This window comes from Amycolatopsis samaneae (genome assembly GCF_039541975.1).
GTDB classification, from domain to species: domain Bacteria; phylum Actinomycetota; class Actinomycetes; order Mycobacteriales; family Pseudonocardiaceae; genus Amycolatopsis; species Amycolatopsis samaneae.
The window spans coordinates 1-56,838 of record NZ_BAABHG010000026.1 but is presented as its reverse complement, the minus strand read 5'-3'; the positions used below and the strand labels follow the sequence as shown (position 1 = coordinate 56,838).

At 71.4% G+C, this 56,838-nt stretch carries 50 protein-coding genes, 2 tRNA genes and 1 pseudogene (1 of these 53 only partly in view); 20 read left to right on the top strand and 33 right to left on the bottom strand.

Annotation, left to right across the window (positions count from 1 at the left end; all coding sequences use genetic code 11):
• A protein-coding gene (gene cobN, locus ABD987_RS42295) for a cobaltochelatase subunit CobN (protein ID WP_345408237.1) crosses the window boundary here: on the top strand, positions 1-3,372 show its 3' portion. 285 nt of this gene lie to the left of the window's left edge; the window shows 3,372 of its 3,657 coding nt (coding positions 286-3,657); its start codon lies off the left edge, out of view; its stop codon occupies positions 3,370-3,372.
• Positions 3,373-3,520: 148 nt separating this feature from the next.
• On the top strand, positions 3,521-4,729 hold the full coding sequence (locus ABD987_RS42290) for a chitinase (protein WP_345408235.1): 1,209 nt from the start codon (positions 3,521-3,523) through the stop codon (positions 4,727-4,729).
• A 29-nt stretch (positions 4,730-4,758) separates the two neighbouring features.
• On the opposite strand, the gene ABD987_RS42285 is transcribed toward ABD987_RS42290, so the two are convergent.
• Together ABD987_RS42285 and ABD987_RS42280 are read right to left on the bottom strand one after the other, a co-directional pair.
• The gene (locus ABD987_RS42285) at positions 4,759-5,862 is read right to left on the bottom strand and encodes a dihydrofolate reductase family protein (RefSeq protein ID WP_345408233.1); all 1,104 of its coding nucleotides are present in this window, start codon (positions 5,860-5,862) and stop codon (positions 4,759-4,761) included.
• 39 nt (positions 5,863-5,901) lie between these two features.
• Positions 5,902-7,410 (bottom strand): FAD-dependent oxidoreductase, encoded by a 1,509-nt coding sequence (locus ABD987_RS42280; RefSeq protein WP_345408231.1) that lies wholly within the window; start codon positions 7,408-7,410, stop codon positions 5,902-5,904.
• Positions 7,411-7,559: 149 nt separating this feature from the next.
• Between ABD987_RS42280 and ABD987_RS42275 the strand changes: the two genes are divergently transcribed.
• Complete coding sequence (locus tag ABD987_RS42275) at positions 7,560-10,796, top strand: ATP-binding protein (protein ID WP_345408229.1); 3,237 nt, start codon at positions 7,560-7,562, stop codon at positions 10,794-10,796.
• Positions 10,797-11,024: 228 nt separating this feature from the next.
• Here the strand turns inward: ABD987_RS42275 and ABD987_RS42270 are convergent, their stop codons facing one another.
• The 4 genes from ABD987_RS42270 to ABD987_RS42255 form a co-directional block, all read right to left on the bottom strand.
• The gene (locus ABD987_RS42270) at positions 11,025-11,168 is read right to left on the bottom strand and encodes a class III lanthipeptide (protein ID WP_345408227.1); all 144 of its coding nucleotides are present in this window, start codon (positions 11,166-11,168) and stop codon (positions 11,025-11,027) included.
• Between the two features lie 318 nt (positions 11,169-11,486).
• The gene (locus tag ABD987_RS42265; protein WP_345408225.1) at positions 11,487-12,725 is read right to left on the bottom strand and encodes an aldehyde dehydrogenase family protein; all 1,239 of its coding nucleotides are present in this window, start codon (positions 12,723-12,725) and stop codon (positions 11,487-11,489) included.
• A 56-nt stretch (positions 12,726-12,781) separates the two neighbouring features.
• On the bottom strand, positions 12,782-13,456 hold the full coding sequence (locus tag ABD987_RS42260) for a M50 family metallopeptidase (protein ID WP_345408276.1): 675 nt from the start codon (positions 13,454-13,456) through the stop codon (positions 12,782-12,784).
• Positions 13,457-13,631: 175 nt separating this feature from the next.
• Positions 13,632-14,540, bottom strand: coding sequence for a DNA-3-methyladenine glycosylase family protein (locus ABD987_RS42255; RefSeq protein WP_345408223.1), 909 nt, complete (start codon positions 14,538-14,540; stop codon positions 13,632-13,634).
• Between the two features lie 187 nt (positions 14,541-14,727).
• On the opposite strand from ABD987_RS42255, the gene ABD987_RS42250 reads away from it, so the two are divergent.
• The 3 genes from ABD987_RS42250 (at position 14,728) to ABD987_RS42240 (ending at position 17,995) form a co-directional block, all read left to right on the top strand.
• Positions 14,728-15,543, top strand: coding sequence for a class I SAM-dependent methyltransferase (locus ABD987_RS42250; RefSeq protein WP_345408221.1), 816 nt, complete (start codon positions 14,728-14,730; stop codon positions 15,541-15,543).
• A 9-nt stretch (positions 15,544-15,552) separates the two neighbouring features.
• On the top strand, positions 15,553-16,872 hold the full coding sequence (locus tag ABD987_RS42245) for a M20 family metallopeptidase (protein ID WP_345408219.1): 1,320 nt from the start codon (positions 15,553-15,555) through the stop codon (positions 16,870-16,872).
• 127 nt (positions 16,873-16,999) lie between these two features.
• On the top strand, positions 17,000-17,995 hold the full coding sequence (locus ABD987_RS42240) for a S1C family serine protease (RefSeq protein WP_345408217.1): 996 nt from the start codon (positions 17,000-17,002) through the stop codon (positions 17,993-17,995).
• Positions 17,996-18,104: 109 nt separating this feature from the next.
• Here the strand turns inward: ABD987_RS42240 and ABD987_RS42235 are convergent, their stop codons facing one another.
• On the bottom strand, positions 18,105-18,482 hold the full coding sequence (locus ABD987_RS42235; protein WP_345408215.1) for a DUF3224 domain-containing protein: 378 nt from the start codon (positions 18,480-18,482) through the stop codon (positions 18,105-18,107).
• A 77-nt stretch (positions 18,483-18,559) separates the two neighbouring features.
• Complete coding sequence (locus ABD987_RS42230) at positions 18,560-20,101, bottom strand: helicase HerA-like domain-containing protein (RefSeq protein WP_345408213.1); 1,542 nt, start codon at positions 20,099-20,101, stop codon at positions 18,560-18,562.
• Positions 20,102-20,214: 113 nt separating this feature from the next.
• Between ABD987_RS42230 and orn the strand changes: the two genes are divergently transcribed.
• Both orn and ABD987_RS42220 read left to right on the top strand, forming a co-directional pair.
• Positions 20,215-20,823, top strand: coding sequence for an oligoribonuclease (gene orn, locus ABD987_RS42225; protein ID WP_345408211.1), 609 nt, complete (start codon positions 20,215-20,217; stop codon positions 20,821-20,823).
• A gap of 85 nt (positions 20,824-20,908) precedes the next feature.
• Positions 20,909-20,984: transfer RNA gene (locus ABD987_RS42220), tRNA-His, on the top strand.
• Between the two features lie 269 nt (positions 20,985-21,253).
• Here the strand turns inward: ABD987_RS42220 and ABD987_RS42215 are convergent.
• On the bottom strand, positions 21,254-22,438 hold the full coding sequence (locus ABD987_RS42215; RefSeq protein ID WP_345408209.1) for a L,D-transpeptidase: 1,185 nt from the start codon (positions 22,436-22,438) through the stop codon (positions 21,254-21,256).
• A 173-nt stretch (positions 22,439-22,611) separates the two neighbouring features.
• Between ABD987_RS42215 and ABD987_RS42210 the strand changes: the two genes are divergently transcribed.
• Positions 22,612-22,684 (top strand) — tRNA-Lys (locus tag ABD987_RS42210).
• Positions 22,685-22,867: 183 nt separating this feature from the next.
• Here the strand turns inward: ABD987_RS42210 and ABD987_RS42205 are convergent.
• Both ABD987_RS42205 and ABD987_RS42200 read right to left on the bottom strand, forming a co-directional pair.
• Positions 22,868-23,734: an SAM-dependent methyltransferase gene (locus ABD987_RS42205; protein ID WP_345408207.1), complete on the bottom strand. Its 867-nt coding sequence runs from the start codon at positions 23,732-23,734 to the stop codon at positions 22,868-22,870.
• Between the two features lie 86 nt (positions 23,735-23,820).
• Positions 23,821-25,197, bottom strand: a complete 1,377-nt coding sequence (locus tag ABD987_RS42200) for an APC family permease (RefSeq protein WP_345408205.1) — start codon at positions 25,195-25,197, stop codon at positions 23,821-23,823.
• 248 nt (positions 25,198-25,445) lie between these two features.
• Between ABD987_RS42200 and ABD987_RS42195 the strand changes: the two genes are divergently transcribed.
• Genes ABD987_RS42195 through ABD987_RS42185 form a run of 3 tightly spaced genes read left to right on the top strand, consistent with a single transcriptional unit; the run spans position 25,446 to position 28,467 of the window.
• Positions 25,446-26,660 carry a cation:proton antiporter gene (locus ABD987_RS42195; RefSeq protein WP_345408203.1) on the top strand — a complete coding sequence of 405 codons (1,215 nt, stop codon included), beginning with the start codon at positions 25,446-25,448 and terminating at the stop codon, positions 26,658-26,660.
• Positions 26,661-26,699: 39 nt separating this feature from the next.
• Positions 26,700-27,146 (top strand): CBS domain-containing protein, encoded by a 447-nt coding sequence (locus ABD987_RS42190; protein WP_345408201.1) that lies wholly within the window; start codon positions 26,700-26,702, stop codon positions 27,144-27,146.
• 28 nt (positions 27,147-27,174) lie between these two features.
• Entirely contained in the window at positions 27,175-28,467 is a 1,293-nt protein-coding gene (locus ABD987_RS42185) for an ArsB/NhaD family transporter (protein WP_345408199.1), read from the top strand.
• A 168-nt stretch (positions 28,468-28,635) separates the two neighbouring features.
• On the opposite strand, the gene ABD987_RS42180 is transcribed toward ABD987_RS42185, so the two are convergent.
• From ABD987_RS42180 to ABD987_RS42140, 9 genes are all read right to left on the bottom strand, one after another.
• A complete protein-coding gene (locus tag ABD987_RS42180) occupies positions 28,636-29,091 on the bottom strand; it encodes a GbsR/MarR family transcriptional regulator (RefSeq protein WP_345408197.1) in 456 nt (151 codons plus the stop codon).
• A gap of 80 nt (positions 29,092-29,171) precedes the next feature.
• Positions 29,172-29,906, bottom strand: coding sequence for an ABC transporter permease (locus ABD987_RS42175; protein WP_345408195.1), 735 nt, complete (start codon positions 29,904-29,906; stop codon positions 29,172-29,174).
• 2 nt (positions 29,907-29,908) lie between these two features.
• Positions 29,909-30,619 (bottom strand): fluoroquinolone export ABC transporter permease subunit, encoded by a 711-nt coding sequence (locus tag ABD987_RS42170; protein ID WP_345408193.1) that lies wholly within the window; start codon positions 30,617-30,619, stop codon positions 29,909-29,911.
• Positions 30,616-31,479, bottom strand: a complete 864-nt coding sequence (locus ABD987_RS42165; protein ID WP_345408191.1) for an ABC transporter ATP-binding protein — start codon at positions 31,477-31,479, stop codon at positions 30,616-30,618. The genes ABD987_RS42170 and ABD987_RS42165 overlap by 4 nt, the downstream gene beginning before the upstream one ends.
• Positions 31,480-31,665: 186 nt before the next feature.
• Positions 31,666-32,130, bottom strand: coding sequence for a hydrogenase maturation protease (locus tag ABD987_RS42160; protein ID WP_345408189.1), 465 nt, complete (start codon positions 32,128-32,130; stop codon positions 31,666-31,668).
• Complete coding sequence (locus ABD987_RS42155) at positions 32,127-33,419, bottom strand: Ni/Fe hydrogenase subunit alpha (RefSeq protein ID WP_345408187.1); 1,293 nt, start codon at positions 33,417-33,419, stop codon at positions 32,127-32,129. Before ABD987_RS42155 ends, ABD987_RS42160 begins: the two co-directional genes overlap by 4 nt.
• Positions 33,416-34,174 (bottom strand): NADH-quinone oxidoreductase subunit B family protein, encoded by a 759-nt coding sequence (locus ABD987_RS42150; protein ID WP_345408185.1) that lies wholly within the window; start codon positions 34,172-34,174, stop codon positions 33,416-33,418. Before ABD987_RS42150 ends, ABD987_RS42155 begins: the two co-directional genes overlap by 4 nt.
• Positions 34,174-34,989 carry an FAD/NAD(P)-binding protein gene (locus tag ABD987_RS42145; protein ID WP_345408183.1) on the bottom strand — a complete coding sequence of 272 codons (816 nt, stop codon included), beginning with the start codon at positions 34,987-34,989 and terminating at the stop codon, positions 34,174-34,176. Before ABD987_RS42145 ends, ABD987_RS42150 begins: the two co-directional genes overlap by 1 nt.
• A complete protein-coding gene (locus ABD987_RS42140) occupies positions 34,986-36,095 on the bottom strand; it encodes a 4Fe-4S dicluster domain-containing protein (protein ID WP_345408181.1) in 1,110 nt (369 codons plus the stop codon). Before ABD987_RS42140 ends, ABD987_RS42145 begins: the two co-directional genes overlap by 4 nt.
• A gap of 193 nt (positions 36,096-36,288) precedes the next feature.
• Here ABD987_RS42140 and hypF point away from each other — a divergent pair, with 193 nt between their 5' ends.
• The 5 genes from hypF to ABD987_RS42115 all read left to right on the top strand — a co-directional run bounded on the left by hypF (position 36,289) and on the right by ABD987_RS42115 (position 41,531).
• Positions 36,289-38,607: a carbamoyltransferase HypF gene (hypF, locus tag ABD987_RS42135; RefSeq protein WP_345408179.1), complete on the top strand. Its 2,319-nt coding sequence runs from the start codon at positions 36,289-36,291 to the stop codon at positions 38,605-38,607.
• Between the two features lie 6 nt (positions 38,608-38,613).
• On the top strand, positions 38,614-38,883 hold the full coding sequence (locus ABD987_RS42130) for a HypC/HybG/HupF family hydrogenase formation chaperone (protein WP_345408177.1): 270 nt from the start codon (positions 38,614-38,616) through the stop codon (positions 38,881-38,883).
• Entirely contained in the window at positions 38,880-39,989 is a 1,110-nt protein-coding gene (gene hypD, locus ABD987_RS42125) for a hydrogenase formation protein HypD (protein ID WP_345408175.1), read from the top strand. Before ABD987_RS42130 ends, hypD begins: the two co-directional genes overlap by 4 nt.
• Positions 39,986-41,044: a hydrogenase expression/formation protein HypE gene (hypE, locus tag ABD987_RS42120; protein ID WP_345408173.1), complete on the top strand. Its 1,059-nt coding sequence runs from the start codon at positions 39,986-39,988 to the stop codon at positions 41,042-41,044. Before hypD ends, hypE begins: the two co-directional genes overlap by 4 nt.
• A 151-nt stretch (positions 41,045-41,195) precedes the next feature.
• Entirely contained in the window at positions 41,196-41,531 is a 336-nt protein-coding gene (locus ABD987_RS42115) for a cupin domain-containing protein (protein WP_345408171.1), read from the top strand.
• A 38-nt stretch (positions 41,532-41,569) separates the two neighbouring features.
• Here the strand turns inward: ABD987_RS42115 and ABD987_RS42110 are convergent, their stop codons facing one another.
• Both ABD987_RS42110 and ABD987_RS42105 read right to left on the bottom strand, forming a co-directional pair.
• Positions 41,570-42,544: an L-lactate dehydrogenase gene (locus ABD987_RS42110; protein ID WP_345408169.1), complete on the bottom strand. Its 975-nt coding sequence runs from the start codon at positions 42,542-42,544 to the stop codon at positions 41,570-41,572.
• Between the two features lie 123 nt (positions 42,545-42,667).
• A complete protein-coding gene (locus ABD987_RS42105; RefSeq protein ID WP_345408167.1) occupies positions 42,668-42,874 on the bottom strand; it encodes a hypothetical protein in 207 nt (68 codons plus the stop codon).
• Between the two features lie 612 nt (positions 42,875-43,486).
• On the opposite strand from ABD987_RS42105, the gene ABD987_RS42100 reads away from it, so the two are divergent.
• Both ABD987_RS42100 and ABD987_RS42095 read left to right on the top strand, forming a co-directional pair.
• The gene (locus ABD987_RS42100) at positions 43,487-44,497 is read left to right on the top strand and encodes an Acg family FMN-binding oxidoreductase (protein WP_345408165.1); all 1,011 of its coding nucleotides are present in this window, start codon (positions 43,487-43,489) and stop codon (positions 44,495-44,497) included.
• Positions 44,498-44,521: 24 nt separating this feature from the next.
• Positions 44,522-44,749: an SHOCT domain-containing protein gene (locus tag ABD987_RS42095; protein WP_345408163.1), complete on the top strand. Its 228-nt coding sequence runs from the start codon at positions 44,522-44,524 to the stop codon at positions 44,747-44,749.
• 41 nt (positions 44,750-44,790) lie between these two features.
• Here the strand turns inward: ABD987_RS42095 and ABD987_RS44690 are convergent.
• The 7 genes and pseudogenes from ABD987_RS44690 to ABD987_RS42065 form a co-directional block, all read right to left on the bottom strand.
• A pseudogene (locus ABD987_RS44690) lies at positions 44,791-45,108 on the bottom strand (universal stress protein); the annotation flags it as partial.
• 435 nt (positions 45,109-45,543) lie between these two features.
• Positions 45,544-46,629 (bottom strand): Acg family FMN-binding oxidoreductase, encoded by a 1,086-nt coding sequence (locus ABD987_RS42090; RefSeq protein ID WP_345408161.1) that lies wholly within the window; start codon positions 46,627-46,629, stop codon positions 45,544-45,546.
• Positions 46,630-46,743: 114 nt separating this feature from the next.
• Positions 46,744-49,140, bottom strand: a complete 2,397-nt coding sequence (locus tag ABD987_RS42085) for a GNAT family N-acetyltransferase (RefSeq protein ID WP_345408159.1) — start codon at positions 49,138-49,140, stop codon at positions 46,744-46,746.
• Positions 49,137-49,715 (bottom strand): CBS domain-containing protein, encoded by a 579-nt coding sequence (locus tag ABD987_RS42080; protein ID WP_345408157.1) that lies wholly within the window; start codon positions 49,713-49,715, stop codon positions 49,137-49,139. Before ABD987_RS42080 ends, ABD987_RS42085 begins: the two co-directional genes overlap by 4 nt.
• Entirely contained in the window at positions 49,715-50,224 is a 510-nt protein-coding gene (locus tag ABD987_RS42075; RefSeq protein ID WP_345408155.1) for a universal stress protein, read from the bottom strand. Before ABD987_RS42075 ends, ABD987_RS42080 begins: the two co-directional genes overlap by 1 nt.
• A gap of 12 nt (positions 50,225-50,236) precedes the next feature.
• On the bottom strand, positions 50,237-50,833 hold the full coding sequence (locus ABD987_RS42070) for an Rv1733c family protein (protein ID WP_345408153.1): 597 nt from the start codon (positions 50,831-50,833) through the stop codon (positions 50,237-50,239).
• Positions 50,833-51,822 carry an Acg family FMN-binding oxidoreductase gene (locus ABD987_RS42065; RefSeq protein ID WP_345408151.1) on the bottom strand — a complete coding sequence of 330 codons (990 nt, stop codon included), beginning with the start codon at positions 51,820-51,822 and terminating at the stop codon, positions 50,833-50,835. The genes ABD987_RS42070 and ABD987_RS42065 overlap by 1 nt, the downstream gene beginning before the upstream one ends.
• Before the next feature lie 308 nt (positions 51,823-52,130).
• Here ABD987_RS42065 and ABD987_RS42060 point away from each other — a divergent pair, with 308 nt between their 5' ends.
• The gene (locus ABD987_RS42060) at positions 52,131-52,784 is read left to right on the top strand and encodes a response regulator transcription factor (RefSeq protein WP_345408149.1); all 654 of its coding nucleotides are present in this window, start codon (positions 52,131-52,133) and stop codon (positions 52,782-52,784) included.
• Between the two features lie 14 nt (positions 52,785-52,798).
• Here ABD987_RS42060 and ABD987_RS42055 read toward each other — a convergent pair whose 3' ends face one another.
• The 4 genes from ABD987_RS42055 to ABD987_RS42040 form a co-directional block, all read right to left on the bottom strand.
• Positions 52,799-54,535, bottom strand: coding sequence for a sensor histidine kinase (locus ABD987_RS42055; protein WP_378214238.1), 1,737 nt, complete (start codon positions 54,533-54,535; stop codon positions 52,799-52,801).
• 35 nt (positions 54,536-54,570) lie between these two features.
• Entirely contained in the window at positions 54,571-55,602 is a 1,032-nt protein-coding gene (locus tag ABD987_RS42050; RefSeq protein ID WP_345408147.1) for an Acg family FMN-binding oxidoreductase, read from the bottom strand.
• Positions 55,603-55,708: 106 nt separating this feature from the next.
• Positions 55,709-56,527, bottom strand: coding sequence for a hypothetical protein (locus ABD987_RS42045; RefSeq protein WP_345408145.1), 819 nt, complete (start codon positions 56,525-56,527; stop codon positions 55,709-55,711).
• Between the two features lie 48 nt (positions 56,528-56,575).
• Positions 56,576-56,838 (bottom strand): phosphoketolase family protein (locus ABD987_RS42040; RefSeq protein WP_486303892.1); only part of this gene is annotated, 263 nt, incomplete at its 5' end.

Genomic DNA, 56,838 nt, shown 5'->3' with positions numbered 1-56,838 from the left:
GAGGCGCACGCCTACCTCGCCCAGGGTGGCCCGGAGAACCTGACGCAGCTGCACCACTTCCTCTCCGACACGCTGTTGCTCACCGGCGACGCCTTCGAACCGCCCGCCGTGCAGCCCGCGTGGGGCGTGCTTGACCGGCCCGCTCCGGACACCACCGGCCCGGTCGTGGCGATCCTCTACTACCGCGCGCATCACCTGTCCGGGAACACCGCGTTCGTGCAAGCGCTCGCCGACGCGGTCGAGCGGGCGGGCGGGCGCGCGCTCCCGATCTTCTGCGCGTCTCTGCGCACCCGCGAGCCGGCGATGATGGCCGAGCTGGCCAAGGCCGACGCGCTGCTGGTCACCGTGCTCGCCGCGGGCGGCACCCGGCCCTCGGAGGCGGGCGCGGGCGGCGACGACGAGTCCTGGGACGTCGCCGAGATGGCCGCGCTCGACATCCCCGTGCTCCAGGCGCTGTGCCTGACCAGCGACCGCGAGACGTGGACCGGCAGCGACGACGGCCTGACCCCGCTCGACGCCGGGAACCAGATGGCCGTGCCCGAGTTCGACGGCAGGCTGATCACCGTGCCGTTCTCGTTCAAGGAGATCGACGAAGACGGCCTGCCCCGCTACGCCGCGGACACCGAGCGCGCCGGGCGCGTCGCGAAGATCGCGCTCGCGCACGCGCGGCTGAGGCACACCCCGCCGCCGTCGCGGCGGATCGCGCTCATGCTCTCGGCGTACCCGACGAAGCATTCGCGTGTCGGCAACGCGGTCGGCCTGGACACGCCGGCCTCGGCGATCGAGCTGCTGCGGCGGATGCGGGAGCGGGGCTACGACCTCGGCCGGGACGCGTTCCCCGGCGTCGACCCGACCGGCACCGAACAGCCGGACGGGGACGCCCTCATCCACGCGCTGATCGCCGCGGGCGGGCAGGACCCGGAGTGGCTGACCGAGGAACAGCTGTCCGGCAACCCGATCCGCGTGCCCGCGGCGCGCTACCGCGAGTGGTTCGCCGCGCTGCCGGACGAACTGCGCGAGGCGATGGAGGAGCACTGGGGCCCGGCGCCCGGCGATCTCTATGTCGACAGGAGCCTGAACCCCGAGGGCGACATCGTGCTGGCCTCGCTCCAGTCGGGCAACGTGATCATCATGATCCAGCCGCCGCGCGGGTTCGGCGAGAACCCGGTGGCGATCTACCACAACCCGGACCTGCCGCCGAGCCATCACTACCTGGCCGCCTACCGCTGGCTGGAGGAGGAGTTCGGCGCGCACGCCGTGGTCCACCTCGGCAAGCACGGTTCGCTGGAGTGGCTGCCGGGCAAGACCGCCGGGCTCTCGCCCGCGTGCGCGCCGGACGCCGTGCTGGGCAACCTGCCGCTGATCTACCCGTTCCTGATCAACGATCCCGGTGAGGGCGCGCAGGCGAAGCGCCGCGCGCACGCCACGATCGTCGACCACCTCATCCCGCCGATGGCGCGGGCCGAGTCCTACGGCGACCTGGCGAGGCTGGAGCAACTGCTCGACGAGCACGCCAACATCGCCGCGATGGACCCGGCGAAGCTGCCCGCCATCCGCGCCCAGATCTGGACGCTGATCCAGGCGGCGAAGCTGGATCACGACCTCGGTGTCGAGGAACGTCCGCACGACGCGGAGTTCGACGACTTCCTGCTGCACATCGACGGCTGGCTGTGCGAGGTCAAGGACGCGCAGATCCGGGACGGCCTGCACGTGCTGGGTTCCGCGCCCGAGGGCGAGGCGCGGGTGAACCTCGTGCTCGCCATGCTGCGCGCCCAGCAGATGTGGGGCGGGAAGCAGGGCGCGGTCCCGGGCCTGCGCTCGGCGTTGGGGCTCAAGGAGAATTCCGACGCCCCACTGTCCGAAGTGGATGCCATCGAGCAGACGGCACACGCCCTCGTCGCCGCGATGGAGACCCACGCCTGGTCCCCCGCCGCCGTCCCCACGGTGATCGCGGAGGTCCTCGGCGAGGCCTCTGAAGGCCACCTTGAGGGCGTTCAGGTCCCTCAAGGTGGCCTTCAGAGGCAGTCGGAGGTGGCGCGGGTGCTGACCTTCGCGGCCGAGGAGATCGTGCCGAGGCTGGCCGGGACGGCGTCCGAAGTGGACATGGTGCTGCACGCGCTCGACGGCGGCTACGTCCCGGCGGGGCCGAGCGGGTCGCCGCTGCGCGGGCTGATCAACGTGCTGCCCACCGGCCGGAACTTCTACACCGTCGACCCGAAGGCCATCCCGAGCCGCCTGGCCTGGGAAACCGGCCAGGCGCTGGCGGACTCGCTGCTGCGCCGCTACCGCGAGGACACCGGGGACTGGCCGCGTTCGGTCGGCCTGTCGGTCTGGGGCACCTCCGCGATGCGGACCTCCGGGGACGACGCGGCGGAAGTCCTGGCGCTGCTGGGCGTCCAGCCGGTGTGGGACGAGGCTTCGCGCCGGGTCACCGGCCTGGAGCCGATCCCGCTCGCCGAACTGGGCCGTCCGCGCGTCGACGTCACGGTCCGGATCAGCGGCTTCTTCCGCGACGCCTTCCCGCACGTCATCACGATGCTGGACGACGCGGTGCGGCTGGTCGCCGGGCTGGACGAGCCGGACGAGCAGAACTTCGTCCGCGCGCACACCCGCGCGGATCTGACCGCGCACGGCGACGAACGCCGCGCCACGACGAGGATCTTCGGGTCCAAGCCGGGCGCGTACGGGGCCGGGCTGCTGCCGCTGATGGACTCCGGGAACTGGCGTGACGACAAGGACCTCGCCGAGGTGTACGCCGTGTGGGGCGGTTTCGCCTACGGTCGCGGTCTCGACGGGCGCCCCGCGCGCGAAGACATGGAGAGCTCGTACAAGCGGATCGTGGTGGCGGCGAAGAACACCGACACCCGCGAGCACGACATCGCCGACTCCGACGACTACTTCCAGTACCACGGCGGCATGATCGCGACCGTGCGAGCGCTCACCGGCGCCGCGCCCGCGTCCTACGTCGGTGACAGCACGACCCCGGACGCGGTGCGGACCCGCACGCTCGGCGAGGAGACCGCGCGGGTGTTCCGGGCCCGGGTGGTGAACCCGCGCTGGATCGGCGCGATGCGCAAGCACGGGTACAAGGGCGCGTTCGAGCTCGCCGCGACGGTGGACTACCTGTTCGGCTTCGACGCCACCGCCGGGGTGGTCGGCGACTGGATGTACGAGAAGCTGTCCGAGTCCTACGTGCTGGACGAGGTGAACCAGGAGTTCCTGCGGCAGGCGAACCCGTGGGCGCTGCGCGGCATCGTCGAGCGGCTCACCGAGGCCGCCGACCGCGGCCTGTGGGCCGAACCGGACCCGGACCTGCTGGCCAGGATGCGCGAGGTCTACCTGTCGCTGGAGGGCGACCTCGAGTCCGAGTAGCACTGACACCACGCCGAAATGCCGGGAAATTTCCGGCATTTCGGCGTTTTCACCCCTCCTGCGGCCATCTGGTCCAGACCATGTCTTGACATCGGAAATGGTCTAGTCCAATGCTGGACGGCATCCCGCCTCGACAGCAGGAGGACAGATGCAAAGACGCACGCTGACCGCCCTCGGGTTCGCCGCCGCCACGCTCATCGGGGCCGCGACCACACTGGCCGCCACCGCGGACGCCCAGCCCGCCACCACCGCGCTGCCCAGCAACTGGTACGCCTCGGCGCCGTACCTGATGCCCCAGAGCAACAACCCGCCCGACCCGGTCACGGTGATGAACGCGACCGGCCAGAAAGCGTTTCAGCTGGCCTTCATCCTGGCGCCCGACGGCGGCGGCTGCGCCCCCACCTGGGACGGCAAGTCCCCGGTGCCCTCGGACACCGCGGTCGCCGGGGTGATCGACAGGATCCGGGGCGCGGGCGGCGACGTCTCGGTGTCGGTCGGCGGCTACGGCGGGACCAAGCTCGGCCAAACCTGCGGCACCGCGGACGCGACCGCCGCCGCGTATCAGCAGGTCATCACCAAGTACGGCCTCAAGGCGATCGACTTCGACCTCGAAGAGCCGGAGATCGAGAACACCGCGGCGATCGCGAACGAACTCGGCGCGGCGAAGAAGCTCCAGACCGACAACCCCGGCCTGTTCCTCTCGATCACCATGCCGGGCATCGCCTCGGGCGCCAACTGGTTCGGCACCCAGCTGATCGACACCGCGAAGTCGATCGGCCTGACACCGGACAACTTCTCGATCATGCCGTTCGACGGCGGCTTCAACGGCGGCTCGGCACAGGTCGCCGCGCTGGAGGGGCTGCACGGCCAGCTGATGAGCCACCTCGGCTGGGACAGCGCGACCGCGTACGCGCACGAGGGTTTCTCGGGCATGAACGGGAAATCGGACGCCTCCGAGTACTTCCAGGTCGCCGACTTCCAGACGGTCTACGACTACGCGACCAGTCACAAGCTGGGCCGGTTCACCTTCTGGTCGGTCAACCGCGACCGGCCGTGCGTCGGCACCACGGACAACGGCGTGTGCAGCAACGTCCCGCAGAACGACTGGGACTTCACGAAGTTCAGCACTCGCTTCGCCGGGGCGACGCCACCGGTGAGCACCCCGCCGACGACGCCGACGACCCCGACCAGGCCCGGCACGTGCACCGCGGCGGAATGGCAGAAGTCCTCGGTCTACACCGGCGGCACCGTCGTCGCGCACAACGGGCACAAGTGGACCGCGAAGTGGTGGACGCAGGGCGAGGAGCCGGGCACGACCGGCCAGTGGGGTGTCTGGACCGACAACGGCGCCTGCTGAGTCCCCTGTTCGGCGCTGTTCGGCGCTGTTCAGATCCGGACGCCGGGCAGGTGGGTGTTCTCGCGCATGACCTCCCTGGCCAGCGCGGGCACCTCCACCACCCGGCGTCCGGCCGCTTCCAGTTGCTCGGCGCCTTCGCAGACCACGAAGATCTCGGGCTCGCGCCAGGCGAAGACCACCCGCAGGATCCCGGCGTCGAGGATCAGGCGGGTGCAGCTGGCCGGGCTGGACGAGCGGACACTGCACGGTTCGAGCGAGCTGTACATGGTCGCCGTGGCCAGCCGAGGGTCGCCGGGGTCGAGCTTCGCGAGCGCCGCCTGCTCCGCGTGGTCGCGCGGATTCCCCTCCCCCGAGTGTCCGGTCGCGAGCACCGCGCCGTCGGCGCCGGTGAGCACGGCGCCGACCCGGAACGTCGCGCTCGGCGGGCATTCGGCGGCGAGCGCGATGGCCTGCCGGAGCCGCTGGATGTCCACTGAGGACGGTTCGGCGGCGGCGAGGTACCGCAGCACCGCCACCCCGTCCAGCGAGCGGACGTCGGCGAGCGTCATCGGCCGGGGGAAGGCGCCGGGCCCGACGAACCGGGGTGCCCTGGCATCGCCGACGAACACCGGCGCGATCGCGAGCCGTAGTTCGTCGGCCAGCCCCTCGGAAAGGAACCGGGTGTGCACCCCGCCGCCACCCTCGACCAGCACTCGCCGGACGCCGCGCGCCGCGAGGTCGTCGAGCACGGCCCCGAACCCGGGATCCGCGAGCGGCACGACGGTCGCCACCGCTTCGAGCGCGGTGGCCGTTCCCGGCGGGGCGTAGACGAGCTTCGGCGTGTCCCCGGTGGTGAAGAACCGGGACGCCGGGTCGAGCTCGCCGGTCGCGGTCACGGTCACCTTGAGCGGCTGTTCCGGCCGTCCCCCGGCCACCCGTGCCCGGCGCAGCTCCGGCGAGCGCACCAGCAGCCGGGGATTGTCCGCCCGCACCGTGCCCGCCCCGACCAGGATCGCGTCGGCCTCGGCCCGCAGCCGGTCGACCTCGGCGAAATCGTCCTCTGTGGACAGCACCAGCCGCTCGCCGGAGGCGTCGTCGAGGTAGCCGTCGAGCGACTGGGCGGCGGAAAGCTGGACATAGGGCCGGGTGCTCACCCGGCCAGTATGCCCTCCTCCCGGAAACCCGTGCGCCGCTCAGCTTTCCGGCGCGCCGAACCACCGGGCGGCGGCCCGCTCGAACGCCTCCCGCTCCGGCTCGTGCTCGCCCACCCAGGCGACCACGCCGTCGGGCCGGACGAGCACGGCGCTCACCCCGAGGTCGTTCCGCGCCGTCCCCGCCGCGTACCGCATCCGGTCCGCCCAGCGCGCCGCCGCGTCGCGCAGACGCCGATCCGCGCCGAAGTCGAGCACGACGCCCCGGCCATCCTGCGTCAGGTCGCCGAGGCCGGTACCGTCCGCCAGCCGGAACTCCGGGGCGGTGCGGCCGACCAGCGGGTGCTCGTCGCCGAGGTCGTAGCGGATCGAGTGACCCGACACCTTCCCGTACACGTAGGTCGTCACGTCCCGGGTCGCGAGCAGATCGCGCATCAGCCCCTGGAGGGCCTGGCCGTGCGGGCCCGGCCGCATCGCCGCGGCCTGGGCGCGTGTCCAGTCGAGCACCCAGGCCGCGACCGGGTGACGCTCGGCGGTGTAGGTGTCGAGCAACCCGTCCGGCGCGTGCCCGCGCACGGTCGCCGCGAGCTTCCAGCCGAGGTTCAGCGCGTCGCCGAGGCCGGTGTTGAGCCCCTGCCCGCCCAGCGGCGAGTGGATGTGCGCGGCGTCCCCCGCGAGCAGGACACGTCCCCGCCGGTAGGTCGTCGCCTGCTTCGCCCGGTCGGTGTAGGTCGAGACGAGATGGACGTCGTCCAGCGTCACGTCGGTGCCGGACACGCGGCGCAGCACGGTCTGGAGATGGTCGCGGGTCGGCGGCCGCGAGCGGTCGAACGCGCCGCCGTCGAAGTCCATCACGCCCAGGTGTCCCTCCGTGGGCATCCGGAGGTACATGCCCATAGGGGTCAGTGTGAACCCGCGCGCCAGCTTGTCCGGGTCGGCGACCGAGGCGAGCATGACGTAGCCGGTGAACAGTGGCTCGGTACCGGCGAACTCGAAGCCCGCGAGCCCGCGCACGGCGCTGCGCCCACCGTCGCAGCCGACGACCCAGCGCGCCGGGTACTCGTGCGCGCCGGCGTGGACGACCACGCCCGCTTCGTCCTGCTCGACGCCGTCCACGGTGACGCCGCGCCTGATCTCCACGCCCAGCTTGACCGCCCGCTCGGCCAGCACCGACTCGATCGCGTCGAGGCGGGTCATCATGCCCTCGGACGCCGGGCTCGGCAGCCGGAACGGCAGCGCGGCGACGTCGACCCCGGCCGGATCGAGCACTATCCCGGCGAAGTGCCCCACGCCGCGCGGGGGCGCCGCCTCGTCCGCGCCGGGATAGTCGTCGATGCCCGAGGCCAGCAGCAGCGAGGTCAGCATCCCGCGACGGTGGAACGCCTCGGCCGAGGCGACGGACAGCCCCCGCGCCCCGAGCGGTTCCCCGCGCCACGGCGAGCCCGGTTCCGGTTCCCGCTCCAGCACCAGGACCGAACAGCCCGCGAGGCCCAGCTCACCGGCGAGGAAAAGACCGACCGGCCCGGCCCCCACGATCACCACGTCATGCATGAAAATCCCCTTCGTCCACGCCTGTTCCCCGGCGACGCGCCCAGACTGCGGCAAGCCGCTTACACGGAGCGCACACCGTGCTGACAGCGGCGGCACAACGGCGCGGCCCTGCCGTCGATACCCGTACGCGCGTAGGCGAAGATCGGGGTATGGACGGGCTTCGTGTCACGCTGCTCGGCGCCTTTCAGGTGACTCGCGGCGACACCGTCCTGCCCGTACCGGGGGCCCGGTTGCGGGCGCTGCTCGTCCGGCTGGCGCTGGCCGGCGGCCGCGCGGTCGAGCAGGGGGTCCTGGTCGACGCGATCTGGGCCGGGGACCCGCCGACCGGCCCCGCGCACGCCCTGCAGGCCCTCGCCTCGCGGCTGCGCCGGACACTCGGCTCGGCCGACGAGGTCACCCAGCTCGCCGGTGGTTACCGGCTGGCCGTGGCCGACGAAGACGTGGACGTGGTGCGGTTCGACCGGCTCGTCGCGAACGGCAGGGGCCGCCTGCGCGCCGGGGACCCGGCCGCCGCCGCGACCGTGCTCGGCGAGGCCGTGGCGCTGTGGGGCGGTCATCCCGGCACCGAGCCCACCGCCGTCGCCGCGGTGGCGCCCGCCGCCGCGACCCGGCTGGCGCACACCTCGGTCGAGGCCGTCACCGACCTCGCCGACGCCGAACTGGCGCTGGGCCACGCCGACGCGGCCGCCACCCGGCTGACCGCCCTGCTCGCCGAGCATCCCGTGCACGAGCGAGCCACCGCGCTGCTCATGGACGCGCTCGACGCGCAGGGCCGCCAGGCCGAGGCGCTGGCCCGGTACGAGCAGGTGCGCGAAACCCTGGCCGAGGTCCTCGGCACCGACCCGGGCACCGCGCTGCGCGAACGTCACCTCCGCCTGCTGCGCGCCGAGCGGCCCGCGCCCGTCGCCGCCAAGCGGGCCCGGCCCGGCAACCTGCCCGCGCCGGTGACCAGCTTCGTCGGCCGGGACGACGACCTCGCCCGGATCGGGGCGCTACTCGAAACCGGGCGGCTGGTCACCGTGCTCGGTCCCGGTGGCGCGGGCAAGACCCGCCTCGCCGTCGAGGCCTCCCGGCACCACCGGGACGAATATCGCGACGGCGTCTGGCTGATCGACCTCGCCTCGGTCACCGAGCCCGCCGAGGTGGGCGCGGCGCTGCTGGCCGCGATCGGGCTGCGTGGCTCGGCCCTGTTCGAGGCCTCGGGCAGGCTGCGCGGGGATCCGGTCGGTGAACTGGACGTGCTGGCCGACGAGCTGGACGGCCGGGAAAGCCTGCTCGTGGTGGACAACTGCGAGCACCTGATCGACGCGGTGGCACACCTGATCTCGGCGCTGCTGGCGCGCTGCGGCGGCCTGCGCGTGCTGGCCACCAGCCGGGAACCCCTCTCCGTCGACGGTGAAGGGCTGGTCCCGCTCGGCCCGCTCCCCCTGCCCGAGCCGGACGCGGACCTCGCCCGGGCCCGCGCCACGGCGGCGGTACGGCTGTTCACCGAGCGGGCGGCGGCCGTGCGACCCGGTTTCGCCGTCGACGAGCACAATCTCGGCGAAGTACTGCGGATCGTGCGCGGCCTGGACGGCATGCCGCTCGTGCTCGAACTGGCCGCCGCCCGCCTGCGCACGCTGTCGCTGGCCGACCTGGCCGCCGGGCTGTCCGACCGTTTCCGGCTGCTCGGCACGGGCAGCCGGACCGCCTTTCCCCGGCACCGCACGCTGCGCGCGGTCATCGCGTGGAGCTGGGACCTGCTCGATCCGGACACGCGGGTGGTCGCCGAGCGGATCTCGGTCCTGCCCGGCGGCGTCACCGCGGCCTCGGCCGCCGCCGTCTGCACCGGCACGGCGGTGCCGGCCGGCCAGGTCCCGGAGCTGCTCGCGGCACTGGTCGACCGGTCGCTGCTCCAGCTCGCGCCGACAGTGCGGACAAGTGACGGCGGCCGGTACCGGATGCTGGAGACGATCCGCGAATACGGCCTGGAGAGCCTGGCCGGGCAGGGCGTCCTGACCCAGGCGCGGGATCTGGCCGCCCGTCACTTCGCCGACCTGGTCGCTCGCAACGATCCGCTGCTGCGCGAGGCCGGACAGCTGGAAGCGCTCCGTGTCCTGCGCGCCGAATACGACAACGTGCTCGCCGCCCTGCGGCACCGCTGCGACGGCGGCGACGCCGAGGGCGCGATCGGGCTCGCGGTGGACCTGGGCTGGTACTGGCAGATGCTCGGCAGGCATTCCGACGCGGCCTACTGGCTCGGTGAGGCGGTCGCGGTGCCGTCCGGACGACCGGGTGTGGAACGCGACATCGCCGAGGGAATGCTGCTGCTCGCCACCGCCGAGCTGGCCGACGACCCGGTCGGCAACGGGCGCGAGGAGCTGCGGGCGCACACCGACCGGCTGCTGAGCCATCCGGAGCTGCCGCGCTTCGGCGGGGTGGTGACCGCGATCGGGCTGGCCGCGCGGGAATCCACCGAGGCGTCGAGGGCGATCATCCAGCGGCTGACCGACGGACCGGACGAGTGGACGGCCGGGCTGGCCCACCTGTACCGGGCCCGGTTCGCCGAGAACGAGGGCCGCCTCGACCGCGTCCACGCCGACGTGACGGCCGCCCTGGACCACTTCGCACTGGCGGGCGACCGCTGGGGCCTGGCCAAGGCACTGCCGCTGCGTGCCCTGTTGCGGCAGTACGACGGCGAACTCGACGTCGCGCGGGCCGATCTGGACGAGTCCCGGCGGCTGGCCCACGAACTCGGGGCGCTCAGCCTCAGCGACGAGATCTTCATCGACCTGTGCTGGATCAATCTGCACGTGCGGCTCGGCGAGACCGCGCGAGCGGCCGAGATCATCGCCGTGGCCAGGGAACGCGCGCTGCGCTCGGCGTCCCCCGAGCTGGCGATCCTGCTCGACGGGCAGGAAGCGGATCTGCTGGTACGCACCGGAGACCTCGCCCGGGCGCGCGAGCTGGTCGAGGCGGCCGAGGCCGGGCTGTCCGCGCTGGTCCCGCTCGGCTTCGGCACGAGCCAGGGCCAGGCGCTGGTCGGCACGGTGCGGGGCGCGCTCTGCGTCGAGCTCGGCGACGGGCCGGGCGCCGAGGTGGCGCTGAACCGGGCGTACGCGGCGGCGATCGCCAGCTCGGACATGCCGATCGTGGGAATGGTGGCGGTGACCCTGGCCGGTCTCGCCGCGTGGCACGGACGGCACCACGACGTGGCCGCCCTGCTCGGGGCCGCGGCCCGCCTGCGCGGCGCCCACGACCGCACCGACCCGCGGGTCCGGGCGCTGACCTCCCGCGCCCGCGCCGCGCTCGGCGACACGCCCTTCGCCGAGGCGTACGAAACCGGCTGGCAGCTGGACGGACCGGCGGCACTGGCCAAGGCCGATCCGGCACGACTGCTTTCCTGACAAGGGTTTCCCGGATCGTGGCGCCCGGCGCGCCAAGGCCGCCCGGACATCGCGTTGCCCGGTACCGAGGCGCCCCGAGAACCGTACGGTCCACAAAGGACACTAGCGCTCACTCGATCGGCCGGGGCTCAGCAGGCCCGGCCCCTATCCCCGATTCCCGGCAGCCCCCGGTCGGCGACGGTCTTTCCGTGGTCGCGCCGACCGGGTTCCCTTTCGGCCGCCGCGGCCTCAGTCGCCGTCAGCCACGCACAGGAGCAGACTCAACGCGCTGTGCGTGCAGCCCCAGCTGTGGTGGCTGTGGTGCGGGGCCTCGTCAACGCCGAAGTCCGCCAGTTCCTCGGGAAGCTCCTGCAGGTCAAGCACATGCTTCATCGCTATGCCCTTCGGGTGAGGCCGATCATGGACTACCTCACTTCACGGTAAGGGCACCGGCCGGCGAGACACCACAACATCATCGGCACGCCATACCTTCGAGCAGCCACGCCAGCCTGACAGCCGAGCGGAAGCGACGAAAACGGGCCCCCGCGGCGTACGCGAGGGCCCGTTTAGTGTGGTCGGCCGCGTCACCCGGGCGGGTAAACCGACAGCTTCGCCGAGTCCGTCAGCACGACGGCCCGCGGCCGGGGCGGGCCGCCGGTGTACACAGTGGACACTGCTGTTTCACCGGAACGAGAGCGACACGCTCGCGGGTCAAGCCCGATCCGGGAGCACCGCGTACTGGCGGACGTAGAGGTCGGTGTAGGTGACCGGGCCGCGCGGGCCGGGGACCCGGTCCAGGTTGATGCCGGTCTCCGGCACCGCGAGCAGCTTGAAACCGTCGAGCAGCCGGGTCGGCGCGTTCCAGAACACGCCGGTGCCGGTGTAGCCGTCGAAGAACGCTTCGGCGGCGGCCTCGTCCTCGGTCGCGATGCCCGCGGCGAGCCCGGAGGTCCGCTCGTTGGCGATCTCGACCGCGTCGCCGAGCCCGCCGACCTTCTCGACGGTGACGGTGGCCTCGCGCTCCGAGTCCAGCGCCCACTCGTAGCCGATCGCGTGTTCGTGCGGCGCGAGGGACGGTGTCACGCCGCGTTCGTCCAGCGCGCCGGCGATCGAGGGCCACACGGCGTCGTGCGCGTCCTCGTGGATGAGCAGCAGGTTCAGCCGGTTGCACACACCGAGCCGGTCGAGACTGGCGAAAACCAGGTCACGCACCTTCGCCGGGTCGGCCGCGACGTCGACGTAGAGGACGCCGCCGCCGTCGGCGTGGGCCAGCGTCCGGACACCGTGCACGGCCGCCTCGGTGGCGAGCGCGCGGGTGCTGTCCCCGCTGCCGCGCAGGATCACGAGCGGGACCAGGCCGGGCAGCCGCACCAGCGCCGAGGCCGCCGCACGCTCGACCCTCGGCACCAGCTGGACGACGTCCGGGTCGATCCCGGCCGCGGCGAGCGCGGGGGCGATCACGGTCTCACGCAGCCGCTGGGCCGAGCCGAGCGCGGCGGAACCGGTCCGCAGCACCCCGGCGTTGCGCGACTTCACCAGCTGCGAAGCCACATCCACGGTCACGTTCGGGCGCGCCTCGTAGTTGGCGCCGATGACACCGACCGGGCGGCGCCGCTCCACCAGCCGCAGCCCACCGTCCAAGGTGGACACCTCGACCGTGCGCTCCTGGTGCGGGGCATTCGCGAGCAGCCGGAGCTGCTCGGCCATGCCGGTCAGCCTCTCCGGGGTGATGGTGAGCCGGTCCAGCAGACCGGCGCTCATGCCCTCGGCGCGGGCCCTGGCGACATCGGCCTCGTTCGCCTCCAGCACCTCGGCGCGATGGCTCAGCAGCCGCTCGGCCATGCCGACGAGCGCGGCGTCCACGGCGCCGGCGTCCGCCGCGGCGAGGGACGGCGCGGCCCGCTTCGCCGCACGGGCGCACTCCTCGACGGCCTTGGCCACCTCGTCCATCGTCCGGCTCCTTCCGCGCGCTCAGCCTGGGGGAACAGTCTGCCGCACGGCGGAGCTCAGGCCGCGACGGGCTCCAGGAGCCACAGCCCGCCCGCGATCAGGCAGCTCGCGGTGAGCACGCCGAACACCAGCACCCACAACACCGCGGGCACCCCGGTCAGCCGGCCGAGCTGATCGGCGTCGGAGTCGCGGGCCGCACCACGGCGCCGCTTCACCTGCAGCTCGAACACCGGGCGGATCCCGCCGATGAGCAGGAACCACGTGAGCAGGTACACGAACGGAGCCTGCAGCCACGTCGGCGCCACCAGCGCGATCAGCCCCAGCACGACGGCGCTGGCCACCACCGCGAACACCCCGTAGGCGTTGCGCACCATGATCAGCACACCGAGCAGGAGCAACGCGATCAGCACGAGCACCAGCGTGGTCAGCTTCGCGCCCACGAGCGTCGCGAACAACAGCCCGAGCACCGAAGGGGCGATGTAGCCCGCCATCGCCGTGAAGGCCATGCCCGGCCCCTCCGGCTTGCCGCGCGACACCGTGACACCCGAGGTGTCCGAGTGCAGCTTGATGCTCCTCAGCCGCCGCCCCACCAGCACCGCCGCCAGCGCGTGCCCGGCCTCGTGCACGATCGTCACCACGTTGCGCGCGGGCCGCCACAGGCCGTTGACCAGCACCACGAGCAGCGCGAGACCACCGGCGACGAGCGTGATGGTGGACAACTCGCCGGACATGATCGACTCGGGCGCCGCGCCCAGCCCGGACGGCCTTTCGGACAGGACCGGGAGACCGGTGAACGGCACCGCCGAGAGAACGGACGAATTCACCCGCACACCTCACCACAGGCCGGATCTGGCCCGCGTGAGTCCCCTTCGCCCGCCCACCGGCCGGCTCCGGTAAGGCACCCCGCTACGCCATCCCACCTCCCTTCTCCTGCGCGCTGCGCAACAGGAAGGAAACCCAGCTGCGGAACGGCCGCCACGCCTCGGCGATCCCCGCCAGCTCGACGGGCCCGGCATCCGGCCGCCCGTACCGCTCCCGCATCACACCGGCCAGCCGTCCCTCGTGCACGGGGAAGACGTCCGGATGGCCGGCGCCGCGGACGAGGATCAGCTCGGCGGAGAACGGGCCGATGCCCGGCAGGGACCGCAGGCGGTCGAGTGCCGCCGCGACCGGCAGCGAGCGCAGGTCGTCCGCCTCGAGTTCGCCCTCCTCGGCGGCCCTGGCCACCTGGCACAACCGCGCCAGCTTGGTCTCCGGGACACCGGGAAAGCCGCGGAGCCGCGACAGCACCCCCGGTTCGGGGAAGGCCCACAGCTCGACACCGCCCACCAGCACGCGGTGCCCGTACTCCTCGCTCAGCCGTTGTCTGATCTTCGCCGCCTGGCTCGTCCGGAGCCGCTGCGTGAGCACCGCCCAGCAGGCCGCCTCGTACGGCGACGGGAACAGCACCGGGCGCAGGCCTGGACGCTCCCGCTGGAGCGCGCCCACCACCGGATCACGCTCACCGGCCAGCGCGAACCCGGTGGCGTCGACATCGAGGGACAGGATCCGCCGGACCTGCGCCCGCCCCCTCTCGGCGAGCCCCGCCGGACCGCACACCTCCACCTCGACCTCGCCCGGGGCTCGTTGCCGGATCACCGCACCGACCGGCGCGCCGGCACCGTCGACGGGGAAGGCCAGCCGGAGCACCCCGGACTCGCCCGCGGCATCGGGCCTGCCCGCCGGGGTGAAGCAGGCCAGGAAGCACGCCGAAGCCGTCAGATCGAACGGACCACGTACCGCGATCCGGCCGCTCGGCACCACTGCCGTCGTCATCTCATGCCCTCCTCGGGGGCTCGGGAACACCGTGCCGACGACGTTAGGAAGGGGCACCGACACTTTCCGGCCTCGAACACCCGCACGGCGCCATATTCACTCGATAGCGTTAAATTCACTCCCCTGGCCTGCGCATTCGAGATCTGACATACTCTCGGTATCTGAATTCGACCCGAGGAGGCCGCCGATGCCGACGAGCACGCGCGACCGGCTGGCCGCACTGCTGAGCACCGCGGCCCCCGCGTCCGGGACGGGGTTCGTCGACCTGCTCGGCGACTCCCCGCAGGCCGGACCACCCACCGGGGTCACCCAGCGGCTGATGCGTACCTCGCTGCTCCCCCGCGTCTACGAGCGGTACTGGCGCCCGGCACTCGGCTGCGTCTTCAAGGGCCCGTTCGGGCCGAGCATGGCGGGCGAGATCCGGCTGGCCACCGAACTGCTCGCGCTGCGGCCGGGACAGGTCGTGCTCGACGTCGCCTGCGGCACCGGCCGGTTCACCCGCGCGTTCGGCGCCGCGGTCGGCCCGGACGGCCTCGCGATCGGTCTCGACGGCGCGCGCCCGATGCTGGAGACGGCGGTCGCCGAACGCGGTCCGGACAACGTCGTCTACCTGCGCGCCGACGCCGTCGAGCCGCCCCTTCGCGAATCCACAGTGGACGCTGTCTGCTGTTTCGCCGCGCTCCACATGTTCGCCGAGCCGGAGAAGGCGCTCGACTCCTTCGCCAGGCTGCTCCGGCCCGGCGGCCGGATCGTGCTGCTCACCAGTGCGCAACGCGGCTGGCAACCGGCCCGCACCGTCGAGACCATCGGCGGGGTGTTCAGCGGGCAGCGGATGTTCGACCGCGGCGAGATCGCGGCCGCGTTGCGCGCCCGCGGCTTCACCTCGATCAGCGAACGGTACGCGGGCTTCACCCAGATCGTCGCGGGCGGCCTCCGCTCCGGACACCCGCACCCGGTGTTGTCGCGGGACACCCGCACCCGGGGGACCTCCCGCAGGACATAGCATCGGCGAATGAGCCACGCCGCGCCGATCCCGCCCGACGACAGCTACCTCCGCTCCCTCATCGAGGCCACCGCCGACGCGGTGGCGAACGCCGAACCGCTCGATTCCCCGCACACCGGTGCCGACGAGGCGAGCCGCGCCGCCGTCCGGTCCACGATCGACGCCGCCGCCACCGACCTCGTGGCACTCAGCCAGGACCTGCACGCCCACCCCGAAGAGGGCTTCGCCGAGCACCGGTCGGTCCGCGCGCTGGCGGATCTCCTGGCGAAACACGGGCACGAAGCCACCGTCGGGCTCGGCGGGCTGGACACCGCGCTGCGCGCGGGCACCGAGGGCGAGGGCCCGCACATCGCGGTGCTCGCCGAGTACGACGCGCTTCCCGGGCTCGGCCACGCCTGCGGGCACAACGTCATCTGCACCGCGGGCGCGGGTGGTTTCCTCGGGGCCGCCGCGGTCGCGGACCGGCTCGGCGGACGGGTCAGCCTGATCGGCACCCCCGCCGAGGAGGGCGGTGGCGGCAAGGAAACCCTGGCCCGTGCCGGGATCTTCGACGACGTCGACGCGGTGGTCATGCTGCACCCGTTCAGCCACGACATCGCGATGCACCCGTTCCTCGGCAGGCGGCAGCTGGAGATGGTGTTCCACGGCGTCGGCGCGCACGCCTCCGCGCAGCCGTTCATGGGCCGCAACGCGCTCGACGCCGCGGTCGCGGCCTACCAGGGTGTTTCGGCGCTGCGCCAGCAGTTGCCCGACAGCGACCGCGTGCACGGCGTGTTCTCCGACGGCGGCGCGCGGCCGAACGTGATCCCCGCCCGCGCGGCCGTGCTGTTCTACCTCCGCTCGGGCAGCCCGGCGACGCTGCGGGACCTCGCCTCCCGCATGACGGCGATCGCGCACGGCGCGGCGGAGATGACCGGCTGCGGCGTCGAACTGCACTGGGACTCCCAGCCCGCGTACCTGCCGATCCGGTTCAACACGACGCTGGCCGGGCGATGGTCGGTCAACCAGCGCGGCACCGGGCGGAAACCGCTGCCGCCGGGTGTCGTCCCCGAATCGCTCACCGGGTCCACCGATCTCGGGAACCTGTCCTACCGGATGCCGGCGATCCACCCGATGATCGCGGTGTCGGACGCGACGACCGCCTTGCACACCAAGGAGTTCGCCGCAGCGGCCGGGTCACCCACCGGGGACGCGGCGGTGCTGGACGGCGCGCTCGGGCTCGCGCTGACCGTCGCGGACTACCTCGGTGACGCGGCGCTGCGCGCGGCGGTGCACGAGGAGTTCGAGGCCGCCGGCGGCGCGCTGGACGTCCCGTCGTTCTTCGACTGAGGTCTCGTCCGTCCACAGAGGATTCCCGCTTGCTGAGAAACACCTGAGGTTTCTCAGCTGATTCTTCTCAGCAAAGCCGCAGGTGTTTCCACAGGCTGTTCACACGCACGCGGGCGAATCTGGACGCATGACCGAGAACGAGAGCCGGCCCGGCCCCGCCTCAACCGGTGGGCACCAGCCGCACCAGAACCCCCAGCCGTACCCGCACTACGGCTACCCGCAGGCCGCGCCGAACCCGCTCTTCACCCAGCAGCCGCCGACCCCGGCGCAGCCCAAAAAGGGCAGCCGGGTCGCGGCGCTGGTCGGCGCCACCGCGCTCGCCGCCGCCCTGCTCGGCGGCGCCGGTGGTGCCGCGGTCGTCGGCTTGACCTCGACCTCCGCCGCCTCCCCGACCACGTCCGCGTCGCCGACCGCGAACGGACAGCCGGTCGCGAACGTCACCGGGTCCGGTGACATCAGCGGCGTCGCGGCGAAGGTGACGCCGAGCGTGGTGCAGGTCAACGTCACCACGCAGCGGGGCGGCGCGATCGGCTCCGGTGTGGTCCTCACCGCGGACGGCCGGATCCTGACCAACGCGCACGTGGTCTCCGGCGCGGCGGGCCCGGTCACGATCACGACCTCGGACGGCAAGAAGTACCAGGCCGACGTGGGGGGCGCGGACACGAAGGCGGACATCGCGGTGCTGCAGGTCCGCAACGGCGGCGGGTTCACCCCGGCCGCGATCGGGGATTCGGGCACGCTCGCGGTCGGCCAGTCCGTGATCGCCATCGGCTCGCCCGGCGGCCTGCAGGGCACCGTCACCACCGGCATCATCAGCGCGCTGAACCGGAGCCTCTCCGACATCGGCGGGCAGGACCAGCAGCAGTCGCCGTACGGCCGGAACGCGCGCAACACGAGCGGTTCCGGTGACACCCCGAGCTACACCGCCATCCAGACCGACGCCTCGATCAACCAGGGCAACTCCGGCGGACCGCTGATCGACGGGCAGGGCAGGGTGATCGGCATCAACTCGGCGATCTACAGCCCGGTCGAGTCGTCGAACGGCGCGGCGGGCAGCGTCGGCATCGGGTTCGCCATCCCGATCAACGACGCGATGAAGATCGTGAACCAGATCGTCGGCTGACGGGAGCGGGATGGACCGCGGTCGGGGCGGCCCATCCCGGTTTTCCTCGCTCACGGGGTGCGAGGAACACGCTGAAGGCCCCTCAGGGATTCGGGACTCTGAGGGGCCTTCAGCCTTCGTACGTCAGCGTGAACGTGTGGTTGCCCTCGGCGTCCTGGGTGATCGTGGCGGTGCCGGTGATCCCGGTCAGGTCCCCGGTCCCGGAGCCGGGCAGGATCCGCAGGTCGAGGCCGTGATCACCGGCGGAGTGGTGTAGCACGAACGCCCCTTCGCGACCGTCGACGGCGCCCGCGAAGCGCTCGAAGGCCACGTACGCCCGCGAGGTCTCGTTCACCGCGGTGAGCATCTCGACGGTGCTGGTGCCTTCGACGTCCCCGGTGAACGTCTTGGCGATGACCACCCGCGCGAACCGGGTCCCCGCCGTCTCCTCCTCAGCCTGTGGCTCCCATTTGTCGAGGACGAAGGAGGCGGTGGCGGTGCTGGTCATGACGTCGATCCCGTCTGTCGTTCCGAAGTGGACCAGCACAGCCTGCCGCCCTTACCTGCCATCTTCTGTCAGGTTTTTCAGCGCCGCCGGTTGCCGAACAGCCCGCGCGTGATCTCCCGGCCCAGGGTGTTGGCGGCGGACCGCAGGAAGGACTTCACCGCCGGATTGCTCATCGTCTGCTCGATGAACCCCGGTTCGTCCTTCTTCGGCTCCGGCGCGGGAGGAGGCGGGGGCGCGTCCGGCGGCGCCTGTTCCTCGGCCGGCGGAGCCACCCTGGCCTGCAGAATCTCGTAGGCCGACTCGCGATCGATCGTCTCCGCGTACTTCCCGTGCAGGTCCGAGGTCTCGACCGCGGCGGCGACGGCCTCGGCGCCGATCGAGCCCATCTTCGACCGCGGCGGACGCAGGCGCGTCCAGGCCACCGGTGTCGGTGCGCCCCGCTCCGACAGCACCGTCACGATCGCCTCGCCGATCCCCAGCGAGGTCAGCGCCTTGTCCAGCTCGTAGTACTCGGTGTGCGGATAGGTCTTGACCGTCTTGGACAACGCCTTTTGATCGTCCGGGGTGAACGCCCGCAGCGCGTGCTGGATCCGCGCGCCCAGCTGAGAAAGGACGTTGTTCGGGATGTCCGTCGGCAACTGCGTGCAGAAGAACACACCGACCCCCTTCGAGCGGATCAGCTTCACCGTCTGCTCGATCCGTTCGAGGAACGCCTTCGACGCGCCGTTGAACAGCAGATGCGCCTCGTCGAAGAAGAACACGAGCTTCGGCTGGTCGAGATCGCCCTCCTCCGGCAGCACCTCGAACAACTCGGCCAGCAACCACATCAGGAACGTCGAGAACAAGGCGGGCTTCGACTGGAGATTGTCCAGCTCCAGCAACGTCACCACGCCTTTTCCGTCGGACTGGCGCATCAGATCGCGCACGTCCAGCTCCGGCTCGCCGAAGAAGTCCTCGCCGCCCTGAGCCTCCAGATTGGACAGCGCGCGCAGGATCACCCCCGCCGTCGCGGCCGACACCCCGCCGATGCCCTTGAGATCCGCCTTGCCCTCGTCGCTCGTGAGATGCGTGATCACCGCGCGCAGGTCCTTGGTGTCCAGCAGCGCCAGGCCCCGCTGATCCGCCCAGTGGAAGATCAGCCCCAGCGTCGACTCCTGCGTCTCGTTCAGGCCCAGCACCTTCGACAGCAGCACCGGCCCGAAACTCGTGATCGTCGCCCGGATCGGCGCGCCCTTCCCGCCCGTCCCCAGCGACAGAAACTGCACCGGGAACCCCGTCGGCGCCCAGTCGTCCCCCAGCTCCGCCGCGCGCTTCGTCAGCTTGTCGTTCGCCTCACCCGGCGCCGCCAGCCCCGACAGATCGCCCTTGACGTCCGCCAGCACCACCGGCACCCCGGCCGCCGAAAGCTGCTCCGAGACCAGCTGCAACGTCTTCGTCTTCCCGGTCCCGGTCGCACCCGCGACCAGGCCGTGCCGGTTCAACGTCGCCAACGGCAACCGCACCGCCGCGGCCGCCTCCGCCACTCCATCGATGACCACCGCGCCCAGCTCGACCGCGGCACCCTCACTCACATAGCCCTTCGCGATCTCGCTCGCGGGCCCCGACCCCTGCTCGACCACCGCAGCTCCCGACTGTGTCCGACACCACATCCAGATCCGATCGCGCAGAGCGTAACGCGCCGGACACGCACGTGAGCCAGCTCGGATCCCCGTGTCGGGTTAGGGTTATGCCGGTGAACGACCATCTAGTCTGGATCGACTGCGAGATGACGGGGCTCGACCTCGGCAAGGACGCGCTGATCGAAATCGCCGCACTCGTCACCGACGCCGACCTCAACGTCCTCGGCGAAGGCGTCGACATCGTCATCCACGCCGGAGAGGACAAACTCGACGGCATGCCCGAGATCGTCCGCGACATGCACGCGCACTCCGGGCTCACCGAGGAGGTCCGCCGCTCCACCGTCAGCCTCGCCGAGGCCGAACAGCGCGTCCTCGACTACATCCGCGAGCACGTCCCCGAGCCCGGCACCGCACCCCTCGCCGGCAACTCCATCGCCACCGACCGCGGCTTCATCTCCCGCGACATGCCCGCGCTCGACGCGCACCTGCACTACCGCATGGTCGACGTCTCCTCGGTCAAGGAACTCGTCCGGCGCTGGTACCCCCGCGTCTACTACGCCAAGCCCGAGAAGGGCCTCGCCCACCGCGCGCTGGCCGACATCAAGGAGTCCATCGGCGAGCTCGACTACTACCGCGCCGCCGCCTTCGTCGCCCAGCCCGGCCCCAGCACCGACCAGGCCAAGGCCATGGCCGCCGAAGTGCGGGAACGCCACCCCGGCTGACCCAGCCCACCCCCGGCGAAAACCCCGCGCGAGGGCAAGCTAAGATTGCTTTCGCCGGTTGATCGCAAGAGAAACCTCGGCAATGGTGGGCGTAGCTCAGCTGGTAGAGCACCTGGTTGTGGTCCAGGAGGTCGCGGGTTCGAAACCCGTCGCTCACCCCATTACCCCAGCCTGTTCGGGCGTTTACACGCCCTTCCAGGGCTGGGGTTTTGCCATTTCTTCTGGGGGTCAAACCCCCAGACCCCCAGCCGGGGAGGTCCCCGGACCCCCATCCCCGGTGGGGGCGTTTCGTGGCTTACTTGCGGTGGGGCCGTCCCGTGGGGGGCGTTTGTGGCTTGCTTGCGGTGGGGGCCATCCCTGGACTGGCTTGCGTTGAGGGCTGGTGGAGGCCCTTGGCAGGAAGCGCTTTCCCGCCAAGGGCTCCTGAGGGCTAGTTCGTGGTGGGGGTTTTCCATTGGTCCCAGGGGAGTTGCCAGTAGGACCAGCCGTCGGTGGGTTCCAGGGCCGGGCCGCCCGAGTTCTGGACGGTGATCAGGTCACCGGGGCGGGAGAGGTCCATCAGCCACTTCGTGTTCTCCGTCGACAGGTTCAGGCAGCCATGGCTCACGTTGCGCTTGCCCTGGTCACCCACCGACCACGGAGCCGAGTGATAGAAGATGCCGCTGTAGGACATGCGCACCGCGTACTGCACCCACGTCTTGTACCCGCCGGGACTGTTCGCCGGGACACCGTAGGTACCCGAGTCCATGGTGAAACCGACGTGCTCGCTCATCACCGTGTAGGTACCGGCCGGAGTCGTGTGCCCCGGCTTGCCCAGCGAGACCGGGACCGTCTTGACCTCCTTGTCGTTCACCGACACCGTCAGCTGATGCGTCTGGCCGTCCGCGACCGCGACCACCTTGTCCCCGACCTTCAGCCCCAGCCGCTTGTCCTCCTGGCCAAAGGTGCCCTTGCCGAGGTTCCTGCCGTAGATCGCGGCGTCCACCGTGACCTTCGTCCCGCTCTTCCAGTACTCCTTCGGCCGCCAGACCGCCTGCTTGTCCCCGAACCAGTGGAACGCGCCCTCCGTCGCCGGCTCCGCGGTGACCTTGATCGCCCGCTCCGCCGCAGCCCGGTCCGGCACGTTCCCGGTGAAGGTGAAGATCAGCGGCATCCCGACCCCGACCGTGTCCCCGTCCTGCGCGTTCACCGACACCGCGACCTGCCGGGCCGCCCTGGCCGTCGTGAACGACCGCTGCGAACTCACCGGCTTCCCGTCGGTCCCGGTGGCCGCCACCGCGAGCGTGTACTTCTTGCCGTACCCCAGCGGCTCCGCGGACTCCCAGCCCGACCCGTCCGGCTTGGCCCTGCCCTCGACCTGCCGCCCGTCGGCCCCGGTCAGCCTGACCTCGCCGACCTTGCCGTCCCGCACCGCGACCGTCACCGGTTCCCCCGGCGCGACCCCGTCCGCGCCATCCGCCGGCGTGACGTCGACCGAGGCGGGCTTCGGCGCCGGCACACTGCTCGGCGCCGCCGCCTTCGAGGCCACGGGCTCCCCCGCCGGCGCCGCGCTGCACGCCGCCGTGAGCCCGACCACCCCCGCCGCAACCAGTCCCAGCACTCGTCGCCGCACCATCACACCCCGCCCGTTTCGCCGCCGATGTCCCGCCACAGTCTGCCTGACCGGGCAGAACCCGGGGGCCAAGATCGGGTAACTCCTCGCAAGGGGACCCCCCTGAAAACCCCCTCCAGACCCGTGCTAATCTTTTCCACGTCGCCAAGGGAAACCGAAACGACGCGAAACACCAGGCGCCATTAGCTCAATTGGCAGAGCAGCTGGCTCTTAACCAGCGGGTTCGGGGTTCGAGTCCCTGATGGCGCACCCGCACACCCCAGGTTATCGGAAACGATAACCTGGGGTTTTGTGCTTTCCGGAAGCTGTCCCTCCGGTTGCGGACTGTCCATTGTGGCCGCTGGGGAGCCCGAGACTGCTGGCGGACTGCATTCCGCGCCGCGTCGGCGGCGACTTCCTGGAGCACGTTGGTGGGCGGTGTCCGTGCTGTGGTCAGCGTGTTGCGTGCACGGAGCGTTCGATGTCCGAGACGGGCATGGTCCGGCCGCCTGGTTCGAGGTATCGGCCGCGGAATTCCTGTGGTCCGGCTTGTTCGCGTTCGTGCCAGCCGTACTCGGCGAGGAACGCGCCGACGTGGTCGGGTGTCATGCCGAAGCGCCAGAGCTGTCGTTTCTCCACGAACTCGCGGTACGCGGCCTCGGCGCCGTAGGTGGCGGTGCCGTCGAGGAAGTCCTTGCGGACGTAGGTGAACACCAGGTGGCTGCCCGCGGGCGCGGTGGCGAGGACGTCGAAGGTACGGCGGACACCGTCCTCGGTGAGGTACTGGGTAACCGCCTCCCACACGAAGAAGGTCGTCCACCTGGCGATGTAGCCATGGAGCATGAGGGTGTCGGCGAGGTTCTCGGTTTCGAAGTCGACCGGCACCAGCGTCACGTTGCCGGGGACGTGGCCGAGCGCTTTGGTGAGGGCGGCGCGTTTGCGGTCGATGTTGGCGGGCAGGTCGACCTCGTAGACCGGGATCGCCGCGAGGGCGGGAAGGCGGTAGGCGCGGGTGTCGAAGCCCGCGCCGAGGATGACCACCGCCTCGATCCCACCGCCGTCGAGGGCGGTGAGGAGAGTGTCGTCGATGTAGCGTTTGCGACACAGCATGCTGGCCCACAGACCGGGGATCTTCTTCTCCGTCGCGGCGATCAGCGCCCGCCGGATCGGCCGGTACTTCGCCAACGTGACGGCGAGCCGCCCGCTGGCGGGCAGCAGGCGGCGAGCCCACTGGTCGTCGATGAGAGGACGGGCTTCGTGTTGGTCGGCGGCGACGATGACCATCGGCCCGAACGCGGTCCGGTCGGCTCCCCCGCTCATGATGTGCTCCTTCGCATGGACGATTTCGTCCTTTGTGGACGAACGCCGACCAGTCTTCCCGGCACACCACAGCCCATATTACGCGTTCAGCCGTCGTGTTCGGCTTCGGCGGCGACGTTGCGGATGCCGCGAGGACGACCGGAGCGCACCCACAGCCCGTAGAGCCCGGCGGCGATGAGCAGGGCGGCGGCGATGGAGATGATCGGGTCACCGCGGGTGAGGTTGACCGCGAGGGTGAACCCGACCGCGAGCGCGCCGACCACGTTGATGGCCAGGAACCCCATCCGGCGATCGCGCCAGGAGAACCGGGCCATCGCGACAAGCCCGGCCAGGAAGCTGACGAACACCGACGCGGCGTAGAACAACACCAGCTCCTGATCCCGTCCGCCCGCGGCGGCGGTGACCAACGCGGCCGCGGCGAGGAAAACCACGACGCCCCAGTACGGCGTGTGGTGGCTGTTGGTGCGGCCCAGCCAGGACGGCAGGATCCCGGTCGTGCTCCCGCCGGCGTGCCGGTGGCGAGCCAGTGCCTTGAACAGACCGGGTCCGGCCTGGAACGACGAACTGGCCGCCGACAGGAGCAGCAGGGCGGTGGTGAGCTGGAACGCGGCGAAGACCGGGGTGGCGGTGGCAGCGCGGGCGAGTTCGGCGATCTGGGTGGTGTCGGCGTGCGGGACGCCGACGCCGAGCCGGACGGCCTGGGCGGTCAGGCCGAGGGTGAGGGTGCCGACCACGCCGAGGGTCAGCCAGAGCGTGACCCGCCCGAACCGGCGGCGCCCGGGGTCGTCGAGCTGGCCGAGCTGGGCGATCGCCGAGGAGGGTGCTTCGATGCCGGTGGCCAGTGCCATCGCGACCGGGAACGCCAGTGCCACGGCGAGCACCGGGGCGTGCCCGGGATCGGCCGCGGTGCTCGTGGCCGGCTGCGGGGCGACGAAGAACGCCGATATCAGTACCGCGACGGTGAGCAGGATGAACGCCACGGTCATCACGGCGAACACGGTCCGGCCCAGATGCCCGAACCAGGTGCCGCCCGCGACCGCGGCGACGAGCAGGACGGCGATCAGGATCCGCCAGGGCGCCAGGGCGGGCACGAACGCGATGACCGCGGACGCGCCGGCCGCCGAGCTGATGGCGATGGTGAGGACGAAGTCGACGATGAGCGCGCCGATCGGCAGGAACGCGGCGGCTTCCCCGAACGCTTCCCCGGTCGCCGCGGCCGCGCCGCCGCCCTGTGGGTAGCGGGCCACCAGCTGGTGGTAGTTGACGATGACCAGCACCACGATCCCCACCACCAGCGCCATCGTCGGCAGCAGCAGCGCCAGGTCGCCGCGCAGCGCGCGCAGCGCCGCCTCGATCGCGTAGGCGACCGAGGACACCGGGTCGGCCATGACGGCGAAGGCGAACGCGAACAGCAACACCGGGCGGCTGTGCATCACCCCGGCCCTGCTGTGGGGCGGGGTCATCGTCCGCTCGCCTGGCGCCACCGGCGGTCACCTTCCTCGGGGTCGGCCGTCAGGTCCGCCGACCGCGTTCGACGGCGTTCTTGACGCGGCGTTAGCGCGTAAACGCCCGCCACTGTGACATTCCCGGCACGCCATCCGGTTTGCCCTCGATCGTTTTTTGCGGCATCTTTACGCGCGGAGCGCCGGGAAGTCTGGTCGGCACTTCGCCCTCGACCAGGGGGCGGAGTTCACGGCTGAAAGGGCTTCGCATGGCGCTGGTACTCGCTTTCGGCGTGGTACTGCTCATCAGTGTGTCGCTGTCCGGGCTGGCGGCGCGCACGGTGCTGTCGACCGCGTTGTTGTTCCTGCTCGCCGGGGCGGTGATCGGCCAGGGCGGGCTGGGGCTGGTGCGCATCTCACCGGGTGATCCGCTGGTGACGAGCCTGGCCGACGTCGCGTTGTTCACGGTGCTGTTCACCGACGGGCAGCGAGCGAGCCTGCCCGCCCTGCGCGAAGGCTGGAAGCTCTCGGGGCGGGCGCTGGGCCTGGGGATGCCGTTGACGATGATCGGCGTCGCGTTCCCCGCGCACTTCCTGGTCGGGCTGGACTGGCCGACCGCGCTGCTACTCGGGGCGATCCTGTCGCCGACCGACCCGGTGTTCGCCTCGGCCATCGTCGGCCGCGACGACGTGCCGCTGCGGCTGCGGCGGCTGCTCAACGTGGAATCCGGGCTCAACGACGGGCTGGCACTGCCGTTCGTGCTGATCTTCCTCGCCACCGCCGCGCACACCTCGACCGATCTGGGCCGGGTCGGGATCGAACTGGTCCTCGGGCTGGTGCTGGGGATCGCGATCCCGGTGGTGGTGACGCTGGCGTGGCGGCTGCGGATCCTCGCCGCCGAGCCCCGGCTGCAGGCACTGGGGCCGCTGGCGATCGCGGTGATGCTCTACGCGGCGTGCCACCTGACGCACGCCAACCCGTATCTGGCCGCGTTCGTGGCGGGCTCGGCCCTGGCCACGCTGGACCGGGTCGCCGCCGAGCGGTTCGAACCGCTCGGGGACCTGGCCTCGGAGGTCACGAAGTTCGCCGCGCTGCTGGTGTTCGGCACGCTGATCACCCCCGAGCGGCTCTCGCACCTGACCGTCGGGGGCTGGGCGCTCGCGGTGCTGGCGATCGTCCTCGTGCGGCCCGCGGCGATGCTGTTGTCGCTGCTGCGCACGCCGCTGTCACGGCGAGAACGGTCCGCGGCGGCGTGGTTCGGGCCGAAGGGTTTCGCCTCGGTGGTCTACGGGCTGCTGGCGCTGCAGTCCGGCATCCCCGACAGCGAACTGGTCTTCGACCTGGTCGCGGTGACGATCGCGTTGTCGATCGTGCTGCATTCCTCCACCGATGTGCCGGTGGCCAGGGCACTACGCCTCGAGCCACCGGACCACCTGCCCTGCGGCGCCTCCGGGCGTCAAGAACACGAGAGGAGTGCGACGTGATCCTCGGCGTACCGGCCGGTTCGGTCGTAGCCTGGCCGGGTGCATGCCGAACAGATGGCCGAGGAGTTCCCGGCCGTGGCGGTGGATTCCGACGCGCTGGACGCGGTGCGTCTGCTGGCCACCAACCGGCTCCCGGGGATCGTGGTGACCGAGCCGGACGGCTGCCCGCACGCGGTGCTGCCCGCCTCCCAGGTGGTCCGGTTCCTGGTCCCGCCCTACGTCCGGGACGACCCGTCGCTGGCCGGGGTGCTCGACGAGTCGATGGCCGACCGGATCGCGGACAAACTCGCCGGGAAGACGGTGCGGTCGCTGCTGCCGGACGAACCGGCGGAGCTGCCGAAGGTGGCCACCGACGACACGATCGTCGAGGTGGCCGCGGTGATGGCCCGGCTGCGGTGCCCGCTCGTGGCGGTGATGGACGGCAAAACCATCCGTGGTGTGATCACCGCGTCCCGGCTGCTGGAACTGGCGCTCGCCTCGCACTGACCCGCCCGCGCACACCGGGGGCACCGGCATGAGCGCGGCGATCGCCATCACCGTGTTCGCGGTGTCGTACGTGTTCATCGCGACCGAGAAGCTGCCCAAGATGGCCGTCGCACTGGCCGGCGCCGCGATCGTGCTCGCCGTGGGGGTGGTCGGGTCGGAGGACGCGTTCTACTCCCGCGACACCGGCGTCGACTGGGACGTGATCTTCCTGCTGCTCGGCATGATGATCATCGTCAGTGTGCTGCGCCGCACCGGCGTGTTCGAGTATCTCGCGATCTGGGCGGCCAAGCGCGCCAAAGGGTCCCCGCTGCGGATCATGATCCTGCTGGTGCTGATCACCGCGGTCGCCTCGGCGTTCCTGGACAACGTCACCACCGTGCTGTTGATCGCCCCGGTGACGATGCTGGTGTGCGACCGGCTCGACATCAAACCGGTCCCGTTCCTCATCGCCGAGGTGCTGGCCTCCAACATCGGCGGGGCGGCCACCCTGATCGGGGATCCGCCGAACATCGTCATCGGCAGCCGAGCCGGGTTGTCGTTCAACGACTTCCTGCTGAACATGGCCCCGATCGTGGCGATCGAGCTGGTCGTGTTCGCGCTGGTGCTGCCCTGGCTGTTCCGTGGTTCGTTCACCGTGGACCCGCGCCGGGTCGCCGACGTGATGGCGCTCAACGAACGGGAGGCCATCCAGGACTCCCGGCTGCTGATCAAGGCCGGGGCCGTACTGGCGGCGGTGCTGGTCGCGTTCGCCGGGCACTCGCTGTTGCAGGTCGAGCCCTCGGTCGTGGCGCTGCTCGGCGCCGGGGTGCTGGTGCTGCTCTCCCGGACGAAGCCCGAGCAGTACCTGGCCGGGGTGGAATGGGAGACGCTGCTGTTCTTCGCCGGGCTGTTCGTCATGATCGGCGCGCTGGTGAAGACCGGTGTCATCGGCGACCTCGCGAAACTGGCCGCCGACGCCACCGGCGGCAACGCCCTGCTCGCCGTCATGCTCATCCTCGGGGTGTCCGCGCTGCTGTCCGGGGTGATCGACAACATCCCGTACGTGGCGACGATGAGTCCGCTGGTGCTCGCGCTGGCCAACGACATCCCGGACCCCGGCCACTCGGAAGCGCTGTGGTGGTCCCTCGCGCTCGGTGCGGACTTCGGCGGCAACATGACCGCGGTCGGGGCCAGCGCCAACGTCGTCATGCTCGGCATCGCCGCCCGTTCCGGCACCCCCATCTCCTTCTGGGAATTCACCAAGAAGGGTGCCGTCGTCACCGTCATCACCGTGCTGGTCGCCGCGCCGTACCTCTGGCTGCGGTACTTCGTGTTCTCCTGAGCGGTGCATCATGGACAAGACCGCGCAGGCCGTACGAAGGGGTAGGGGCCTTGGCACAACTGGAGCTGCCGCTCGCCATCATCGCCGTGTTCACCCTCGCCGTCGTGCTCCTGCGTCTCGCGCACAGACGTCGACGGCCCTAGGCGTCTCGCGCCGGGATCCGGCCGGTTACCGGCGTATCCGGTTCTCGCGCCAGCGGTCGATGACGGCGGGCATTTCGCGCATCACGTGAGCGTAGAAGTCCTGCATGTCGGCCAGCCGTTCGCCCGCGCGGCTCTTCCTCCCCACGGCCTTGATGCCGGTTTCGGCGGCGTCCTGCATCTGCCCCACGACGGCGTTCTGCGTGGACATCAGGGTCGCCCAGCCCTCGTCGGGGAACCGGAAGTGCTCACGGCGGCTGCCCGGCGCGGGCACCTTCTCCACCAGCCCGACCGCCGACAACGACTTCAGCGCCGTCGAGATCGACCCGGGGCTGGCCTCGAGCAACTCGGCCAGCTCCCCCGCGGTGACGGTCTCCTGCTCGACGAACAGCAGCATCGCCAGCACCCGTGCCGTCATCCGCTGCAGTCCGTTGCCGATCAGCGCGAGCGCGAGCTGCTCGGCCGCGTCGGTGTTCGCGGTCACCGTCGTTGTCCTCCCGGATCGTGATCAGGTCCGAATCTACGGGAAGTTGCGAAACTTCCGACATCAGGCTCCCCGTTCGGTCATCCGGCGTCCCGGGTGAAGCGGCGGACCAGGGGCCAGCACACCAGGGCGTGGTAGGCGAGGCCTCCGAGGAGACAGGGCCACCAGGTCTCGCCCGCGCTCGCCGCCAGGAACGCCTGCGCGGGCCAGTACGTCGGCAACACCCCGAACACGATCTGCCAGTCGCTGTCCACAAAGGACGGCAGCAGCGGGAGCCCGGCGACCACGATGCCCAGGGCGCGGATCGCGGCGAGTCCTTCGACCTTGTTCTTGGCCACCGCGAGGATGACCAGCGCGATCACCACGGCGGAGCATCCGGTCAGCAGCCCGATCGGGATCAGCGCCGGCAGCAGACGCGCGGGGAACAGGCCGCTGGCGGCGATCGTGCCGAGCACGTACACCGTGGTCAGTACGACCGCGATCGCCGCGCGGTAGGCCAGGTAGCCACCCAGCGGGGCCGGGGTGACCCGCACCGCGACGAGCGTGCGGGCGTCGCGCTCGTCGAGCACCAGCAGCGCGGTGACACCGCCGACGATGATCGCGCTGGTCAGCAGCAGGAACCCGACCAGGATCAGCGGGTGGTACGGGACGAGGTCGAAGCCGTGGCGCTCGGCGAGCATCCGGGTGACCGGCGGGGTGCCGAAGCGGACCACGGCGATCCACACCAGCGGCGCGACGAACATCCCGGCCAGCAGGGTGTCGCGGCCGACGCCGCGCAGGTCGTTGCGGCCGAGCGCGGCGAACACGCGGGTCACCATCATTGTCCTCCGGTCTTGACCACGAGGTAACGGTCGAACAAACGGCGGGCCAGCACCCACATGCCCGCCGCGAACAGCACCGGATAGGCGATGCCGTACGCGTACTGCCAGGCCGTGAGTGTCTTCTGCCCGAACGCCGCGCCGAGGAACAGCAGGGGCCCGTGGGTGGGCACCAGGTACAGCCACGGAGTGGTCCACACGCCCGAGTACGCGAGGATCGGGAGGTTGAACACCGCGACCGGGACGACGGCGGGCATGAACCAGTCACTGACCGAGGTGAACGGCAGCGCGGTCAGGAACCCCAGCAGCAGCATCAGCACCGTGCCCAGCGACGCGCCGAGCAACACCAGCCCGAGGTGGTAGTCCACGCCATGGGTCACGGTGGCCACGAACACGGCCAGCAGCACCGACAACCCGGTCAGCGTGAGCACCTTCGAGGCCAGGTACTCACCGAATCGCAGCGGGCTCGCCACGACGGCGTCGAGGGTGCGTTCCCCCTTCTCGAAGAACACCGCCCCGGCCACGAAGAAGAAACCCACGATCATCAGGTCGCCGAGGATCACGTACGGCTCGGCCACCGACCGCAGCCGGCCGGGCATCGGCAGCAACAGCGCCAGCCACAGCAGGCCGGAGAAGACCGCGGCGTGCAGGAACCGGTAGCGGCGTTGCAAGGTGACTTCCAGCCGCAGCGCGACCGCGAGGCGGCTCATGTCAGGCTCCGGCCGGTGCTCTCGACGAACACATCGTCCAAAGTGGCTTCCTTGCTGTGCATGCTCGCCACCCGCTCGGTCCGCACCAGGCGAAGGAACGCGGCGTTGTCGGCCAGCCCGTCGAGCGGAAAGTCCTTGCCCAGCAGCGCTTCCGCCCCATCACGGTATTCGACCCTGACCTCACGCAGGCTGCGTGCGAGTTTCAGTTCCTTCGGCGAGTCCAGCGCGGCGATGCGGCCGTCAACCACGAACGCGACCCGGTCGCACAACTGGTCGGCGGTGGCCATGTCGTGGGTGGTCAGGAAGACCGTCGTGCCGCGAGCTCGCTCCGCGAGCACGATGTCGCGGACCTTGGCGGCGTTGACCGGGTCCAGGCCCGAGGTCGGCTCGTCCAGGAACAGCAGATCCGGCTCGTGCAGCAGGGCGCGGGCGAACACCAGGCGCATCTGCATGCCCTTGGAGAACTTCCCGACCCGTGTCTCGGCGTCGTCGGCGAGCCCGACGAGATCGAGCAGTTCCCGCAGATCCCGGGTCGGCCGGTCGTAGAGCGCGGCGAAGAACTCCAGGTTCTCCCGCGCGGTCAGCTTCTGGTAGTGGTTCGGCAGCTCGAACGACACCCCGACCCGCTGGTAGTAGTCCTGTCCCCAGGCCACCGGCTCCTTGCCCCAGACCGAGACCGAGCCGCCGTGCCCGGTCAGCAGGCCGATCAGGATCTTCTGCGTCGTCGACTTTCCCGCGCCGCTCGGACCGAGGAACCCGAAGATCTCTCCGCGCCCGACCGAGAAGTCCATCCCCCGCACCGCGGGCTCGGCGGCGCCGGGGTAGGTGAAAGTGAGATCACGCACCTCAAGCACTGTCATGACGACGACAGTATCGAGTTTTCTGAGATTTGCGAATATTGGATACCATCAAGAATTCGTCAAGGTCTCTCGTCTCCGCCGCGCTTGCCGTGCGGACACCGTGGACGCGATCACGCACGCCCCTGGGGTTCGAAGCCGGTATGCTCGCCTACCTCTACTCCCCGCCATCGAGCCACCCAAACGCACCTACGTTCGCGACGCTGTCAGGAGGTTTCGTACCGCGCGGGCCACCTCGGGCACGGCCGCGGCGACCGGGGGTGACAGCCCCACGCCGAGGTCGAGATTCGCCGCTTCGACGGCGAACACGACGAGTTCGCCCGGCACCCGGCCGAGTGCCGCGCCGAGCCGTACCGCGTCCGGGATGCCCAACGCGTGCGAGCTGGCCGTTCCACGCCCCGGCGGCTGTCCGTCTACTGTGGACTTCCAGGTCCGGCCGGGTGTCGACGGTTCGCACAGCACGGCGTCCACCACGACCGCGAGGTCCGCGGTGGACCAGGCGTCGAGCAGCGCGGCGGGTTCGCCGTCGCAGATCATCGTCGTCACACCGGGGATCGGGCGCTCGCCGAGTTCCGTCACGACGGCGAGACCGACGCCGTCGTCGTGGCGGTATTCGTTGCCGACACCGATGACGACGACGCGGCGCGAGGTCATCGTCCCTCCAGCACCAGGTCGAGGAAGTGCGCCGAGCAGGAGATGCACGGGTCGTAGTTGCGGATCGTGCGTTCGCACAGTGCGGTGAGCTCGGGGTCGGGGAGAGCGAGGTTGGCGGCGACGACGCGGCGCAGGTCGTCCTCGATGGCGGCCTGGTTCTGGGAGGTGGGCGGGACGATCGTCGCTTCGCGGATCAGGCCCCCGGCGTCGAGCGCGTAGCGGTGGTAGAGCGTGCCTCGTGGCGCCTCGCTGATCCCGTGTCCGATCCCGGCCTTGGCCGGGACGTCGACAGCCGGGCGCAAGGGTTGTTCGTAGTTCTCGATGATGCGCAGGGCTTCCTCGATCGCGTACACCACTTCGACACCGCGCACGAGGATGCTCTGGAACGGGTTCCGGCACGCCGGCCCCAGCCCGGCTTCGACGGCCGCTTGGCGGGCGGTGTCCGACAGCTGGGCGAAGTTGAGCGAGTAACGGGCGAGCGGCCCGGTCAGGTAGGGGCGACCGTCGAGCGTCGCGTGCAGCGCGGTGGAGTGCGGGACCTGTTCTTCGACGACGTGGTGGGAGAACTCACCGGGGCCGAACCACCTGCCGGACGCCGTGTGGAGGACGCCGTCGGCGATGGCGTACCGGTCCGGTTCGTAGACAGCGAGAAGATCGTGGCCCAGTTCCAGTTCGGGGAACTCGAAGCCGGCGGTCCAGCGGACGGTCTCCAGCGCGTCGTCGAGCGCGCGGCGCAGGGTTTCGGCCAGTGGCCGTAGTTCGTCGCGGGACGGGAGCGAGTAGAAGCCGCCGACGCGCACGTTGACCGGGTGGATCGCCCGGCCGCCGATCACCTCCAGCAGCGTGTTGCCCGCCTTCTTCAGCGCCAGCCCGCGTTCGACGGTCTCGCGGTGCCGGGTGGCGAGGCTGACGGCGTCCGGGTGACCGAGGAAATCGGGCGCGTGCAGCAGGTAGATGTGCAGGGCGTGGCTGGAGATCCATTCGCCGCAGTAGAGGAGCCTGCGCACCTCGGCCAGGGCCGGGCGCAGGGTGACACCGCATGCCTGTTCGATGGCGTTGCACGCGCTGGTCTGATAGGCGACCGGGCAGATGCCGCAGATCCGGGCGGTGATGTCCGGTGGCTCGGTGTGCGCCCGGCCGCGCAGGAAGGCCTCGAAGAACCGAGGCGGCTCGTAGATGTTCAGCTCGGCCCGCGCCACACGACCGTCCTCGATCAGGACGCGCAACGCGCCTTCGCCCTCGACCCGCGCCAGCGAACTGACCCGCAACTGCCTGCTGCGATGGCTCATTCCCGTCCCTCGCCTCGTCGGGTTTCGGTCACGGTGAACGTGCTGAACACGCGGTCCACGTCCTCCTCGGACATGCCTCGTGACCGCAGGAGCGGGATCAGCACGGGAGTGTTCGGTTTCGCCATCGGGCCGAAACAACCGAAGCAGCCGCGGCGTACCGACGGGCAGAGCGCACCGCAGCCCGCCCTCGTCACCGGTCCGAGGCACGGCGTTCCCCCGGCGACCAGGACGCAGGTCAGCCCCCGGCGCTTGCATTCGGTGCACACGCTGGTGTCGGGCAGGTCCGGCTCACGCCCGGCTAGCAGGGCACCGAGGGTTTCGAGCAGCTGCCCGCGATCGATCGGGCAGCCGTGCAGCTCGTGATCCACCGGCACGTGCGCCGCGATCGGTGTCGAAGTGGAAAGGGTGTCGACGTACTCGGGGTTGGCGTAGACGACCGAGGCGAACTCGCCGACGTCGGCGAAGTTGCGCAACGCCTGGACGCCGCCGGAGGTCGCGCAGGCGCCGATGGTCACGAGCACTTTCGACTCCGCGCGGACCCGCTGGATACGCCGCAGGTCGTCCGGCGTCGTGATGGAGCCCTCGACGAGCGACACGTCATACGGCCCCGGCACCACTTCGCTGGAGGCTTCGAGGAAGTGCGCGATCCGGACCTGTCCGGCCAGCGTGAGCAGTTCGTCCTCGCAGTCCAGCAGGGTCAGCTGGCAGCCGTCACACGAGGCGAACTTCCAGACGGCGAGCGTCGGTCTTCCCATCACAGCTCCTTCACCGTCAGCAGCGGACCGGCGACCGTGTAGTCCACGACCGGCCCGTCCCGGCAGACCAGCAACGGGCCGAGCTGACAGTGGCCGCACAGCCCGATCCCGCATTTCATGGCCCGCTCCAAAGAGACCCGGATCGCTTTCGCGAGAATCCCCTTGCCCAGCAGGATTTCCGCGCAAAAGCGCATCATCGGCTCCGGGCCGCACAGGAAGGCGCGGGTCCGTTCCGGTTCGAGGTCCAGCTCGGACAGCGGCCCGGTGACGAAGCCGACCGGACCGGTCCAGCCCGGCGCGGGCCGGTCGATCGTGCGGATCACCTCGAGATCGTGCCGTCGCGCCCAGTCCGAGAGTTCGCCGGGAAACAGGAAGCCGGCAGGTGTCCGTGCTCCGGCGATCAGGATCACCCGCCGGTACGCCCGCCGGTGTGCCAGCGCTTCGAGCAGGACCGGCCGCAGCGGGCAGAGCCCCGCCCCGCCCGCGACGATGACCACGTCGTTTCCCGCCGCGTCCGCGAGGTCCCAGCTGGTGCCGTACGGTCCCCGCACGCCCACCACCGTGCCCGGCGCCAGTTCGCACAGGGCCCGGCTCACCGCGCCGACCGCGCGGATGGTGTGTGCCGGGCCCGGTCCGCTGACCGAGATCGCGACCTCGCCGACGCCGTGGACGTAGAGCATCATGAACTGGCCGAGCCGGGCCGCGGGCAACGGTGTCGCGACCGGTTCCAGCCGCAGGGTGACCGAATCAGCCGTCTCGACGACGCGAGTGGCCACCCGGTAGGGCGTCGGCAGCATGGGCTCGGCGAGTGTCATCGCGCTCCCTTGGCCAGTTTCGCCGCTTCTTCGGTGATGTCGATCCCGGCCGGGCACCAGGCGACGCACCGGCCGCAGCCGACGCAGCCGGATTCGCCGAACTGGTCGTGCCAGGTGCCGAGTTTGTGGCTGAACCACTGCCGGTACCGGCTCGCGCCGGAGGTCCGCACGCTGCCGCCGTGCACGTAGGAGAACCCGATTTCGAAGCAGGAAACCCAGCGCTGCCAGCGTTCCGCGTGATCACCGGTCAGGTCCGTGACGTCTTCGGTGGTGGTGCAGAAACACGTCGGGCACACCATCGTGCAGTTGGCGCAGGACAGGCAGCGGCTCGCCACCTCCTCCCACTGCGGGGACTCCCGCGCGGCCCGGATGACCGCGGGGAGTTCGGCGTCGGGCATCGCCCGGCCCATGCGCCCCGCGGCCGCGGTGACCTCGGCACGCGCGCTGGTGACCTCCTCCGGTGTGGCGGCCGCGGTGGGAATCCGGTTCAGGATCCGGGCGCCCTCCCCGGTGCCGATGTCGACGAGGAAGCGGTGCCCGTCCTCGTCGCACCGTTCGGTGAGCGCGAGGTCGTAGCCGGGCCCGGCGGCGGGACCCGTGCCCATCGACGCGCAGAAGCACAGCTCCCCCGGCTCGGTGCAGTTCACCGCGATCAGGAACAGCGAGCGCCGACGTCGCGTGTAGGAGGCGTCCGGATTGTTCCCGGCGCCGAGCACCCGGTCGAGCACGCCGATCGCGGCGAGATCGCACCCCCGCACCCCGAGGAACGCGTACCGGGGATCTTCCTCCTGCGCGGCGGTGAAGACGCCGTCCCGATCGGCGTCGAACAGCTTCCGGCGCGGTGGGTGCAAGTAGCGCTTCCACGACTGCGGGCCCGCGGAATGGCCGAACACGGCCGCGTCGTCGCGACGGCGCAGGCGGTAGTGCCCCGGGCCGGTGGTGACGCCCCAGCCCGCGGGCAACTGCGCGCCCATGGAGAGTTCGTCCAGCACGATCGCGTCGTCCCGCACGGTCGGGCCGATCACCCGATACCCCGCGCCGGTCAGCGCCTGGATCAGCGCGTCAAGGCCCGCCCTGTCCAGCACCGTCGTCTGCTTCGCGATCATCGGCGCACCTCCCGCGTCCCACTGAACCGCCGGGAGCGCCGCTCTCCCTAGGGTCAAAGGTCACCGGACGCGCATCCGGTTTTCGACGGCCGCCCGATCAGGGACCAAAGACTCACAACCCGGTACCTCCTGCCCTGTCCACACCGACGTCCCCGACGGCACGGTGGTGATCACCGAGGAGGCGGGAGGTGGCATGGACACGCTGGTGGCCACCGGGAAGCTGCGGGCCCGGATCGAAGTCCGCGGGACCGTCCAGGGCGTCGGGTTCCGGCCGTTCGTCTATCGGCTCGCCCAGCGGTTCGGTGTCGATGGCGACGTGTGCAACGCGGGCGGGTACGTGGTGATCCGCGCGCAAGCAGCGGAAGCCCGCCTCGCCGGCTTCGTCGCCGGACTCGCCGGTTCCGCCCCGCCCCAGGCGAATGTCACTGGCGTCAACGTGGTCCCGCTACCCGGAAACGTCGCGCTGCTGCCAGGTTTCCGCGTCGTCGAGAGTATGCGCGGCCGGGCGGCGCCGCCCGAGGTGCCGCCGGATCTCGCGACGTGCGCGGCCTGTGTGCGCGAGCTGTTCGATCCGGCCGACCGCCGTTACCGCTATCCGTTCCTGAACTGCACCGGCTGCGGTCCGCGGGCCACGATCATCGAAAGCCTGCCCTACGACCGGCCGAGTACCGCGATGCGGGCGTTCCCGCTGTGCTCGGAGTGTGCCGCCGAATACGAGGATCCGGCGGACCGGCGATTCCACGCCGAACCGATCGCCTGTCCTGCCTGCGGTCCCCGGCTCTCGTGGTTTCCGGGCGCGTCGGCGACCGCACACGGTGAGGACGCCCTCGCCGAGGCGCGCCACGCCATCGCCGGGGGCGGGCTCGTCGCGGTCAAGGGGCTCGGCGGCTACCAGCTGGTGTGTGACGCCGCGAACGAGCAGGCCGTGGACCGGCTGCGCGCGGCCAAACCCCGGCCGTCGAAACCTCTCGCGGTGATGGCAGGCGACCTCGCCACCGCCCGTCGTCTGTCCCTTGTGGACAAAGAAGCCGAGCGGCTGCTGACCTCGGCCGCCGCGCCGGTCGTCCTGCTGCCGCTCCGCGAGGACGCGCCCCTCGCCGAGGGGATCGCACCCGGGCTGCGCGAGCTCGGGGTGTTCCTGCCGACCTCCCCGGTACACCACCTGCTGCTGGCCGATCTCGCCCGTCCGCTGGTGGTGACCAGCGGCAACCGGGCGGGCGGCCCGATCGCGACCCACGACGCGGTGGCGCACCTCGTGCTCGGCCCGATCGTGGACGGCGTCCTGGGGCACGATCGGCCGATCTGGTCCCGGTACGACGACTCCGTCGTCCGTACCCGCGCGGGCCGCACCACGATGATCCGCCGGGCCCGCGGCTACGCCCCCGCCCCGATGCCACTCCCCCGTACCGGCCCCGAGCCGATCGTCGCGTTGGGCGCCCAGCTCAAGAACACCGTCACGCTCGCCCGCGGCGGCCTCGCGTATCCCGGCCCGCACGGCGGTGATCTCGAAAACGCCGAGGCGCTGGCGGCGTTCGGTCAGTCCGTGCGCGACCTGTGCCGCCTGCACGACACCGAGCCGGATGTCTGCGCCCATGACCTCCATCCGGGGTATCTGTCCACGCAGTACGCGCGGCGCTGGCCCGCCGGGAAGCGGATCGCCGTCCAGCACCAGCACGCGCACGTCGCCGCGACCGCCGCCGAACACGGCGTCACCGGTCCGTTCGTCGGCGTCGCGCTGGACGGGCTCGGCCTCGGCGACGACGGCACGTTCTGGGGTGGCGAAGTCCTGCTCGCGAGCTACACCGGGTACCGGCGATTCGGCCGGTTCGCCACGGCACCGCTGCCGGGCGGCGCCGCCGCCGTCCGCAGACCGGCCAGGATGGCGCTCGGCTACCTGTTCGGTGCCGAAAGGTTCGACGAGGACGGTGATCCGCTCCACGCCCCCGGCGCGCTGCTGGATCGCCTGGGCGAACACGAGGTCACCGTCGTGCGCGCGATGATCGACCGGAACGTCAACTGCCCGCGCGCGTCGAGCGCCGGGCGCCTCTTCGACGCGATGGCCGCCCTGCTCGGCCTCTGCGACGACAACGGCTACGAGGGCGAGGCGGCCTCGCGCCTGGAAGCGGCGGCGACCGGAGCGCGGTCCGCCAGGGCGCTGGCGTGGTGGCTGCGGCGCCGGGACGACGTCTGGGTCTACGACCCCGTGCCCACTCTGCGCGACGCCCTGGAGTCCATTGAGGACACTCAAGTGGGCGAGGTGGCCGCGCGGTTCCACCGGACGGTGGCCGAGGTCGTGGTGGCGCTCGCCGGGAAGGCGGCCGCCGCGCTCGGCACCGAGGTGGTGTGCCTCGGCGGCGGGGTCTTCCAGAACGCCCTGCTCACCGACCTCGTCCTCGACGGTCTCACCAGCGCAGGGTTGCACCCCCTCGCGGGCGAACGCGTGCCCATGAACGACGGCGGGATCAGCTACGGCCAGGCGGCGATCGCCTGCGCCCGGTCGAATGAGAGGTGAATCGCGATGTGTCTCGGTGTGCCCGGCCGGATCGTCACCCTGTCCGACGGCACCGCCGGACCGGGGCCGCGGCTGGGCACGGTCGACTTCGACGGCGTGCGCCGCGAGGTGTGCCTGGCCTACACACCAGAGGCCGACCTCGGCGCCTACGTCATCGTGCACGTCGGGTTCGCGATCAGCGTGGTCGACGAAGCCGAGGCGGAGAGGACCCTCGCCGTGCTCCGTGCCATCCCGGACGCGCTAGCGGGGGAACTGGGGCCGGAGGTGATCGCGTGAAGTACCTCGACGAGTACCGGGACCCGGTGCTGGCCCGGCGGCTGCTGGCCGAGTTGCGGGCCTTCGCGTCCCGGCCGTGGGCGATCATGGAGGTGTGCGGCGGGCAGACGCACACCCTGGTCCGCCAGGGCATCGACGAGCTGCTGCCCGCCGGGATCCGGATGATCCACGGGCCCGGCTGTCCCGTCTGCGTCACCCCGCTCGAGATGATCGACAAGGCGGTGGCGATCGCGGCGCGGCCCGAGGTGATCTTCACCAGCTACGGCGACATGCTCCGTGTGCCCGGCACCGCCGGGGACCTGCTCGGGGTGAAGGCCCGCGGCGGCGACGTCCGCGTCGTCTACACCCCGCTCGACGCCGTCCGGATCGCCCGCGAGAACCCCGGCAGGCAGGTGGTGTTCTTCGCCGTCGGCTTCGAAACCACCGCCCCGGCCAACGCGATGGCCGTCGCGCACGCGGCCGAGACCGGAATCGTGAACTTCTCCGTACTCGTCAGCCACGTCCTCGTGCCACCCGCGATCACCGCCGTCCTCGACGCCCCGGACAACCAGGTCCAGGCCTTCCTGGCCGCCGGGCACGTCTGCGCGGTCATGGGCTGGACCGAGTACGAACCGATCGCCGCCCGCTACCGGGTCCCGATCGTCGTCACCGGCTTCGAACCGCTCGACCTGCTGGAGGGCATCGTGCTCGCGGTGCGTCAGCTCGAAGAGGGCCGCGCCGTCGTCGAGAACCAGTACGCCAGGGCGGTGCGCCGGTCCGGGAACTCCGCCGCGCAGGAGGTCGTGCGCCGGGTCTTCCGCGTCGTCGAACGGACCTGGCGCGGTATCGGGCCGATCCCGGACAGCGGGCTCACCCTCACGGCCGAGTACGCGGAGTTCGATGCCGACACCCGCTTCGCCACCGTCGGGCTGACGACCGTCGAGCATCCGGACTGCATCGCCGGGGACATCCTCCGCGGCACCGCCGTCCCCACCGACTGCGCCGCCTACGGCATCCGCTGCACACCCCGGACCCCGCTCGGCGCCCCGATGGTCTCCGCCGAAGGCACCTGCGCGGCGTTCCACAACGCCGGCCGCCGAGCATCCACCATGGAGGAAGCACGATGACCACGATCGACCCGCTGCGGGCCACCTGCCCCGCACCCGCCGCCGAGACCGAACGAGTCCTGCTCGGCCACGGTTCCGGCGGACGCCTCATGGCCGAGCTGCTCGACGACGTCATCGCCGGCGGCCTCGGCGAAACCGGACCGCTGGAGGACGCGGCCCTCATCGGCCTCGGCGACGTCGACGTGGTCTTCAGCACGGACAGTTTCGTGGTCACCCCACGGTTCTTCCCCGGCGGGGACATCGGCTCACTCGCCGTGTACGGCACGGTCAACGACCTGGCGATGCGGGGCGCCCGCCCGGTGGCACTGTCGCTTGCCTACGTCCTGGAGGAGGGCCTGCCGCTCGACGAACTGCGCGCGATCACCGCGTCAGTGGCCGCCGCCGCCCGGGAGTGCGGGATCCACGTGGTCACCGGCGACACCAAGGTGGTCGGCCGCGGCGCCGCCGACGGCGCTTACCTCACCACCGCCGGGATCGGCGTACGCCTGCTCGACGCCTACCCCTCCGCGGCCAACGGTATGGCCGGTGACGTCGTCCTCCTGTCCGGCCCGATCGGCGCGCACGGCACCGCGATCATGAGCGCCAGGGAAGGGCTCGGCTTCGAGTCCGAGATCCACTCCGACAGCCGTCCCCTGCACGAACTCGTCGCCGCCATGATCGCCGCCGGCGGGCCGCAGGTGCACACCCTGCGCGACCCGACCCGCGGCGGCCTCGCCGGTGCGCTCAACGAACTCGCCGAGGCATCCGATGTCGCCGTGGAAGTCGACGACGCCGCCCTGCCGGTACCGCCCCAGGTCGCCTCGGCGTGCGAGCTGCTCGGCCTCGACCCCCTGCACGTCGCCAACGAAGGCTGTCTCGTCGCGTTCGTCGCACCGGCGGCCGCCGACCCCGTGCTCACCGCGATGCGGGCACACCCGGCCGGACGGTACGCCCGCGCCATCGGTGTCGTCCGCGAAACCGCCCGAGACCTCCCCCGCGTCACCGCGCGCACGCTGGTCGGCGCACGCCGGGTGGTGGACATGCTGATCGGCGAGCAGCTCCCCCGGATCTGCTAGTCCTTTGTGGACTCCTGCGCTATGGAGAAGCCCTTCACAGCCTCGGATTCGCCCCGGGTAAGGAATCACCGATGGGAGACGAGGTGTCAGGACGGTCCCGCGACCGGCACCTGGGCAACCGCACATCACGGCGAGAACGGGAACGAGCGCGATGACCGATCGCCCCACCGTCACCTCCCCCGGCACCCTCGCGCCGGACCTGCTCGCCGAAGCCCGCCGACACGGCTCACGGCGTGCCGCACGGACGCTGGTATCGCTTCCCTCGCTGCGCGCCACCCTGATCGCCCTGGCAGCCGGCGCCGAACTGGCCGAGCACGACGCACCCCACGCGGCCACCCTCCAGATGCTGCTGGGGACGGTGCGACTGCACACTCGCGACGAGGAATGGTGCCTGGACAGCGGGCAACTCGCCGTCATCCCGCTGGAACGCCACGGGGTCACCGCGGCCACCGACACCGTGTTCCTGCTCAGCGTCGTACTCCCCTAGCGTTCAGCCCGTCCGAACCACGCGGGGTCGCTCCTGCCTCAGAGGCGAAGCTCGGCACAGACCTTGCCGATTTGCCCTGCCGAGGCCCGTAGACTGACGAGTTCGCCGTCCGAGGGGGACGCGGGCTCGATCGCTCCGGCGCCGGTACGGCCGACCAGCCGTGGCAGGGACAGGCACACCCCGTCGATGCCGTGGAAGTCGCGGACCAGGCTGCTGACCGGCAGGATCAGGCGCTGGTCGCCGATGATGGCGTCGAGCACGTAGGCGACGGCCAGGCCCACCGCGTAGTTGGTGGCGCCCTTGCCCGCGATCACCTCGTAGGCGGCGTTGGTCACGGTCCGGGCGATGTCTTCCCGCACCGTGCGGGTGAACGTCGGCGTGCCGTCGACCGTCCAGCCGGCCACCGGCACCGAACCGATGAACGCCCCCGACCACAACGGCACCGCGCTGTCGCCGTGCTCGCCGGCGATGTAGGCGCGCACGCTGGGCACGCCGACACCGGCGCGTTCGGCGATCAGCGATCGTAGCCGGGAGGAGTCCAGCACGGTGCCCGACCCGACGACGCGGCGCGCGGGGAGCCCGCTGATGGTCAGGATCGCGTGGGTGATGACGTCGACCGGGTTGGTGACCGGCAGCAGGATCGCCTCCGGCGCGACCTCCAGCAGCCGGGGCACCAGTGCCCGGCACATGGCGACGTTGGCCTCGGCGAGCTCCATCCGGCTCTGGCCGGGCCGCTGCTTGGCTCCGGCGGTGATCACCACGACGTCGGCGTCGGCGCACACTCCCACGTCATCGCCGCCGAGGATCGAGGTCGTCGGGGTGAACATGCTGCCGTGTTGCAGGTCGAGCACCTGGGCGCGGACCTTGGCCGCGTCGATGTCGTAGAGCGCGATCGTGTGTGCCACGCCGTGGATCTGACAGGCGTACGCGATGGTGGAACCGACCGCGCCGGCTCCGACGATCGCGACCTTGGTGCCGTGCGGGGCGCTGTGCGCCGGGAACAACTGTGGCACTGTCTGTTCTCCCTTTCGTTCAGCGGTACGCACCTGGACCTGGCACTCGTCACTTCTTCGGCATCGGGACGCGGTCTTGCCCTCGATCGCCTTGCGGTACTGCCTTGACGTCCTGCGACACGGTCACTGCCGGATCGGACCTGACCTCCCGCGCGACTCGCGCTTCGGGAGTTCACCCTCCACTTCGGACCTACGATGGCTCTCCCGGTACGCCTGCGTGGTCAGATAGCGCCGGATCACGCCTTCCGCCAGTTCGGCCACGGTGCGCGATCCCGAGCCGACGGCCTCCCTGGCTTCCCTGGCCGCTCGCACCTTTTCACGGTCGTTCATCTCGTTTCTCCCTTCACCGCATGGAGAACGCCGAGTAGCGGGCGCTCGCGACGGCTCCTCGCCCACTGCCGCACCGAAACCGGTAGCCGTGCCGCTCGCGTTCTGCTCCGTCGGCCACGTCCGCCACCACCGATCTCGCGGTCTCCTCGCTCTCCAGGTTCCACCCCTGCCGGAAGACGGGGCAGGGCACGGCGTCCCGGGTCGCGAGGTCCTTGGAACCCGGTACCGGGGACGTTCTGCTCTTCTAGCCCACGCGCGGGACGCCGAGGCAGTGGACGAGCGCGGGAGACACACCGTGGCGACGAAGCCCCCTCATGTGTCCATAGTGGACGACAAGTCAGCACTGCTCGACAGGTTCGTACCGGCGCCCGACCTCCGGTGTCGGTGGAGACGCGGGCCCGTGCGCGGAGCCGGGTCGCGCGGCTCTACCTGCGCACGATCGCGCCGTTCGCCCGGATCGTGACGCGCCACCTGATCACCACCGTCGCCGAGCTCGCCGTACGGCTCCGAGCATCGAAGGACCCCGTAACCGGGGCATTCCGGCCCTGCTGTTCAAGGCGATCCCTGTGACACGGTCGAAGCGACTTCTCGCGACGACCAAGGCAGGTTCCGATGGACCGTGGACTCCCTGACGACTACACCGTCGACACCGCGATCGCGCTCGCCGTCCGCGCGCCGTCGGTGCACAACTCCCAGCCGTGGCGGTGGCTGCGCGGCGATCGCTCGCTGCACCTGTACGCCGACCGCGACCGGCAGTTGCACGAGACCGACCCCGAGGGCCGCGATCTCCTCCTCAGCTGCGGCGCCGCGCTGCACCACCTGCGGATCGGCTTCGCCGCGCTCGGCTGGCGGGCGGCGGTGCACCGGCTGCCCAACCCAGCCGAGCCGGACCACCTCGCCTCGATCGAGTTGCGCCGGCACGAGCCGACCCAGGAGGAAGTCACTCTCGCCGCCGCGATCCCACGACGGCGGACCGACCGCAGGTGGCACAGCTCGTGGCTGGTCCCCAACTCCTACCTCGAGCTGATGACCGGCCGCGCCGCCGACGAAGGCACCGTTTTGCGTGTGTGCGACGACGCAGCCCGCTACTACCTCGCCAAGACCGTCGTCGCCGCGGCCGAGCAGCACACCGCCGATCCCGCGTACCGGATCGAACTCGCCGCCTGGAGCGGCAGGCACCTTTCCGCCGACGGCGTTCCCGCCGCGAACGTGCCGCCCCACGACGAAACCCCCGGTGCGCTCCCGGGCCGCCCGTTCGCCGACCCGGGGCTCCCCCAGCCGGCCGGGAGCACCGGCGAGGAAAGCGAGGAGGTCCTGCTCGTCATCTGCACCGCTTCCGACGACCGGATGTCGCAGCTGAGGGCGGGCGAGGCCACCAGCGCCGCGCTGCTCACCGCCACCAGCCTCGGCCTGGCGACCTGCCCGCTGACCGAACCGCTGGAGATCGCGGACGTCCGCCGGACGGTCCAGGAGCGGGTGACCGGTGGTGCCGTCCCGCAGATGGTGCTGCGCGTCGGCTGGGCGCCGATCAACGCCGACCCGCTGCCCGCGACGCCACGACGCGACCTCGCCGAGGTGCTGCGCCCGCTCGACCCGGCCATCACATCCGACCGCGGTCGCTGACCGCCCGGCCATTCAGGAGCAGTCATGCATTACTGGGGCTACGACGGGGGCTGGTTCGGCGGCCTGTTCATGCTGATCGCCATGTTCCTGCTCTGGGGCGGCCTCGTCGCCACCGGCGTCATACTGCTGCGCCGGTTCGCCCGGCCGCCCGACCGTCGCGGCGACGCGCTGAAGATCCTCGACGAACGGTTCGCCCGCGGCGAGATCGACAAGGACGAGTACGAACAACGCCGTGCCATCCTGCGTGGCTGAGCGCTAGCCCGCGTCCGGTGGGCACGGGCGTAGTCGAGCAGCTCGTGGGTGGTGGTGTCCAGGATCGGCCGCGCGCGCAGCAGGCGACGGCGGGACCCGACCACGACCAGGCGCGCGGCCGAGGCCTCCTGGAGCAGTACCCGCCCCGGATCCCGGCCCCGGACCACGCGGAGGCCGGTCCGGACGCCCGGATACCGCTCCTGCCAGCTCGCGACGAGCCCGGACAGCACTCGCCGCTGCTCCGCCTCGGAACCGTTTTCCCCCACCCGCACCACCACGAGCGGACATGCGCGAGCCGCGGCCGCCGTGAACGCGAACCCAAGTGCGGCGTGGTGGTCGGGGTCGCCGACGCCGACCACCACCGCCGCGTCGCCGGGTGCCGGCAGTTCGGGCTGCCCCGGTGCACGACCACCGGGGACGTCCCCCGTGCGGTCACCATGCGGGTGACCTCGCCCAGCAGCGAATCCGCGCCGTGCCGTATCCCCGTCGCGCCGAGGGCGACAAGCGCGGACCCTGCCGAATGCGTGATCAGGATTTCCGCGGCGTCCCCCACTTCCACCGTCGGGCACACCCGGATCTCCGGTACGGCCGCCTTCGCCGCTTCCTCAGCCGCCCGCAAACAGCGCTCGCCCCACTGCCTGGCGCGCTCGTCCGCTCCCGGGGACTGCGCGGCGGAAGCCATCACAGGGCCACGCCCACGGCGAGCATGCCCGGCTCGGCGACCCGGACCTCACCGTGCCGCGGATACCGGAGCGCGCGGTGTGCCATGACGTCCTCCCATCATCGGCCTCGGTTCAGCGTCGCACCGGGACCGCGACGGGAAAAGAGGCCGAAGTCCCGGCCCGGCAGGCGAACGTCCCGGGCGGACCGGGCGAGCGGAGCCACCGGTCACCGTGGTCCCGCAAGATTTCGTCGATGGCCCGGCGAGGGCTCTGCGCGACGTCGGCCGAGGCGTGGCCCACGCGCATCAGCACTTGGGGGAACCCGGCCAGCCCCAGCTTTTCGCACAGCGCCGAACGCACCTCGGGCAGGTGCAACGGCTGGGTCAGCACCGACGCGGCCAGTCCGCCGTCGACGGCCGTGAGCCACGCGTTCTCCAAGGCCGCGCCGGCACGCAGGTGGTCGATGGGCGCGTCGTCGACGGTCACGAACACCAGCAACGTCTCCTCGCCCAGCCTGCGCCGCAGCACCGCGTGGTCCGGCAGCGCGGTCGACGGCCGCACCAGCCCCGCCCACGGCAGCGTCGACGGCGGCAGGCAGCTGCCCGCGATCCCGGCGCCGTGGCGGTGCGAGTACTCGTCGTGGATCGTCCACAACGCCAGCTCACGCTGGTATCCCTGGTCGTGCTGGTACGCCTCGGCGGCGAACTCGAGCAGGTCCGCGACCTCCGACAGCTCCCGTTCCTCAGTCACCGACCGCGCCTGTACCCGGCTGCCCCCGACCGAGTTCATGATCTCCGCGAGCGCGTAGTCCGACACTCGCGGAGTGGAGAAACGATGCCGGTAGCTGCGGCGCCGCGCGATGGCGGAATACCGGTGCAACTCCGCCGCTTCCGGTGGACGCGCGGCACCGGCGCGCAGGGCGGCCACGAGCTCCGGCTGCCGCGGGTCGGGGAATATCCTCGTGTTCACCTGGCGGCCCAGCACCCGCACGGCGAGTTCGAGGTTCGCCAGCGCCGCGCCGCACGACATCAGGCGATCACGTCCCCGCGGGTCATGTTCGGGCAACGCGAGATCCCGCCGTTCACGCAGCAGCAGTCCGCCTTCGCCGACTTCGAGGGTCCACGGCTGGAGGTTGTGCACCGAGGGCGCGCGGAGCACCGCTCTCGCCAGCACCTCGACGTCCCCGAGAGACCATCCCTCACTCCGCTGCCCGGCCATCGCCCGCCTCCGCTCGTCGGTACTTCCTCTTTCACGATCCGCCGGTCCGACGGCGGCGCGCAGATCCGGACGGCTTCGATCGGCGGGACGAAGTACCCGGGAACACCCGGTACTTCAGGTGCGCAACCGCCGCAGGAACTGCCCGCCCGGCACGGCGGGCCGCACCGTCACGCGCGCCGCACCGGCGATGCACCGGCCGTCGGTGGTGACGGTCACCGGAGCCAGCTCGACCATGGTGACCTCGGGCAGGAGGTCGGCGATCCAGCCCACCGCCACCAGCAGGCTGCCGAGCCGGGCGTTCCCGGGCGCCCCGGGCAGCACGCCGAGGAGCGCGCCGGCGTCCGCTGGGGTGAGTGGAGCGAGCCGAACCGGCGCGTCCACGGCTGCCGGCTGTCCGGCGGGTTCCAGGCATACGGCGGGCCCGAAAGTCTCGTCCTGCCATGCCCGCAGCGCGAACGCACTCCCGGATCCAGGCCCAGCCGAGACATCGACAGCGAAGGCCCGCAGCAGATCATCACAGTCCTTTTCGGACAGTTGACCACCGGAAGGACACTCACGCAGGAAGGCCCGGATGATCCGGGACGCGGTAAGGAGATCCGCCTCCTTCGGCGCCGAAGCCGTGACGTCGCCGCGGACGGCTTCGGCCCGCAGCCACCGCGCCCTCGCCGCCATCGCGGCCACTGCCGTCGCCGCGGTCGCCGCGTCACCGTAGACGGGGATCATGTCGTCGCCGTCCAACCCGGACACCAGGGTGAGCCTGCCCGGCGCGACCGCGACGACGGGCTTCCCGCACGCGCCGAGCCGCAGCCCGCCGAGTGGATCGCCCGCGGCGGTGGGGACTCCCGCGACGAGCACCGCGTCCACCCGCTCGTCGGCCAGCACGGCCGCCACGCAGGCGGTGAACACCTCCGGCGCCACGACCGGGCTGGTGTCGAGCGGGTTGCCGATCCCGGCGTGCTCGGGCAGCAGCCCGCGCACGGTGTCCATCGTGGACGATTCGAGTTCGGGAAGCGCCAGCCCCTGCCGGGCACACGCCTCGGCGGCGAGCACGGCGGCGCCGCCGGCGTTGCTCACGATCGCGACCCGGTCACCCGCGGGCAGCGGCTGCCAGGACAACGCCGCGATCAGGCCGACCAGCTCCGCGATCGTATCGACCACGGTGACACCGGCCTGGGCGAACAGCGCGTCCCGGGTCGCCGAGGGGACCACCACCGCGGCGGTATGCGCGGTGGCGGCGCGCTGGGCCGCCGGGGTGCCCGCGCCCCGGATGGCGAGCACCGGCTTGAGCCGGGCGAGCCGCCGGGCGAACCGGGCGAACTTCCGCGGGTTTCCGAAGGACTCCAGGTACAGCACGGCGATGTCGGTGCGCTCGTCGTCGGTCCACCACAGCAGCAGGTCGTTGCCGCTGACGTCGTACTTGTCCCCGGTGGACACGAAGGTCGAGACCCCGAGACCGAGTTCGCCCAGCGACTCCAGCAGCGCGATCCCGAATCCGCCCGACTGCGTCACGACGCCGACCCGCCCGGCGGGCACCCTGTCGTGGGCGAAGGTGGCGTCCAGCCGCGCCGCGGGCGCGGTGTTGGCCACGCCGAAACAGTTCGGCCCGACCACCCGGATCCCGAAACTCCGTGCCGTGGCCCGCACTCGGCCGGCCAGATCGCCGCCGGTCAGCCCGGCGGTGAGGATGACCACCGCGCGCACACCGCGGCGACCGCACTCCTCGACCACGTCCGGAACGGCGGCGGCGGGAACGCAGATCACCGCGAGGTCCACCACGACCGGCAGGTCCGCGGGCGACGGGACGCTGACGACACCGGCGATCGCTCCGGCGTGCGGGTTGACGGCGTAGAGGTCTCCGTCGAAGCCGGCTTCGACGAGATTGCGCACGACGGCGTTCCCGACCGAGCCCGGTTTCCGGCCCGCGCCGACGACCGCGACCGAGGACGGTTCCAGCACCGCGCGCAGGCTCGCGACGTCGGCCACCCGTTCTCGCTCGCCCATCGCGTCCAGATACCGGTCCGGTTCGCCGAGTTCCAGTTCGACCGTCACCTGCGGCCCGTCCCGGTTCACCGTGTACGGCAGGCCGAAGTCGGCGAACACCCGCGCCATCCGCCGGTTCTCCGAGAGCGCGTCGGCGAGGAACCGCCGGATACCGTGCCTGCGCGCGGTGAGGACCAGATGCTCCAGCAGCAGCGTCCCGGCTCCGTGTGCCTGCACGGTCTCGTCGACCACGATGGCGATCTCGGCTGTCTCGGTGTCGCGCAGCCTTTCGTAGTGCGCGACACCGATAAGCCGGTCGCCGAGGAACGCGCCGAGGCCGGTCCCGGCCGCGATGGTGTGTGCGAGATCGGCGACACCGGTGGGGCGGGTCGTGAAGAACCGCAGATAGCGGTCCCGTTCGCTGAGCCCGCGATGCAGCGCGAACACCGCGTCCGTGTCCTCCTCGCGCAGTGCCCGTACGGTGACCACCGTACCGTCGGCGAGCAGCGCGGTCGTCCCACCGGTCATCATCGGGCCATCGTGTGCGCGGACCGGCAGTCCACTTCGGACACACCGGGCACGGTTCTGGCCAGCGCCGTGATCACCCCGCGTTCGGCTTGGTCGGTGAAGGTGCCCGACACGGTGACCGCCCCGTTCACGACCTCGACCGTCCAGCGGCCGCGGTGCCCCGCGTAGTCGCTCAGCAGGGCGCGCAGGTGCGCGGCGATGGCGTCGTCGTGCCGGACCAGCGGCCGGAGCAGATCACGCCTGCTCACCACCCCGACCACGACACCGTCCTCGACCACGGGCAGGCAGCGCAGCCGGTCGGTCAGCATCCGGCGGCCGATCGCGACCACCGTGGTCTCCGGCGACACGACCTCGACCGGTTTCGTCATCACCTGCCCGACCGTGGTGACCACGCCGTTGCCCTCCCGTGCCCCGTGCAACGCGTCGTACTCGGTGAACAGGCCCACCACCCGGCCGTCGGCGTCCACGACCGGCAGGCCGGCGAATCCGTGCTCGATGAGCAACGCCACGGCCTCGCGCACCGGGGTGTCCGGGTCCGCGGTGACCGCGGGACTGGTCATGATCTCCCTGGCTCGCATCACAGCACCGGTCCCGGAACGTAGGAGGCCGCCGAGCCGAGCATCCGCTCCAGCACGTCAGCCTTCGCTGTCACTTCGGCCGGTAGGACGACCACCGGGCAGCAGGCGTGGCGCAGGCAGGCCGAGCACACCGAGCCCAGCACCAGGTGCCGCAGCGTCCGGGTGCCGTGACTGCCGAGTACGAGCATCGCCGCGTCCGCCGACATCGCCACGAGGATGTCGCCCGCGTCGCCGTCCGGAGCCGCGCAGGTCACCTCGACGCCTGGGTTCTCGCCGAGCGTCGTGGCGACGAATTCCTCGAGTTTGGCCAGATGCGTTTGCCGGGCGTCCTCCTGGGTTCGCGCGACCGACGCGTCGTCCAGCATCGCGTCGTAGAGCCACACCGTGACCGCGTGCAGTGTGCTTCCGCGTGCCGCGGCCTCCGCGCGGGCCCAGCGCAGCGCGGCCGCCGACGCCGGCGAGCCGTCGACTCCTACGACGATCCGGTTCCTGTCCGTTTCCTGTGTCATCGCCTTGTCCCTTCAGCGTTTCTCTCGACGTTGCTGGTCGTGGAGCCACTCCCGCTGCCAGGCGGCGTAGCGTGCCCGGTCCAGTGCCCACCGGTTGACCACGTACACCGCGGCCAGCAGCGACCACGCGATCACCAGGAGACCTGTCCCGGCGGCGATGCCGGTGACCGCCGCGCCCGCCGTCGTCAGCGGCGGGTCCACCGGGTCGCCGTTCCGGTCGAGCCAGATCGCGACGCGCGCCCCGGCGACGGTTCCCGTGGCCGCGTCGACCTGGCCGCGCCGCGGGGTGCCGTCGGGAAGTGTCCACATCGCGGCGGTCGGTGCCTTCTCCGCGACCACGCCGCCCCGGCCCGCGGTCTCGGCGACCGGGCCATCGGCAAGCAGCATCGCCACCGCCGGACGCCCAGTCGCCCTTTGCTGGGCCGACACATCCCGCTCGTGGGCGTAGACCGTCGAACCGGCCGCTGCCGCGAAGGGCAGGACGGTCAGCCCGAGCAGGAGCGTGCTGGCCAGGACGGCCGCCTCGATCCGGTCGGACCGGCGCGCGAGGCCGCCGCGGCGCGGGCAGAGCCAGTGCCACCACCGGGCGGCCGCGGACATGGTGGTCATCACGAGGACCTCCCGGTGCTTTCGGCCTTTTTCGCGGGCACCACGATGTCGCCGACCGGGCGCCGGCTGGTCGGCGACGCGGCCGAGTAGCCGTATCCGATGCGCAGCAAGGTGTGCGGCCGGCCGTGCTCGCGGAACAGCTCGGTGATCCCGGCCCGTGTCGAGGCCACCTCGAAGGGCTGGGAGACAAAGGACGTCGCCATCGTCAGCGAGGTGGCGGTCAGCAGGACGCGCTGCATCGCCTGGCCCGCGTGAACGTCCGAACCGGGACGCGCCTCTGGGGTGAGCACCACGGCCAGCAGGGGCTGCTGCTCGTACGTCCGCGGTGGCAGGTCCGGGTTGAGAAGGGACTCCCGCAGCGCGACCGCGCCGTCGTGGTCGGGTGGCGGGCCGGCCGCGCCGAGGGGCACCCCATCCGGGCTGGCGGCCTGCCGCCGTGTCCACTGGGCCGTCTCCGCCTGGAACGCGGTGTTATGGGCCTGCAGGAACTCCGCACGCCGCACGAGCGTGGTGACGCGGGCGTACTCGGTGCCGACGAAGCGGAGGCGTGCGCCCTCCTGGTTCGCCGCGGCGGCCAGTGGCGCCAGCAGGCCAGGTGGCATCTGCCGGTCCAGGAACGGGCGGCGATGGGTGTGCCTGCGGAAGATCGCCTCGGCGAGTGCCCGATCCTGGGCCAGGACGTGATGGTTGCCGTCGTGGGTAACCAGGGCAAGCAGGTCCGGCTCGGCGGGATCGGGCACCAACCGGACCTCAGGCTCGAAACCCTGGCACCGCAGGGAGACGACGAGGTTCAGCAGCGCCGCGCCACAGGAGAGCCTCGCCTGGTGTGCCTCGGGATCGGCCACGGTCAGCACGCGGTCGCGGTCCAGCCAGACCTCGATCCGGTCGCCGTCGACCGCGAACCGCCACGGCTGGCTGTTGTGCGGTGAGGGCGCCCGGATCGCGGCCTCGAGCGCCTGATCGACCACAGTGGACAGGTGAGGTGTCATCGTCGCTCCCGGCTCGTGTGCCCTGTCCGTCCAGGGTCGCCCGGAGGACGGTGGCCACGATGCTGCCGCCGGTCCTCGGACCACGAGGACGTTGGTCCCTGCCGAGCCGGTCCAACGGCTCGTCACCACGATCGCCCGCGTGACTTCGAGCACCGGTATCGCCATGCCGGGTGCGCAGCACCGCGGAAGAGGGCGCGCGCTAGAGCACTAAGGCCTTGTCCGAGGTGACCTCCACACCCCGCCTCGGCCACTCCGGCCGGAGTACCGTTGTCCCACATGACAGCGTCGGCCGCCCGAGGAGGCGTGCGATGATGACCCGGGTATTCCTCGTCGACGACCACGAGATCGTCCGCCGCGGGCTGGCCGACCTGCTCGGCAGCGAACCCGACCTCGAAATCGCCGGTGAAGCCGCGTCCGTGGCCGAAGCCCAGACGCGCGTGCCCGGCAGCGGCGCCGACATCGCCGTCCTCGACGTCCAGCTGCCCGACGGCAACGGCGTCGAGCTCTGCCGTGACCTGCTCGCCACCGTCCCCGGCCTGCGCTGCCTGATGCTCACTTCGTACGCCGACGACGAGGCGCTCTTCAGCGCCATCATGGCCGGAGCCTCCGGCTTCGTGCTCAAACAGGTCCTCGGCAACGATCTCGTTTCCGCGATCCGCACCGTCGCGTCCGGCGGTTCGCTCCTCGACAGCCGTACCACCGCCGCGCTGCTCAACCGCATCCGCAGGCAACGAGACAACAGCGACCCCACCGCCGCCCTCTCCGAGCAGGAACATGCCGTGTTCGACCTCATCGGCGAAGGCCTCACCAACCGCGAGATCGGCGAACGCCTGTTCCTCGCCGAGAAGACCGTCAAGAACTACGTCTCCCGTCTTCTCGGCAAGCTCGGCATGCAACGCCGCACTCAAGCCGCCGTCCTCGCCACCGAACTCCGCGGCCAGAAGACGTCATCGAACGAGTGAGCCGCATCCCAGGTTCACGGTGAGCACAGCGGTACCCGCCAGGTGACGACCGTGCCACCCTCGGGCCCGGTGGTGAACGCCACCGATCCCGCACACTGCTCCGCACGGCGCCGGAGATTCTCCAGCCCGCTACGCGGGACCCCGTCCGGAATTCCGGTCCCGTTGTCGGCCACCTCGATGGCGAGTTCGTCTCCTGCCACGACGTCCACGGCGATCCGGTCGCCCCCGGAATGCCGCAACGCGTTGCTGAGTGCCTCCCGCAGTACGGCCTCGGCATGGTCCCGGAGATCGTCGGGCACGAGCGTGTCGACCGCGCCCGAGATCCGCACCGACGGTGCCACCGTGGTGTCGGCGGAGAGCTCGGTGACGATGTCGAGCAGCCGACGGCGCAGACTGACCGAGGCCTCCGTGCCCGTGCTGTGCAGGTCGAAGATCGACGTCCGGATCTCGCGCACCGTGCGGTCCAGCTGCTCGACCGCGGACGTGACCCGGTCACGCACCAGTTCGTTCTCGACCCTCGGCAGGATGCTCTGCAGGCTCATCCCGGTGGCGAACAACCGCTGGATGACATGGTCGTGCAGATCCTGCGCGATCCGGTCCCGATCGGCCAGCACGTCCAGCAACCGCTGGCTGCGCTGCTTGTCCGCGAACTCGAGCGCCACCGCCGCCTGGTCGGCGAACGAGGTCAGCATCGGCACCTGCTCGGCGCTGAACTGGGCCGCCCCCTTGTCCCGCACGGCGACCAGCACACCGCCCACGCCGGCGGCGCTGATCAGCGGCGCGGCCGCCGCGGGGCCGAACCCGGCGAGCATCGCGTCCGGATCGCCCGGCAGCATCGATTCCAGATCGGCGATCAGCCGTGGCTGTCCCGTCGTCATCACCTCCTCGATCACCGTGCCACCCACGGAGATCGAAGAGCCGAGCAGCATGGCCGCTCGTTCCCCCGAGGCCGCGCTCGCCGACATCGCCGGCCCGGCGTCGTCGGCGAGGACGATCACCGCCCCGTCGGCGATCACCACTTCACATACGCGGTCGACCACCAGGTTGAGCGTGTCGACCGCCGACGCGCCGCCCAGCAGTCCGCCGTTGATCTCCGCGACCGCTTCCAGCCAGCGTTCCCGGGTTTTGGCCTTTTCGAACATCCGGGCGTTGTCGATCGCGACCCCGGCCGCGGCGGCCAGGGCTTCGAGCACCACCTCGTCGTCGGCGGTGAACTCCGGCGCGCCGCGCTTCTCGGTGAGGTACAGGTTCCCGAACACGTTGTCCCGCACCCGCACCGGCACACCGAGAAAGCTGTGCATCGGCGGGTGATTGGCCGGGAACCCCACCGACGCCGCGTGCCGGGACAGGTCCCTCAACCGGACCGGGCACGGATCCTCGATCAGCAGGCCGAGCAGGCCGCGTCCCTCCGGGAGGTGCCCCATTTTCGCTCTTGTCTCGGTGTCGATCCCGACGTAGACGAACTCGGAGAGGCCTTCGTCGTCGGCGAGCACGCCCAGCGCGCCATAGCGCGCGTCGACCAGGTTCACGGCCGCCTGCACGATGCGTTGCAGCGTCGAGTCCAGCTCCAGCCCGGTCGCGACCGCCATCACCGCGTCCACCAAGCCCTGCAGCTGATCCCGGGTCTTGGCGATCTCGGTGAGCCGGTCCTGTACTTCGTGCAGCAGCTCGTCGAGCCGAAGACCGGGCAGTCCGCCGACAGCCAGGGGCGCCGATCCCGCGTCGTCACCCATCAGGAGCCTCTCCGTCATGTCCCGCGGTTCGCCACCCGACGCCGCTTTCGGTTTCAGGGTTCCACCTCGCTTCGCCGCTGCCAAGACAGGCCCGTCGTCCCGCTGTCCCGGAAGATGTCCGTGACCGGACGGCGTAGCGTCCGGCGTGCCGATACCTCCGACGGGTATCCGAACCGCATGATCACCTGCGGAGGCCCTGGCAGTCCCAGCCGCTCGGCCAGCTGTGCCCGGATCGGGGGCACGTGCAGCGGCTGGGTCAGTACGGAGGCGGACAGTCCGGCGTCGACCGCGGCCAGCCATGCCCGCTGCATGGCGATCCCGGCGCGGGCGTGCTCGTCCCGCTCGTCCCGCCGCGTGACGAAGAACAGCAGGCTCTCGTGCTCCATCCGGGTCAGCAGTGTCTGCCGGCCGGGAATCCGGCCGCGTGCCCGGATCAGTCCCGCCCACGGCGGCCCGGAGCGGTCGTATCCGGGTGCGAGCAGCCCCTCGCCGACCCCGTCCGGCCGCCACGCCGTCGTCCACTCCGCCAGCTCCGCCTGGTATTCCCGATCCCCGCGCAGCGTGCGCGCGGCATGTTCGAAGAGCCCGGCCAGCGCGGGCAGCTGGTCCTCGTGCGCCCTCACGACGTCCCCGCCCGCCGACGTCGCGGCCTTGACGAGGACCTCGGAAACCTCGTCCGGCACGCGTGCCCCGGCGAACGGGCGGCGGTGGCTGCGCCGACGGGGAATCGCCGAGTACGCGTGCAGCTCGGCCGAGGTCGGTGGCTCATGGCCGTCGACGAGCACGGATCCGGCCAGGGCAGCCGCCTCGCCGGCCCGGGGAAGCAGCAGCTCCGCCCGCCTGCCGAGGACCCGGACGGCGAGCTGCAGGTTCGCCAGCGCGGCACCACACGAGATCAGCCGATCCCGGCCCTCCGGATCATGCCGGCCCAGCGCCAGCTCGGGCCGTTCGAACACCTCCGCCCGCCCCGCCGGCAGAACCAGCCGCCACGGCTGGGTGTTGTGCACCGACGGTGCCCGCACCACCGCCCTCGCAAGCACCTCCACATCACCCTCGGACCATTCCCCCGCGAAATCCACACTCATCCACGACTCCATCACGCCCGGTTCTCCACGATCTTCGGCACTAGGCCAGCCGGGTGAAAGCGACGAAGGACACCCCGGCGCGGGGGCCTTGGTCCCGCAACGGACATCAGGCGGCGGAGCACGCCGGGCCACCGGCCGCGAGCCCGGGGACGCCGGGCACGGCGACCGACACGATCAGCTCGACGAGACCCGGCAACAGGAGATCGTCGGCCAGCGCCACTCGTGCGCGCAGGTGGGCGAAGGGGGTGGTCACAAGGCCGCCGACGGCGCCGAGCTCGGCCGCGCCGAGCAGCAGGTACTGCGCCACCCAGCCGGCACGAACCAGGTGCGGCCGGGTCTCGATATCCACCGTCACCGCGAAACAGCCGCCCGGAAGTCCACTGTGGCTGGTGGGACGGTACCGGGCGCCCGCCCATCCACGTTTCCCTTTCTCACTCAACGACCGCACCCGGACCCCCGTCCCGGACACCCGCGGCCGCAAGCGCTCCATCAGGATTCCGGACAACGATCGGTAGTCCACTTCGGACACCGAAGGCCGGCCGAACACGGCACGGAACTCGGCACGCTCCCGCCTGGACGGTGCGGTGCGTGCGTGGGCGGTGATCCGGGCGATCCGGTCCGGGGTCCGGCAGGTCCCGCCGACTTCCACCACCGGATCCCAGCCCAGTACCCGTACCGTGACCTCAAGGTTCGCCAGTACCGCACCACAGCCGAGCAGCCGCGCCCGCCCCGCACGATCACCACCCAGCACCGGGACACCGGGCCGTTCGAAGACGTCGATGACGTCGTCGTGGACCTGGACGACCCATCCGCAGCCGATTCTCCGCGGCGGCGCCTCGCGGGCCGCGCCCACGAGGGCGCTCTTCTCGTCGTGCGACCACAGATGCCTGCGCGCAACAGGATCCACGGGCTGCCTGTGCGTCATCGAGTCCTCCTAGGCACTTGCCAGCCGGGACGGCGACGTCCTCGGCACTCAGGGCACGGGCCGGTCCACCCAGGTCCAGTGGCGGATTTCCGGCAGGTCTTCGCCGTGTTCCCGTATCCAGCGCCGGTGCCGTTCCCGCGACTCCGTCATCCGCTGGCGGACGGCCCCCGCGGTGGCGAGCAGGCCGGGCACGCGGTCGATCACGTCGATGGCGAGCTGGAACCGGTCCATCCGGTTGAGCACGAGCATGTCGAACGGCGTGGTCGTGGTGCCGTGCTCGACATAGCCGCGGACGTGCAGGTTCGCGTGGT

Coding starts and splice junctions, on each gene's coding strand:
- ABD987_RS42195 (WP_345408203.1), top strand. CDS start 25,446: ATGGCGCTGGTACTCGCTTTCGGCGTGGTACTGCTCATCAGTGTGTCG.
- ABD987_RS42260 (WP_345408276.1), bottom strand. CDS start 13,456: ATGTCCGGCGAGTTGTCCACCATCACGCTCGTCGCCGGTGGTCTCGCG.
- ABD987_RS42050 (WP_345408147.1), bottom strand. CDS start 55,602: ATGAGTGTGGATTTCGCGGGGGAATGGTCCGAGGGTGATGTGGAGGTG.
- ABD987_RS42095 (WP_345408163.1), top strand. CDS start 44,522: ATGCATTACTGGGGCTACGACGGGGGCTGGTTCGGCGGCCTGTTCATG.
- ABD987_RS42085 (WP_345408159.1), bottom strand. CDS start 49,140: ATGATGACCGGTGGGACGACCGCGCTGCTCGCCGACGGTACGGTGGTC.
- ABD987_RS42070 (WP_345408153.1), bottom strand. CDS start 50,833: ATGACCACCATGTCCGCGGCCGCCCGGTGGTGGCACTGGCTCTGCCCG.
- ABD987_RS42245 (WP_345408219.1), top strand. CDS start 15,553: ATGAGCCACGCCGCGCCGATCCCGCCCGACGACAGCTACCTCCGCTCC.
- ABD987_RS42155 (WP_345408187.1), bottom strand. CDS start 33,419: ATGAGCCATCGCAGCAGGCAGTTGCGGGTCAGTTCGCTGGCGCGGGTC.
- ABD987_RS42290 (WP_345408235.1), top strand. CDS start 3,521: ATGCAAAGACGCACGCTGACCGCCCTCGGGTTCGCCGCCGCCACGCTC.
- ABD987_RS42045 (WP_345408145.1), bottom strand. CDS start 56,527: ATGACGCACAGGCAGCCCGTGGATCCTGTTGCGCGCAGGCATCTGTGG.
- ABD987_RS42205 (WP_345408207.1), bottom strand. CDS start 23,734: ATGAGCGGGGGAGCCGACCGGACCGCGTTCGGGCCGATGGTCATCGTC.
- ABD987_RS42150 (WP_345408185.1), bottom strand. CDS start 34,174: ATGGGAAGACCGACGCTCGCCGTCTGGAAGTTCGCCTCGTGTGACGGC.
- ABD987_RS42100 (WP_345408165.1), top strand. CDS start 43,487: ATGGACCGTGGACTCCCTGACGACTACACCGTCGACACCGCGATCGCG.
- ABD987_RS42105 (WP_345408167.1), bottom strand. CDS start 42,874: ATGAACGACCGTGAAAAGGTGCGAGCGGCCAGGGAAGCCAGGGAGGCC.
- ABD987_RS42250 (WP_345408221.1), top strand. CDS start 14,728: ATGCCGACGAGCACGCGCGACCGGCTGGCCGCACTGCTGAGCACCGCG.
- ABD987_RS42215 (WP_345408209.1), bottom strand. CDS start 22,438: ATGGTGCGGCGACGAGTGCTGGGACTGGTTGCGGCGGGGGTGGTCGGG.
- ABD987_RS42185 (WP_345408199.1), top strand. CDS start 27,175: ATGAGCGCGGCGATCGCCATCACCGTGTTCGCGGTGTCGTACGTGTTC.
- ABD987_RS42170 (WP_345408193.1), bottom strand. CDS start 30,619: ATGAGCCGCCTCGCGGTCGCGCTGCGGCTGGAAGTCACCTTGCAACGC.
- ABD987_RS42280 (WP_345408231.1), bottom strand. CDS start 7,410: ATGCATGACGTGGTGATCGTGGGGGCCGGGCCGGTCGGTCTTTTCCTC.
- ABD987_RS42235 (WP_345408215.1), bottom strand. CDS start 18,482: ATGACCAGCACCGCCACCGCCTCCTTCGTCCTCGACAAATGGGAGCCA.
- ABD987_RS42275 (WP_345408229.1), top strand. CDS start 7,560: ATGGACGGGCTTCGTGTCACGCTGCTCGGCGCCTTTCAGGTGACTCGC.
- ABD987_RS42130 (WP_345408177.1), top strand. CDS start 38,614: ATGTGTCTCGGTGTGCCCGGCCGGATCGTCACCCTGTCCGACGGCACC.
- ABD987_RS42080 (WP_345408157.1), bottom strand. CDS start 49,715: ATGCGAGCCAGGGAGATCATGACCAGTCCCGCGGTCACCGCGGACCCG.
- ABD987_RS42115 (WP_345408171.1), top strand. CDS start 41,196: ATGACCGATCGCCCCACCGTCACCTCCCCCGGCACCCTCGCGCCGGAC.
- ABD987_RS42075 (WP_345408155.1), bottom strand. CDS start 50,224: ATGACACAGGAAACGGACAGGAACCGGATCGTCGTAGGAGTCGACGGC.
- ABD987_RS42160 (WP_345408189.1), bottom strand. CDS start 32,130: ATGACCTCGCGCCGCGTCGTCGTCATCGGTGTCGGCAACGAATACCGC.
- ABD987_RS42060 (WP_345408149.1), top strand. CDS start 52,131: ATGATGACCCGGGTATTCCTCGTCGACGACCACGAGATCGTCCGCCGC.
- ABD987_RS42145 (WP_345408183.1), bottom strand. CDS start 34,989: ATGACACTCGCCGAGCCCATGCTGCCGACGCCCTACCGGGTGGCCACT.
- ABD987_RS42255 (WP_345408223.1), bottom strand. CDS start 14,540: ATGACGACGGCAGTGGTGCCGAGCGGCCGGATCGCGGTACGTGGTCCG.
- ABD987_RS42055 (WP_378214238.1), bottom strand. CDS start 54,535: ATGACGGAGAGGCTCCTGATGGGTGACGACGCGGGATCGGCGCCCCTG.
- hypF (WP_345408179.1), top strand. CDS start 36,289: ATGGACACGCTGGTGGCCACCGGGAAGCTGCGGGCCCGGATCGAAGTC.
- ABD987_RS42165 (WP_345408191.1), bottom strand. CDS start 31,479: ATGACAGTGCTTGAGGTGCGTGATCTCACTTTCACCTACCCCGGCGCC.
- hypE (WP_345408173.1), top strand. CDS start 39,986: ATGACCACGATCGACCCGCTGCGGGCCACCTGCCCCGCACCCGCCGCC.
- ABD987_RS42140 (WP_345408181.1), bottom strand. CDS start 36,095: ATGATCGCGAAGCAGACGACGGTGCTGGACAGGGCGGGCCTTGACGCG.
- ABD987_RS42270 (WP_345408227.1), bottom strand. CDS start 11,168: ATGAAGCATGTGCTTGACCTGCAGGAGCTTCCCGAGGAACTGGCGGAC.
- ABD987_RS42240 (WP_345408217.1), top strand. CDS start 17,000: ATGACCGAGAACGAGAGCCGGCCCGGCCCCGCCTCAACCGGTGGGCAC.
- ABD987_RS42200 (WP_345408205.1), bottom strand. CDS start 25,197: ATGACCCCGCCCCACAGCAGGGCCGGGGTGATGCACAGCCGCCCGGTG.
- ABD987_RS42265 (WP_345408225.1), bottom strand. CDS start 12,725: ATGGACGAGGTGGCCAAGGCCGTCGAGGAGTGCGCCCGTGCGGCGAAG.
- ABD987_RS42065 (WP_345408151.1), bottom strand. CDS start 51,822: ATGACACCTCACCTGTCCACTGTGGTCGATCAGGCGCTCGAGGCCGCG.
- ABD987_RS42090 (WP_345408161.1), bottom strand. CDS start 46,629: ATGGCCGGGCAGCGGAGTGAGGGATGGTCTCTCGGGGACGTCGAGGTG.